Genomic DNA, 48266 nt, shown 5'->3' with positions numbered 1-48266 from the left:
CTAGATCAAGATCAAAAGCAAAAGCGCGGCGGCCTTAAAGCCGACCTGAGTGGTTAGATCAAAAGCAGAAACCTCTAGGAGCTGGCTCCCACAAGGGATCGGCGGTGTTGGCCTCGATACCGGTCTGTCGTAAACAACCACAACCCACGATGCGAAGCGAGCCGCTTTTGATCTTGATCTTGATCCAGGCGCCCCATTAAACACGCTGGCCGAACGCAGGCTTGAATCCGTGGGTAACCCGGCAGGACGCCGGGTTAGCCGCACTGGGCCAGGGATGGCCCATTGCGGCGGCCCACGGATTCAAGCCGGAGTGAGGGCACACCGAGCCTAGGCGAGGTGCCGAGTGTTGGGGCAAGAGCGTTTTGGTTACTTTTGCGCTGTTCAAAAGTGACCCGCCGTAAGGGCGGAACCATAGGCGGCCGTTACCCAAATAACGGATATGCCCCCACAACCGATTTGACTCCCCTCCCACCCCCATGCTCTCCTACACACCTTGTTTCGGGTGCCCTTCACAGGGTGAAACGGGAAACCGGTGAGTCATCACATGACGAGTCCGGTGCTGCCCCCGCAACGGTAAGCGAGCGAAGCGTCAGATCCACTGTGCCAAGGGCATGGGAAGGCGACGCTTTCAGGACTCCCCCCAGGAGCCCCCTCGCAAGCCCGGAGACCGGCCCGAAAAAATCAGATAACAAACCCGCGGTGGGCGGGCGCTGTTCAGAACCCTGCGTGCCTGGCTCGCGGGGTTTTCATGCGCTCGTTTCACCCTGACACCCAGAAGGGACGCGCCATGTCGATCATCAGCAGCACCTCGCACACCGCCAGCAGCTCCGCCACCCTGAGCCAACGCCTGACCGCCGCCATCGGCGCGTCGATTCTCGGCGCGTGCCTGGTGTATTTCGCCGGTTTCTCGCACATCGAAGCGGTGCACAACGCTGCCCACGATACCCGCCACAGCGCCGCGTTCCCGTGCCACTGAGACCTGCCGACATGATCAAGCGTATTGCGCAAACCGCAGGTTTCACCGGCCTCCTGGCCGCCCTGCTGCTGACCCTGCTGCAAAGTTTCTGGGTAGCTCCGTTGATTTTGCAGGCAGAAACGTTCGAAAACGCCCCGGCCACTACTGAAGTGGCACATCAACATGCCGACGGCGCCGCCGCCCACAGCCACGACGCCGAGGCCTGGGAGCCGGAAGACGGCTGGCAACGCGTACTCTCCACCACCGGCGGCAACCTGGTCGTTGCCGTGGGTTTTGCCCTGATGCTCGCCGGCCTCTACACCTTGCGCGCGCCTACTCGCACCGCTCAAGGCCTGCTGTGGGGCCTGGCCGGTTATGCGACCTTCGTACTGGCACCGACCCTGGGCCTGCCGCCTGAGCTGCCAGGCACCGCCGCTGCCGATCTCGCACAACGGCAGATCTGGTGGATCGGCACCGCGGCCTCGACGGCGGCCGGCATTGCGCTGATCGTGTTCGGTCGCAACTGGCTGCTGAAAATCCTCGGCGTGGCGATCCTGGCGGTGCCACACGTGATCGGCGCACCTCAGCCGGAAGTGCATTCGATGCTGGCCCCGGAAGCCCTGGAAGCGCAGTTCAAGATCGCTTCGCAGCTGACCAACGTGGCGTTCTGGCTGGCCCTGGGCCTGATCAGCGCCTGGCTGTTCCGCCGCAACCGCGACGATCAATACTCGGCATGACCCTGGTGGTCGGCCTGGGCTGCCAGCGCGGCTGTGATGTTCACACCCTGCTGGACCTGCTGGACAGCGCCCTCGCCGAAGGGGGGATCGAGCGCCAGCGCATCACTGCGCTGGCAAGCATCGACCGCAGGCAGGATGAACCGGGCCTGGTCGCCCTGTCCCGCCTGCTTGAGCTGCCGCTGCAGTGCTTCAGCGCCGACCAACTGGCCGTGTATGAAGACCGGCTGAGCCACAAATCAGCCGTCGCGTTCGCCCACACAGGCTGTCATGGCGTCGCCGAAAGCGCCGCCCTGGCCCTCGCCGAATACCTCGCCAGCGGCCCTGCCCGCCTGCTGATCACCCGCCGAAAAAACGCCCAGGCGACCTTTGCATTGGCCTGCGCGGGCTAAAACCCCGATAATTGCCTGCCCTGAACATGAACAATGTTCATACACGCCGGCTTTTAAACAGGAAATACCATGACCGTATACTTTATCGGCGCAGGCCCTGGCGATCCGGAATTGATCACCGTCAAAGGCCAGCGGCTGATCCGCAGTTGCCCGGTGATTATCTATGCCGGCTCGCTGGTGCCGGCGGCGGTATTGGAAGGCCATCAGGCGCAGCAGGTGGTCAACAGCGCCGAACTGCACCTGGAACAGATCATCGATCTGATCAAGGCCGCCCATGCCAATGGCCTGGATGTGGCGCGGGTACACTCCGGTGACCCAAGCCTGTATGGCGCGATCGGCGAGCAGATCCGCCATTTGCGCGAGCTGGGCATTCCGTTTCAGATCATCCCCGGCGTGACCGCGGTGGCGGCGTGTGCAGCGCTGCTGGAGACCGAATTGACCCTGCCGGACATTGCGCAGAGCGTCATCCTGACCCGCTACGCCGACAAAACCAGCATGCCCGCCGGCGAAGCGTTTGACAGCCTGGCGCAACACGGCACGACCATGGCGATCCACCTGGGGGTCAATCATCTGGAGAAGATCGTCGCGCAACTGCTGCCGCACTATGGCGCCGATTGCCCGATTGCCGTGGTGCACCGGGCGACCTGGCCGGATCAGGATTGGGCGCTGGGAACGTTGAGTGACATTGCCGAAAAGGTCGTCGCCAAGGGCTTCAGGCGTACCGCGTTGATTGTGGTGGGTCGGGTGCTGGCGAGTGACAGTTTCAGCGAGTCGTCGCTGTATCGGGCTGGGCATGCACACCTTTATCGAAATTAATAATTAACCTCATAAATCGCATATAAGACACTGATTTAACTGAATAAATATAAATCAAAAATGTGGGAGCGGGCTTGCTCGCGAATGCGCTGTGTCAGTCAACTGATTGAGTGACTGGGGCACCGNATTCGCGAGCAAGCCCGCTCCCACTCTTGATCTAATTTGTCAGATGGATAGCGTAAATCATTGAATTTAAAGCATAAAAAAACGGCGCTCACGGGGCGCCGTTTTTTGTTCGCAGTGAACGCCTTACTCAGTAGTAGGCGTTTTCTTTCTGCGTGTGGTCAGTCACGTCGCGTACACCCTTGAGCTCTGGAATACGTTCCAGCAGGGTGCGCTCGATGCCTTCGCGCAGGGTGACGTCCGCCTGGCCGCAGCCCTGGCAGCCGCCGCCGAATTTCAATACGGCGATACCGTCTTCCACTACATCGATCAAGCTGACCTGACCGCCGTGGCTGGCCAGTCCCGGGTTGATCTCGGTTTGCAGGTAGTAGTTGATGCGCTCGTTGACCGGGCTGTCAGCATTGACGTTCGGCACCTTGGCGTTCGGCGCCTTGATGGTCAACTGGCCGCCCATACGGTCGGTGGCGTAGTCGACCACGGCGTCGTCGAGGAAGGCTTCGCTGAAGGCGTCGATGTACGCGGTGAAGCTTTTCAGCCCCAGCGCGGTGTCTTCAGGTTTCTCTTCCCCAGGCTTGCAGTAGGCAATGCAAGTCTCGGCGTATTGGGTGCCGGGCTGGGTAATAAAGACGCGGATACCAATACCCGGGGTGTTCTGCTTGGACAGCAGGTCGGCCAGGTAATCGTGGGCGGCGTCGGTAATGGTTATGGCAGTCATGGAAACTCCTCACAGGCTTGCGGGCAGTTTACGCCAAATCATTACAGAGGTACAAAGTCCGAGTATTTTTGTCGGGATAAATTTGACCGTTGGTCGCCATCGAACCAGCCCTTGAGCAGGCGATAACTGCCCTTTTCCAGCCAACGGTAGCTGCCCAGGGCACCCAGGCCGATGATCACCACGCACACCGCCAGTACGGCATACGGGTTCAGGCCGTAGCGCTGGGCGGCGTAACCACCGGCGGACAACACCAGCACGTGCAGCAGATACACCGAATAGGAACAGTCCCCCAGCACTTTAAGCAATCGATTGTCCGCAAAGAAGCGCTCCAGCGCCATGCACGCCACCACCAGCACCGCGCTGGGCAGGCCCCAGGTCAGCGCCCGTGGCGAAGCCGGCCAATGGTAGATCGCCAGCAGCGCGGCGGCGACGCCCAGCAACGGCAGCCACACGCCGGGACGAATCCAGCCCTTGCGGTAGAGCATGCCAATGCCGATGCCCATCAGGAACTCGACCACGATATCCGAGCGGTAGAACTCGCTGATCCAGCCGAATGACGTCCAGGCCTCGCACACCGCGAACAACAGCGCCGCGACCACCAGCAATCGCCACTGCCGACGGAACAGCAGCGCCCAGGCGAACAGCAGGTAGAAGAGCATTTCGTAGTTCAGCGTCCAGCCCACGTTGAGCGTCGGGTACACCCCATAGCCGCCGGGGTTCTCGGAAGGGATAAAGAACAACGACATCAGCACATGGGCCGCATCGACGCTCTGATCCGGCAGCATCGGCCGGGCAACCACCACCAGCAAGGCCATCAGCAAGGTGTAGAACCAATAGGCCGGCACGATGCGCAACAGGCGGTAGAGCAGGAATCGCCAGGGCGGCAGGTCCTTGTCCTGGGTGGACAGGAAGATCACCAGGCCGCTGATCACGAAAAACACGTCCACGCCCGCCGCGCCCTTTTCCACAAACAGCCGGCCCAGGGCGGTGTCCGCCTTGAAGCCGAAGAAAATCTGCATGAAGTGGTGCCCCACCACTGTCCAGGCCGCCAGAGCGCGCAGCGCCTGTACCGAGATCAACATTTTCCGCCACCCTTCCCAACACCGATGCCTGAAGTTGGGACCATGGCGGGCGGACAAAGGTCGATCAAAGATTCTCGTAGCGGTTCATATCCAGCACACCCTCTTCCACCGGCGTGGTTTCGTGGATGTAGCGCGACAAATCATGGAAGTACTGCCAGAACAACGGATGGCTGCGGCGCACGCCCCAGCGGTCGACAATCTTCTCAAAGCGGTTGGCGTCCTTGGCCCGCTCCATTTCGGCGACGAACTCGGGGACTTCCTGCGCGGGAATGTTAAACATGAAGTTCGGGTAGCTGCTGAGCACGCCGGGGTAGATGGTCACGGTGTCCAGGCCCGGCTGATAGCGGTAGGCCTCACCCAGCAGGAACGCCACGTTACTGTGCGCGCGGTTGCGCAACATGCTGTAGACCACGCGCTTGCCGCGGGTGGTTTCGATCCGCAGCATCGTCGCCTCAGGCAATTGGTCGATGACCTTGAGCCCGGCTGCCGGGCGCGCCGTCAGGCGACTCAGGGCCTGCTCAGCATCCTGCAATGCCGGGTCGATCCCGTCACGCGAGCAAAAGGCGCCGTCACAACGGTTGATCGGGTCCGGGCTGGCATTCAGGTCGCCATATCGCGCGAGCAACTGGTTGGCAAAGTCACGTTTGGGGTCATTGGCATCCAGGTGCAGGCCGGTGGGCGTGTCGTCGTCGATGGCCTCGTAGTCCAGCCACAACTTGAGCTTGCCGCTGTTCTGGTACCAGTCGTCGAGGAAATCCTCGCGACTGTCGGCCGGCATCAGGCGCAGGAAGTTCTGCTCGGCGCCGTTGCGGATCAAGTCGAAATACAGGCGGGTCTGGGCCTGGTGCGACACATTGCCGAACACATCGAAGTTCACCGCCAATTGGTAATAGGTGCGTTCCAGCAGCGGGTAGTCAAACAGCCACATCGTCTGTGGCACCTCACCGATCAGGCCCTTGGTCACCGAGGCGCTGTCGAAGTGGCGGAAGATACTCAGCAAGGCATTGTCATTGCCGGCCCACAGGCTCGACCAACTCGGCGGCGGCAGATCGGCGTAACTGTCGCGGCGCAAGGCCTCGTATTCATTGCGTTTGTCGCGGTAGGCCAGCCACAGGCTCAGCACGCTGCCGACGTCATCGTTCTGCCCCGGCATCGCCAGCAGCGGCGTGGCCTGGCCGCGATAACGCGCATCGGTGATGTACAGGTCGTGCTCGGGGTCCTGGAACAGGGCCCAGAAGTTGTCGCGGATCACGTCCGTGGCGATCTGCCCACGGCACACCGGCCCGCGAATGAAGGTGCGCACGAAATACTCGGCGTTATCGAGCATGAACTGGTAGCGCGCCTTGGCCGGGATCGCCTCGAAGGTTTCGAACGGGTTGGCACGACGGCCCGGCCCGTAACCCGGCAAGGCGTCGACCTGCCAGTTGCCGGCGTAGAACAACTCCTTGATGCGCGCCATCTTCGCCGCGCTGAACGGGTACGTGATGTGGGTTTTATGCACGATCACGCCCTGCACTGGCCACAACCGGTAGTACACCTGGGTGCCGGGGTCGTCATTCGGGCGGCGCGTAGCGATCAGGTCGATGGGCTGGCCGCTTGGCGTGCGCGAACGCACCCATTGGAAGAAATGCCCCGGCTCGCCGTTCTCGAAATAGATGTGCGCGAGGAACAGATGCTCGAACAACCAGCGCGCCACCAGGCTTTCGCGAGCGCCCGGCTGGTTGAAGAGGTTTTCCCACTGCTGCACCTGCAGCGCTTCCCTGGCGCTGGGCGCCAGGCCCTGCTCGTCAATCGGCGCGCCGGAGGCCAGCCAGCGTTGCAGGGTCTGGTATTGCTGGTCGGTCAGGCCGGTGACGGCCAGCGGCATGCCTTCCTTGGGATGGGCGCCGGCATAGGCGTTGAACTCGCCAGGCATTGCACACATATTCTCGCGGCTGAGGCCCAGCACGATGTCTTCGGGCAACTTGGCATTCGGCTGCAGCGGCGCGTTATGCCCCAGCTCCAGCATGCGCGCCATCAGCGCGGCCTGGCTGCCCTGGGCATCGAGTACCGAATAGAAGCCCTTCTGCTGCCAGGCCTGCTTGCCGAAGGCGTCGTAGAACAATCGGGTCGTCGGCGTGGCCTGGCTGCGTTCGCCGTCGTACACCGGCACTTTGGTAGCCCCGCGCACCGCGCCCTCGGCGCTGCCCAGGTTCAACTGGCAGGCAGAGTCGTAGCAGGCATGGCAGGCCACGCATTTCTCGGTGAAGATCGGTTGGATGTCGCGGGTATAAGAGATCGCCGGAGCGGGACCTTCTGCCGTGGCAGTACTGGCTATCAAGGCCAGGACGGCGCTGACGATAAGACGAAGTGACATGTATCCGGTCCCGATTCAATGCGTGCGCTGAAAAATTGCCGACAAGTCTACCGATGTCGACGCGCCATTAACGTGAGCGATATTCATGCAAAAACCTTGCATGCTCTAAAAGCGCACAGGTTTGCTATGATCCACGCCCTCCGTAATGCCTGAACTAGAGTAGTCCCATGCCCGATCGTAGCGCTCGCCTGCACGCCCTTCACCAAGCCCTCAAGGAACGCATCCTGATCCTCGACGGCGGCATGGGCACGATGATCCAGAACTATAAGCTCGAAGAGCAGGACTACCGTGGCAAGCGCTTCGCCGATTGGCCAAGCGACGTCAAGGGCAACAACGACCTGCTGGTGATCACCCGTCCGGACGTGATCGGCGGCATCGAAAAAGCCTACCTGGATGCCGGTGCCGACATCCTCGAAACCAACACCTTCAACGCCACGCGCATTTCCATGGCCGACTACGGCATGGAAGAACTGGCCTACGAATTGAACGTGGAAGGCGCACGCCTGGCGCGCAAGATCGCCGACGCCAAGACCCTGGAAAACCCGGCCAAGCCGCGTTTCGTCGCCGGCGTGCTCGGCCCTACCAGCCGCACCTGCTCGCTGTCGCCGGACGTGAACAACCCCGGCTACCGCAACGTGACCTTCGATGAACTGGTGGAGAACTACACCGAGGCCACCAAGGGCCTGATCGAAGGTGGCGCCGACCTGATCCTGATCGAGACCATCTTCGACACCCTCAACGCCAAGGCCGCGATCTTCGCCGTGCAAGGCGTGTTCGAGGAGTTGAATGTCGAGCTGCCGATCATGATCTCCGGCACCATCACCGACGCCTCCGGCCGTACCCTGTCGGGCCAGACCACCGAAGCGTTCTGGAACTCCGTGGCCCATGCCAAGCCGCTGTCCGTCGGCCTCAACTGCGCCCTGGGTGCCAGCGAGTTGCGCCCGTACCTGGAGGAGCTGTCGAACAAGGCCAATACCCATGTGTCCGCGCACCCCAACGCCGGCCTGCCCAACGAATTCGGCGAGTACGACGAACTGCCGTCGCAAACCGCCAAAGTCATCGAGGAATTCGCCCAGAGCGGCTTCCTGAATATCGTCGGCGGCTGCTGCGGCACCACGCCGGGCCATATCGAAGCCATCGCCAAGGCCGTGGCCGGGTATGCGCCGCGCGTGATCCCGGACATTCCCAAGGCCTGCCGCCTGTCGGGCCTGGAGCCGTTCACGATTGATCGCAGCTCGCTGTTCGTCAACGTCGGCGAGCGGACCAACATCACCGGTTCCGCGCGCTTTGCCCGCCTGATCCGTGAAGACAACTACACCGAGGCCCTGGAAGTCGCCCTGCAGCAGGTCGAAGCCGGCGCCCAGGTGATCGACATCAACATGGACGAAGGCATGCTGGATTCGAAGAAGGCCATGGTGACCTTCCTCAATCTGATTGCTGGCGAACCGGACATTTCCCGCGTACCGATCATGATCGACTCCTCGAAGTGGGAAGTCATCGAGGCTGGTCTCAAGTGCATCCAGGGCAAGGGCATCGTCAACTCGATCAGCATGAAGGAAGGCGTCGAGCAGTTCATTCACCATGCCAAGCTGTGCAAGCGCTACGGCGCAGCTGTTGTGGTGATGGCGTTCGACGAAGCCGGCCAGGCCGACACCGAGGCGCGCAAGAAAGAAATCTGCAAACGCTCCTACGACATCCTGGTGAATGAAGTCGGCTTCCCGCCGGAAGACATCATCTTCGACCCGAACATCTTCGCGGTCGCCACCGGTATCGAGGAGCACAACAACTACGCCGTCGACTTCATCAACGCCTGTGCCTATATCCGCGACGAGCTGCCGTACGCGCTGACCTCCGGCGGCGTGTCCAACGTGTCGTTCTCGTTCCGCGGCAACAACCCGGTGCGCGAGGCAATTCACTCGGTGTTCCTGCTGTATGCGATCCGCAACGGCCTGACCATGGGGATCGTCAACGCCGGCCAGTTGGAGATCTACGACCAGATCCCGACCGAGCTGCGCGACGCCGTGGAAGACGTGGTGCTCAACCGCACCCCGGAAGGCACCGATGCCCTCCTCGCCATTGCCGACAAGTACAAGGGTGACGGCAGCGTCAAGGAAGCCGAGACCGAGGAATGGCGTGGCTGGGACGTCAACAAGCGCCTGGAACACGCACTGGTCAAGGGCATCACCACCCACATCGTCGAAGACACCGAGGAATCCCGCCAGTCGTTCGCGCGCCCCATCGAGGTGATCGAAGGCCCGTTGATGTCCGGCATGAACATCGTCGGCGACCTGTTCGGCGCCGGCAAAATGTTCCTGCCCCAGGTGGTCAAGTCCGCACGCGTGATGAAGCAGGCCGTGGCCCACCTGATCCCGTTCATCGAGCTGGAAAAAGGCGACAAGCCGGAAGCCAAGGGCAAGATCCTGATGGCAACGGTGAAGGGCGACGTGCACGACATCGGCAAGAACATCGTCGGCGTGGTGCTCGGTTGCAACGGCTATGACATTGTCGACCTGGGCGTGATGGTGCCGGCGGAGAAGATCCTGCAGGTGGCCAAGGAGCAGAAGTGCGACATCATCGGGCTCTCGGGCCTGATCACGCCGTCCCTGGACGAGATGGTCCACGTAGCCCGCGAGATGCAGCGCCAGGACTTCTACCTGCCGCTGATGATCGGCGGCGCGACCACTTCCAAGGCGCACACGGCGGTGAAGATCGAACCCAAGTACAGCAACGACGCGGTGATCTACGTGACCGACGCCTCGCGCGCGGTGGGCGTGGCCACGCAGCTGCTGTCCAAGGAGCTGAAGGCCGGCTTCGTCGAGAAGACCCGCCTGGAATACATCGACGTGCGTGAGCGCACCTCCAACCGCAGCGCACGCACCGAACGCCTGAGCTACCCGGCAGCCATCGCCAAGAAGCCGCAGTTCGACTGGGCAACCTACACGCCGGTGAAGCCGACCTTTACCGGCTCCAGGGTGCTGGACAATATCGACCTCAAGGTGCTGGCCGAGTACATCGACTGGACCCCTTTCTTTATCTCCTGGGACCTGGCCGGCAAATTCCCGCGCATCCTCGACGATGAAGTGGTCGGCGAAGCCGCCACCGCGCTGTATGCCGATGCCCAGGAAATGCTCAAGAAGCTGATCGACGAAAAGCTCATCAGCGCACGTGCGGTGTTCGGCTTCTGGCCGACCAACCAGGTGCAGGACGATGACCTGGAAGTCTACGGTGATGACGGCCAGCCGATCGCCCGGCTGCACCACCTGCGCCAGCAGATCATCAAGACCGACGGCAAGCCGAACTTCTCCCTGGCCGACTTCGTCGCACCCAAGGACAGCGGCGTCACCGACTACATCGGTGGCTTCATCACCACCGCTGGCATCGGCGCCGAAGAAGTGGCCAAGGCCTACCAGGACGCGGGGGACGACTACAACTCGATCATGGTCAAGGCCCTCGCCGACCGCCTCGCCGAAGCCTGCGCCGAGTGGCTGCACCAGCAGGTGCGTAAAGAGCACTGGGGGTATGCCAAGGACGAGCAACTGGATAACGAGGCGCTGATCAAGGAGCAGTACAGCGGCATCCGCCCTGCCCCCGGCTACCCGGCCTGCCCGGATCACACCGAGAAAGCCCAGCTGTTCCAACTGCTCGACCCCGAGGCCCGCGAAATGCACGCCGGGCGCAGCGGTGTATTCCTCACCGAGCACTACGCGATGTTCCCGGCGGCGGCGGTCAGCGGTTGGTACTTCGCCCACCCGCAGGCGCAGTATTTTGCCGTGGGCAAGATCGACAAGGACCAGGTCAGCAGCTACACCGCGCGCAAAGGCCAGGACCTGGCCGTGACCGAGCGCTGGTTGGCCCCCAACCTGGGCTACGACAACTGACGCCTGGGGGATTGTCTATGCTGTCCCTCACACACCTTGTGTCGAGGGATGTATGGACGATCCAGCCAACAACAAGCCGCCGACCTTCTGGCAGATGCTCCACAGCGTGATGGCGGCCGCCTTTGGCGTGCAGAGCGGCAAGAACCGCGCCCGCGACTTCACCCACGGCAAGCCTAGCCACTTTGTGATCCTGGGCATTCTGTTCACGGCGGTGTTTGCGCTGACGCTGTTTGGCATCGTGCAACTGGTGCTGCACGTGGCTGGCGTATAAACCCAACCTGTCTGTCAGAGCTGGCAAGCCAGCTCTGACAGGGGTCCGTATCTATAACTACTGGTGGCTGACCCAGAACACGGCAGTTCCAACCACCAGGATTATCAAGAACAGAATGGCCCAGGCGTCCACGGTACTGTCGGGTTTACGGGCTTTTGTCGAATTGCTCATCGCATCGCCTCTTGTCGGTTTTATAGGTGATCACGTTCAGACACGATCACAGTAAAGTCGACGATTGCCCGCATGACAAATGTGGGTATCGCGATAACCGTTCTCATTAGTCATTTTGGTTATTTGCATATACTCAAACATCACTTTTGCGCATAAACGCAAACTGGTATCGTGCGCCGGCTCCGTTGGGAGTGCGCGGCCGTGCGCGCAGATTTGCCGAGAACAGGACCTATATGTACGTATACGACGAATACGATCAGCGCATCATCGAGGACCGCGTCAAGCAGTTCCGTGATCAGACCCGACGCTACCTAGCAGGTGAACTGAGCGAAGAAGAGTTCCGCCCTCTGCGCCTGCAAAATGGCCTTTATGTTCAGCGCTTTGCGCCGATGTTGCGAGTTGCCGTGCCCTACGGCCAGTTGACCTCGCGCCAGATGCGCATGATGGCCAAGATTGCCCGCGACTTCGACAAAGGCTATGCCCACATCAGTACCCGCCAGAACGTGCAGTTCAACTGGCCGGCGCTGGAAGATGTGCCGGACATCCTGGCCGAACTGGCGACCGTGCAGATGCACGCCATTCAGACCAGCGGTAACTGCCTGCGCAACGTGACCACCGACCAGTTTGCCGGCGTTGCCGCCGACGAACTGATCGACCCACGCCCCTGGTGTGAAATCGTCCGCCAATGGACGACGTTCCACCCAGAATTCGCCTACCTGCCGCGCAAGTTCAAGATCGCCATCAATGGCTCGACTTCGGACCGTGCGGCCATCGAAGTCCACGACATCGGCCTGGAGCCGGTGTACAACGCCGACGGCGAGTTGGGCTTCCGCGTGCTGGTGGGCGGTGGCCTCGGCCGGACCCCGGTGGTCGGTGCGTTCATCAACGAATTCCTGCCGTGGCAGGACCTGTTGAGCTACCTCGACGCGATCCTGCGGGTCTACAACCGCTATGGCCGTCGTGACAACAAGTACAAGGCCCGGATCAAGATCCTGGTCAAGGCGCTGACCCCTGAGGTATTCGCCCAGAAAGTCGACGCCGAGATGGAACACCTGCGCGGCGGCCAGACCACCCTGACCGAAGCCGAAGTACACCGCGTGGCCAAGCACTTCGTCGACCCCGAGTACAAGGCCCTGAGCAATCAGGACGCCGAGCTCGCCGCGCTCGACCAGCAGCACCCAGGCTTTGCCCGCTGGCGCACGCGCAACACCCTGGCGCACAAACGTCCTGGCTATGTGGCCGTGACCCTGTCGCTGAAACCGACGGGCGTTGCCCCGGGCGATATCACCGACAAACAGCTGGACGCCGTCGCCGACCTGGCCGACCGCTACAGCTTCGGTCAACTGCGTACTTCCCACGAGCAGAACATCATTCTCGCGGACGTTGAACAGAGCCAACTGTTCACCCTGTGGGGCGAGCTGCGCGAAGGCGGTTTCGCCACGCCGAACATCGGCCTGTTGACCGACATCATCTGCTGCCCGGGCGGCGACTTCTGCTCCCTGGCCAACGCCAAGTCGATCCCGATCGCCGAATCGATCCAGCGCCGCTTCGACGACCTCGACTACCTGTTCGACATCGGCGAGCTGGACTTGAACATCTCCGGTTGCATGAACGCCTGTGGTCACCACCACGTCGGCCACATCGGCATCCTGGGCGTGGACAAGAAAGGCGAAGAATTCTACCAAGTGTCCCTGGGTGGCAGCGCCAGCCGCGATGCGAGCCTGGGCAAGATCCTCGGCCCGTCCTTCGCCCAGGAAGCCATGCCCGAGGTGATCGGCAAGCTGATCGACGTGTACATCGAACAGCGCACCGAAGATGAGCGTTTCATCGACACCTACCAGCGCATCGGCATTGACCTGTTCAAGGAGCGCGTCTATGCAGCGAATCATTAAGAACAACGAAGTCGTCGACGAAACCTGGCACCTGCTGCCCAAGGACGCGAGCTTCGATGGCATTTCCAACTGCGACGACCTGATCGTGCCGTTGGCCCTGTGGCGCGAACACGGCCACGCCCTCAAGGCCCGCGACGGCGGTCTGGGTGTGTGGCTGGACGCCGATGAAGAGGCCGAGGAAATCGGCGAAGACGTGGCGCACTTCCAGGTTATCGCCCTGAACTTCCCGGCCTTCACCGATGGTCGCAACTACTCCAATGCCCGCCTGTTGCGTGACCGCTACGGTTACAAGGGCGAGCTGCGGGCGATTGGCGACGTGCTGCGCGACCAGCTGTTCTACCTGCACCGCTGCGGCTTCGATGCCTTCGCCTTGCGCGCCGACAAAGACCCGTACGAAGCACTGGAAAGCCTCAAGGATTTCTCGGTGACGTACCAGGCTGCAACGGATGAACCGCTGCCGCTGTTCCGTCGCCGCTGAGTCTGCACAAATGAAAAAGCCCTGGCATGCCAGGGCTTTTTTATGAGTTGAGTTTGATCGACGCAAGCACCTGTTTCTGCCCCATCGAACACGGCACACCTTCCGGTTGCGCGCGTACCGCGTCGATCACCCCGAGTAACTGCGCCTTGCTGTGCGCCAGTTGTGCCTGCATCGCTTCAATCTGCTCGACCTTGCGCTCGAGCGCCTCGATCAGCTCGTCGCGCTTGTGCTCGCCGGGGGCCGGCATCAGCGCCTTGAGTTCCTGCAAGGTGAAGCCGGCCTGCTGGGCGCTCTGAATCAAGCGCAGCGTCTGCAAGGCCTCCGGTGCATAGCGGCGATAGCCATTGGCCTGGCGCCCCACCTGGCTGATCAGCCCTTCGGCTTCATAGAAACGGATACGCGACGCCGCCAGCCCACTTTGTTTGGCCAACTCACCAATATTCATCGACACTGCCTGCTTGACATTAAAGTTAACTTTAAGCTTAGCCTGAGGCCTCCCCTGCTCAGGAGTCAACCCATGTCACCCTTTGAACCCTTGCAACTGCCCAACGGCCAAGTCATCGCCAACCGTATCGCCAAGGCCGCGATGGAAGAGAATATGGCGGATGCCCAACAGGCCCCATCCCGCGAATTGAAGCAGTTGTACAAGACCTGGGCAGACGGCGAACCGGGCCTGCTGCTGACCGGCAACGTGATGATCGACCGCCACGCCATGACCGGCCCCGGCGGCGTGGCCCTCGAAGACGAACAGCACCTGGACAGCTTTCGCGAATGGGCCGATGTGGCCCGCGCCAAGGGCGTGCATTTCTGGGTGCAGCTCAGCCATCCGGGCCGCCAGACCATGGCCAACCTGGGCCAGCAGGCAATAGCGCCTTCCGCCGTCGCCCTTGACCTGGGCGGCTTTTCCAAGATGTTCGCCAAGCCCAGGGCCATGACGGAGGAGGATATCCAGGACGTGATCAAGCGCTTCGCCACCAGCGCCCGCCTGGCTGAAAAAGCCGGCTTTACCGGGGTACAGATTCACGGCGCGCATGGCTACCTGATCAGCCAGTTTCTGTCGCCGCTGAGCAATCGGCGCACCGACCGCTGGGGTGGTTCGCTGGAGAACCGTGCGCGCCTTCTGTTGGAGGTGATCCACGCAGTGCGCGCCAACGTCAGCGCGTCATTTTGCGTGGCGGTCAAACTCAATTCGGCGGACTTCCAGCGCGGCGGCTTCGACGAGGCCGACGCACGCGCCGTGATCGAGATGCTCAACCCGCTGCCCATCGACCTGCTCGAGCTGTCCGGCGGCAGCTATGAAGCACCGGCCATGCAGGGCGAAGCACGCGACGGCCGCACCCTGGCACGCGAAGCCTACTTCCTGGCGTTCGCCAGCGAAGTGGCCGCCATCGCCACGATGCCGGTAATGGTCACCGGTGGCATCCGCCGCCTGCCCATCGTGCAACAAGTGCTCGACAGCGGCATCGCCATGGCCGGCATCGCCACCGCGCTGACCCTGGAACCGCAACTGATCAAGCACTGGCGCGAAGGTCGCGACCTCAACCCGCAACTGCAACCTATCGACTGGAAGCGCAAACCCCTGGCCGCCCTCGCCACCCTCGCCGTGGTGCGCTACCAGATGCGCCGCCTGAGCCGTGGGCACCGGCCCAATCCCAAGGTGATCGCATGGACGGCGCTGGTCCGCGACCAGTGGTTTATCGCGCGGCGCACCCGGCAATACCGTGCGGCCATGACGCAATCTTCACATTAAGCGCGGAGCATTCGCCGTGATCGAACTGTCCCCTATTGATCAGCAATTTTTAACCTCACTGACGATTGGAGTTCTTCATGGCGAAAATCAACCTGGCCCAGCAATTGGCGACCACCCTTGAACAGGCGGGCATCAAGCGCATCTGGGGCCTGACCGGCGACAGCCTCAATGGCCTCACCGACGCCCTGCGCACCATGGACAGCATCGAGTGGATGCACGTGCGCCACGAAGAAGTGGCCGCCTTCGCCGCCGGTGCCGAGGCTGCCGCCACCGGTGAACTGACCGTGTGCGCCGGCAGCTGCGGGCCGGGCAACCTGCACTTGATCAATGGCTTGTTCGACTGCCATCGCAACCATGTGCCGGTACTGGCGATTGCGGCGCAGATCCCTTCGTCCGAGATCGGCCTGAACTACTTCCAGGAAACCCATCCCCAGGAGTTGTTCAAGGAGTGCAGCCACTTCATCGAGCTGGTCACCAACCCCGAGCAGATGCCGCACGTGCTGCACCGCGCCATGCGCTCGGCGATCCTCAATCGCGGCGTGGCGGTGGTGGTGATTCCGGGGGATGTGTCGCTGCTGGAGGTCGAAGACAAACTCAAGCCCTGGCCGGCCCTGCACGCACCGCGCACCCTGCCGGCGGAACAGGACCTGCAGCGCCTGAGCGAAATCCTCGAGAGCAGCGAGAAAGTCACCCTGCTGTGCGGCAGTGGCTGCGCCGGTGCCCACGATCAGGTGGTCGCCCTGGCCGACGCCCTGGGTGCCCCAGTGGTGCACGCCCTGCGCGGCAAGGAGCACGTGGAATGGGACAACCCGTTCGACGTGGGCATGACCGGCCTGATCGGCTTCAGCTCCGGTTACCACGCCATGCTCGATTGCGACACGCTGATCATGCTCGGCACCGACTTCCCGTATCGCCAGTTCTACCCGACTGACGCGAAGATCATCCAGGTCGACCGCAACCCGCAGGCGCTGGGCCGTCGTGCCACGCTGGACCTGGGCATCGCCGCCGACGTCAGCGAGACCCTCGACGCGCTGCTGCCACGCCTGACCCGCAAGACCGATCGCAGCTTTCTCGAGACTTCCCTGAAGCACTACGAGAAAGCCCGCCAGGGGCTGGATGACCTCGCGCAACCGTCGAAGGCGAATCGACCGATTCACCCGCAGTACGTCGCGCGCCTGCTCAGTGAACTGGCCGATGACGATGCCATCTTCACCGCCGACGTCGGCTCGCCGACCGTGTGGGCCGCGCGCTACTTGAAGATGAATGGCCGGCGCCGGCTGATCGGCTCGTTCAACCATGGTTCCATGGCCAATGCCATGCCCCAGGCCATCGGTGCCCAGGCGGCATTACCCGGGCGGCAAGTGATCTCGATGTCGGGTGACGGCGGCTTTGCCATGTTGATGGGGGATTTCATCTCGTTGGCACAGCTGCAGTTGCCGATCAAAGTCATCGTGTTCGATAACTCATCCCTGGGCTTTGTCGCCATGGAAATGAAGGCCGCCGGCTACCTGGATGCCGGCACCGAGTTGAAAAACCCGGACTTCGCGGCGATGTCCAACGCCATGGGCATCCTCGGCATTCGCGTGGAGCAATCCGAAGACCTGGAACCGGCCCTGCGTCGCGCCCTGGCCCATGATGGCCCGGTGCTGGTGGATGTGGTCACCGCGACCCAGGAACTGGTGATGCCGCCAACCATCAAGCTCGAGCAGGCCAAGGGCTTCAGCCTGTATATGCTCAAGGCGGTGATGAGCGGGCGCGGCGATGAAGTGATCGAACTGGCGCGCACCAACTGGCTGCGATAAAGCCGGCTGGGCGGGGAGCGGGCGTGCCCACTCCCCCGTTTGGCTCGGGTTATCGGCTCAGGCAGTCTGTTTTTCTACCCACTGGCCGTAGGCATCAATAAAGGCCTGCAGGAACGGCTTGGTCTTGTCCGAGACCTTGCCGGACTCATCGAACACGCTGCCCGCGCCACCCAGGTAGGCCTCCGGTTGCTGCATGCACGGCACATTGAGGAACACCAGCGACTGACGCAGGTGGTGGTTGGCGCCAAACCCACCAATCGCACCCGGCGACACGCTGATGATGGCGCCCGGCTTGCCGCTCCAGGCACTTTGACCGTATGGGCGCGAACCCACGTCAATCGCATTCTTCAATGGGGCGGGCACGGAGCGGTTGTACTCCGGTGTCACAAACAGCACCGCGTCGGATGAGCGTACTTGCTGACGGAAAGTACTGTACGCTGCCGGCGGCGCAGCACCGTCGATATCTTCGTTGTAGAGCGGCAAATCGCCAATTTCCACAATGTTCAACTTCAGGTTGGCAGGGGCCAGTTCGGCCAATGCCAGGGCGACCTTGCGGTTGATCGAGTCTTTTCTCAAGCTGCCAACCAGGACGGCAATCGTGTAGGCCTTGCTCATTGGGGTTTCCCGACGTCTGACTAAAGGAGCTTGTAGTTATAGAGTCTTCGCGGCGTGTTCACCAGAAGGTTTTGATAATCCTCCAGGCGTTTGTCTCGCAGCCCAATGCATAGGAAGTGTCTGAAAAGGTCAGCGAATAGTATTTTTTTTCCATAGGTAAACTACCCCGCTCTATGACGGTCTACACCACCGCAAATCGAGTGTTTATCTCCAGAGGTTCTAAACAGATGGCAGCAGTACTAGTCGGACAGTTTCATGCCAGAGACGCAGAAGGACGTGTGTACTCGGTGCATGAGTTCCAGGAATCCAACCCGGCGCAAGGCGACCTGGCTGGCTCGGCACCCACCACCACCTACAAGCTGGCCATTGGCGACCGTGTAGAAAAACTGGAAGGCGATGAGTTCAAGCTGATCCAGTCGGGGACCATCATCGTGCGCGAATCGCAGACCACCCTCGCTTCATAAGCCTGATCCCCCGAACGTACCCGCTCAGTCCCGGCCATTGACGGCATTGACTGGGCCGGGCGATCACGGCCGACGGATCTCGGTGATTTCCAGCCCCGGCTCCCCGTCGACTTGCTTGAGCGTCACCATCAACCTCCCCCGCTCGCCCTCCACCGCATACATCAGGCGCGTGTAGCCCGGCGAGTTGTACGCGGGATATGCCACCACCTGCCTGACCAGCGTCATGTCCAGCACCGTACCCACCTGCGCGCCCACCTGTTCCTCGGCACGGATAAACGCCTCCAGGGCAAGGTTTTGCGCGGTGATTTCGTCATGATTGCTGAAGAGATAAGCGGCCACGCCCCCTACGGTCACCAGGACCAGCAGTGGCTTGACCGTTACCCCGAGGAATATCGAGGGCAAACGCATATGAGACCAGACCTGTTTTTGTTGTGTGTGCCGGTCACCGGCTTTGGTCGTTGTCGATCAGACGAGCCATTCTAATCAGGTCGATGGGTAATGCCAGATGATTTACTGGTCGCCGTAGGTAATATCCTTGTTCTCACCCACGCCGCCCAGTGTGCGGTCCTTGCCGAACGAAAACAGATCGAACGGCGTTCGCGTTTGGGTGGGCGGGAAGTGGTACTGATAGGCAACGCCCCAGGGATCGCTCAGCAGGTCTTCGTCGACATAGGGCCCCTTCCATTTCGTCTCGCCCGCCGGCTGCGTGGCCAGGGCCTCAAGGCCCTCGCTGTCAGTCGGGTAGCGGCCGGTGTCCTGGTGGAACCGCTCGACGGCTGCACCGAGCGTGGCCACCTGGGTCTTGGCCGTGGAAATTTCCGTCAGCGCCACATCGCCGAACAATCGCGGGCCCACGGCAAGTGCGAGCAAGCCAATGATGACGAGTGCCACCAACACCGCCCACCGGGTAAAGCCGTGTTGGCGCTGGAGGGTATTGACCCTGGTACTTCCCGGCATGGTGAGGCTCTCCGTCATCGCGCGATTGAACACTCTTTATACAGCCTGCTGGTTGCAGTTGCGTGCATGATTAACGGTAGTCGACGCCAATCAACGCCCCAGCTCTTTTTTGCCCACCCATTGAATCCCCGTCCTCCTGACCCTAGACTCCGGCCATGCGTTTACGTCATATCGAAGTGATTCAGGCCATCTTGCAGACCGGACACCTCGGCACGGCCGCCGAATGGTTGCAACTGCCTGTGGGCGATGTAGAGGCGACGCTCAAGGATGCCGAGCAGCAAGTGGGTTTCATGTTGTTCGCCAGCGTGCGTGGACGCTTGCAGGCGACCCGCGAGACCCTGGAGCTGCAGGTCGAAATGGCCCACCTGCAGGAAGCGCTGGAACCGGTGCAACGCCTGGCCAGCCGTTTGAAACACCATCACGCTCCGACCTTGCGCGCCCTCTGCACCCCGCCGCTGGCCAACCAATTGTTGCCACACAGCATTGCGGTGCTGCGCCGACGCTTCCAGGACACACCGTGCAACCTCTCCAGCCAGCCGACGCGGGATATCGTCAGGAGCCTGCTGCTGCATGAAGCCGACGTCGGCTTGAGCCTGCATGACCCGCAGCACCCGCAAATCCACTGCAGCGTGCTGGCCCAAGGCAAGCTGCAACTGCTGGCGCCCCATGGCTGGCTCAAGCCCAAGCAAAAGTACATTGCGCTGCAGGACCTGGCCGGCCAATCGATGATCGGGCTGGAAGGACAAGACCCGCTCAGCCGTCTGCTGGACGCCAAGCTGCAAGCCTTGCGCCCGCTGCCGGTGGTGCAGACACGGGTGCAGACTTACCAGATGATGCGCAGCATGGTGGAAGCCGGCGAAGGCCTGGCGATTGTCGACCCCTTCACCGCGTTCGGTGCGCGCGAGGCCGGGCTGGATGCCTGCCCGGTGTCGCCGCCGATCATGGTCAGCCTGTATGCGCTGACCCTCAAGGAGGGCGTGGCCTCACCGGCCCTGAATGCGTTGCTGGAGATCGTCACGCAAAAGGCCGAGGGCCTGCTCGCCAGCGACACCAAACCCGTCGCGCCTACACCTTGAACAACCGATACCAGAAAATCGCCACTTCGCGGGTCTGCGGATCAATGCCGCGATAGCGCAGGTGGTCGATCCCGCCCATCACATAGCCGCAACGCTCATACAAACGGCAGGCCCCCAGGTTGTTGTTCTGGGTTTCAAGCATCATGCCCGGCAGGTTTTTCTTGCGGCTCCAGAACTGCGCCACATCCAGCAGCGCCTTGGCCACCCCATGGCGTCGCGCGGGCAACGCCACCGCCAACTCGTCCACGTGGGCAAAGCCGTTCCAGTTGGTACTGATCACGATATGCCCGACCGCCCGATCATCCAGGTACGCCATGAAGATCGCACTGTCCGGCGCATCGCGAAAACTGGCGAATTCCTCCGGGTCGATGCCATAGCACTTGCGGTACGGCACGATGCGCTCCACGGGCCATTGATCGACCCGCTTGCCCATCTGCGGCTCACCGTAGGCAACGACCTCAAAGCTGAAGTCATTGCCCCACACGTAGGCGTCAAAGCCTTCGTCGGCGACCCGTACACTGAGCCCCGGATACTTCGGGTTCATTACAGCTTGCATAAACATTCTTAACCCTTGATGCAATCGACGGTGTAACAACGACCACTGCCGTCGTCTTCGTGTTGCAATCCATGAACATCGGCGACAAAACCGGGAAAACTGCTATCGAACGTCCGGGCAAAGGCCAGGTAGTCAATGATCGATCGCGTCGACTCGGTAAAGCGCTCGCCCGGCATGATCAGCGGGATGCCGGGCGGATAAGGCACCAGCATCACCGCGGCTATGCGCCCTGGCAACGCATCGATAGACACCGCTTCCACCTCGCCCCTGACCAGTTGGTCGTAGGCGTGCGCCGGTTTCATCGCGATTTCCGGTAAAACCGTGTACATCCGTTTGAGGTGCTTGGCGGTCGCGTTGCTACGGTAACAGCTATGCAACTGATCGCACAGGTCGCGCAGGCCGAGGCCCTGATAGCGCAACGGGCCCTGTGCGAACACCGATGGCAAACAACTGGCCAGGCTGGCATTGGCGTCGTAGTTGCGCTTGAACTCCAGCAACTCGGTGAGCAAGGTACTCCATTTACCCTTGGTGATGCCCATCGAAAACAGCACCAGGAAGGAATACAACCCGGTCTTTTCCACCACCAGCCCACGTTCCCAGAGGAATTTACTGACCACCGCCGCAGGAATGCCGCAGTCGCTTAGGGCGCCACCGGCGTTGAGTCCCGGCATCACCAGGGTGACTTTGATCGGGTCCAGCAGCACGTAGTCCTCAGCCACATCGCCGAAGCCGTGCCAATCATCCTGCGGCTGCAACAGCCAATCCGCCGTCGCCACGCGGTCGATACCGGCCACCGAGGGCGGTTGCCAGATGGAAAACCACCAGTCCTCAGCGGCAATGTGCTGGCGCAGATTGGCCAGCGCGCGACGAAAGCTCAGGGCCTCGTCGAACATTTCCTGCAACAGCGAACGCCCGGCGGGGCCTTCCATCATCGCCGAGGCCACGTCCAGCGAGGCGATGATGCTGTACTGCGGCGAGGTGGAAATATGCATCATGAACGCTTCGTTGAACCGATCACGGTCCAGCTGGCGGGCGCCGCCGTCCTGCACATGGATCATCGAAGCCTGGCTGAACGCCGCCAACAGCTTGTGCGTTGAGTGGGTGGTGAACACCAGCGGGCTGTCCGGGGTCCGCGAGGTGCCCATGCCATAACGGCCGGCGAAGAACTCGTGGAAGGCAGCGTAGGCGTACCAGGCCTCGTCAAAGTGCAGCACCTCGACACTGTTGCCCAATTGCTGCTTGATCAGCTCGGCGTTGTAGCACAGCCCGTCATAGGTGGAGTTGGTCACCACCGCCAGCTTGACCTTCGCCGGTCGACCACGGGCCAGCGGGCTGGCCTCGATCTTGGCACGGATCGATTCCGGGCTGAATTCACTCAGTGGGATCGGGCCGATGATCCCCAGTTCGTTGCGTTCCGGGCACAGGTACAGCGGGATGGCACCGGTCATGATGATCGAATGCAACACCGACTTGTGGCAATTGCGGTCCACCAGCACCAGGTCGTCGCGCCCGACCATGGAGTGCCAGACGATCTTGTTGGCGGTCGACGTGCCGTTGATCACGAAGAACGTGTGATCGGCGCCAAAGTTGCGCGCGGCGCGGGCTTCGGCTTCGGCCAGCGGCCCGGTGTGATCGAGCAGCGAGCCCAGTTCGGGCACCGAGACCGACAAGTCCGAGCGCAGGGTGTTCTCGCCAAAGAACTGATGAAACGCCTGCCCCACCGGACTCTTGCGATAAGCCACGCCGCCGCCATGGCCGGGGGTGTGCCAGGAATAATTGGAGTCGGCGGTGTGCTGCACCAGCGCCTTGAAAAACGGCGGCAACAGGCCGTCCAGATAAGTGCGTGCCGCACGCGCCACTTGGCGGGCGAGAAACGGCACGGTGTCTTCGAACAGGTAAAGAATGCCACGCAGTTGGTTGAGTTCGCTCATGGCATCGGCCGGGGCGTTCTCCAGGGTGACTTGCTCGCCCAGGGCAAAGATCGGCAGGTTCGGCGCCCGCACCCGCGCGAGGCGGATCAGCTCGACCATGTTCTGCAGCAGGTGGGTGTTTTCGCCGGCGCCTTCAGCGGCAATCAGCATGCACGCCAGGCCGTGATGGGTAGCGGCCACCAGCCGGCCTTCGGCGTAGTCCACCGCGGAAAAGATACTGAAGCCCTCTTGCTCCAACTCCCCGGCGATGCCTCGAACCCGATCACCGGCAACGGTGTCGGCCTTGATGTCACGGTGCACGATCAGCACTGGGAACTTCAGGTCTTTGTACATGGGTGCGGGCAGTCCTGAGGGCTATGCACTCAGGGTAGAAGCTTGCGGGCAATGGCGCGAATGAAGATTTTGAAAGCGATGCACATCAGCTGCAGGCGCCGGCTTGCCGCCGATAGCGTCGAGCCAGCCGCGTTATCCATGGCTGATACATCGCTATCGCCGGCAAGCCGGTTCCCACAGGGGGACCGGTTATTGCTGGGTCAGTTGAGTCCACAACGCCGGCGCGCCCGCCGACTTGGCAATCGCTTCCAGGCGCGCGGCATGCTCGGCCAGGTCTTGCTCGCTGGCGCGGATGATCGTGGTGGGTTTGCGGTCCGCCGGCAGGCGACGGATCTCCGAAGGCCGGTTGCCCGAGCCTTCCGCCGAACCGCTGCCATCGGACGCGTTCCCTGCCAGGGACAGGCTGGTTTGCCCGCCCGTCATGGTCAGGTAAACGTCGGCGAGAATCTCGGAGTCGAGCAAGGCGCCGTGGAGTTCACGGCCGGAGTTGTCGACGCCATACCGCTTGCACAACGCATCGAGGCTGTTGCGCTGGCCGGGGTGACGCTCGCGGGCCATCATCAAGGTGTCGAGGATCGAGCAGTGCTGGGAAATGTCCGCGCGATTCGTCTGCCCCATCAGGGCAAATTCGTTATTGATGAAGCCGACGTCGAACGCCGCGTTATGGATGATCAGCTGGGCGCCGTTGATGAATTCGAAGAACTCGTCCGCCACTTCGGCGAATCGCGGCTTGCCCTTGAGGAACTCGTCGGTGATGCCGTGGACGCCGATCGCGCCTTCGTCACTGTCGCGATCCGGTTGCAGGTAGACGTGGAAGTGGCGACCGGTAAGGCGGCGACCCATCAGTTCGACACAGCCGATTTCAATGATCCGGTGGCCGTCGGTCACCGGCATGCCGGTGGTTTCGGTATCGAGTACAACAGATCGGATGGCCATCAGGGTTCAGCTCTCAACGGTGTGGTGTGAATCAAAGGGCGCGATGTTAACACGTCAGCCGGCTTCAACTCTGCTTGTAGCCGCGCACTTCATCCACGCCCCGGTTGGCCAGTTGGTCGGCGCGCTCGTTGCCCGGATGGCCGATGTGACCGCGCACCCATTTCCAGGTGATGTCATGACGGTTGCATTGCTCATCGAGCAGTTGCCACAGGTCGGCATTCTTCACCGGTTCCTTGGCCGCGGTTTTCCAGCCACGCTTCTTCCAGTTGACCATCCACTCGTTGATGCCCTTCATCACGTATTGCGAGTCGGTCACCAGCAGCACGTTGCAGCGGCGCTTGAGTTCTTCGAGGCCGCGAATCGCGCCCATCAGTTCCATGCGGTTGTTGGTGGTGTTGGCTTCGCCACCCCACAACTCCTTCTCCACGCCCTTGCACACCAGCAACGCGCCCCAGCCGCCAGGGCCGGGGTTGCCCTTGCAGGCACCATCAGTGAAGAGTTCTACGCTATCGGTCATCGGTTGCTCGGTCTGAAATCAAAAAAGTTTTACGGTTCGCTTTGCTTGCGGTTGACCTTGGCCATCGGCATCGGCACCAGCTTGCCCATGGACTGGCGTGGTACCTGGCGCACAGGACGCAGCCCGACCACGATCTTGCGTGCCACCAATAAATAGAAGCCGCCGCCAGACAACTGCCAGGCACCCGCGCGGCGTTCCCAGCCGGCCAGGCGGCCTTGCCACTTGGCGGACGCAAGCGGCGGACGATAGCACCCGAAGCGGCGTTTCTCCAGCGCGAAGCCCAGCAGGTTCAGCCAGTCGCCAACCCGTGACGACGAGATGCAGCGTGCCTGGCGCAAGCCGTCATGGGCGAACACATGGCGCAGGCCCCAACTGCTCCAGGGGTTGATGCCGACAATCAGCAAATGGCCACCTGGGCGCACACTGCTCGCCGCTTCGCGCAACAAACCGTGGGGCGACAGGCAGAAATCCAGGCCGTGCTGCAACACCACCACATCGGCGGCGTGCTCGCTCAACGGCCAGGCCTGCTCTTCGCAGACGATCTCCACCCCCGGCAACGGCGCCCCCAGGCGCACGTTGCGTTGCACCTGCGGCGCGGCAGGCGGTGTCTGGGCCGACGGGCCGTAGTGCACCAGGTAGCCGCCAAAGAACCGGCCCAACTCGTCTTCGAGCATGCGCCGCTCTTCATCCAGCAGAAATTGCCCGATCGGCCCGGACAGCCATTCGCGGGCGGCGCTGATCAGTGCCAGCCACTCAGGATCGGCCTGGGCGAACGCTTTATCAGTCATTGCATTCTCCAACTCGCCTAGACGTTCTAAGATGCACCAATGTGTTCAGCTTGGCGAATCGAAGAATGATACAGATCAGTGCCCTGCCCGCCTTCACCGATAACTACATCTGGGTGTTACAAGACCCCGAGACCAACCGCTGCGCCGTGGTCGACCCCGGCGATGCCGCGCCCGTGCTGGCCTGGCTCAAGCAGAACCCGGACTGGACCCTCAGCGACATCCTGGTCACCCACCATCACCATGATCATGTCGGCGGTGTCGAGCAACTCAAAACCGCGACGGGTGCCAAGGTCTACGGCCCGGCGAACGAAAACATCCCGGCGCGGGATGTCGCCCTGCAGGATAACGACCGTATCAGCGTGCTCGGCTGGGATTTCGACGTGTACGCCGTGCCCGGCCACACCCTGGGCCATATCGCCTTTTATCACCAGGGCGTGCTGCTGTGTGGCGACACCCTGTTCGCCGCCGGTTGCGGGCGCCTGTTCGAAGGTACGCCGGAGCAGATGCACACTTCGCTGCAACGCCTGGCCGCCCTGCCCGCCGACACGCGGGTGTATTGCACCCACGAATATACACAAAGCAACCTCAAGTTCGCCCAGGCGGTGGAACCGGACAACGCCGATATCGCCAAACGCGTGGAAAACGTCCGCCAACTGCGTGACCGCGGCGAGATGACGCTGCCGTCCAACCTGGCCCTGGAGAAACTCACCAACCCCTTTTTGCGTACCGCTGAAACATCCGTTAAACAAAAAGCGGACGAACGGAATGGCCGCGACAACCGCACTGGGGCCGAGGTGTTTGCTAGCTTGAGGGCTTGGAAAGATAAGTTCTAACGGGATGCAATCTGATACGCAATTTCTGAATGGTTGACCGGAACCAAAGTGCTTTCTAGAATCGCCCGACATTTTTGCCCGGAACTTACTTCCAGCCAATGTCGTCATCTATTCGTAAATCCAACCATTCAGACGCATTGACCCGCCTGGCTCAAGCCGTGGCGGTGGCCGTGTCCGCGACTCTGGCGGGCTGCCAATCGACAAATTTCGCTGCACAATCCACCGTGCAACCCAAACCCAATCTTGCCGCCAAGATCAAGCAAAAACCTATTTGGCTTTCAGAGAAGCCCAGCCCCGAAGTGCCCCAGGATGTCTGGGAACGCATGCGCCGGGGCTTTCAATTGCAGGACGGCCTGGGCGTCAACCCACGCATCGAGCAACAGCGCCTGTGGTTCGCCAGCAACCCGTCCTTCCTGGAGAACGCCGGTGAACGCGGCAGTCTCTACATTCATTACATCGTCGAACGCCTTGAAGAGCGCAACATGCCCCTGGAGCTGGCGCTGCTGCCAGTGATCGAAAGTGCCTACAACCCAATGGCCTATTCGCGCAGCGATGCGGTCGGCCTGTGGCAGTTCATCCCCTCCACCGGACGCTACTTCAACCTGCGCCAGACCCGCGCCTATGATGGCCGCCGCGATATCACCGCCTCCACCACCGCCGCCCTGGACTATCTGACCCGTCTGCACGATATGTTCAACGGTGATTGGCTGCTGGCGCTGGCCGCCTATAACGCCGGCGAAGGCACGGTCAGCCGGGCCATCGAGCGCAACGAGAAGCTCGGCCTGCCCACCGATTACTGGAACCTGCCCCTGCCCCAGGAAACCAAGGACTACGTGCCCAAGTTCCTGGCGCTGTCCCAGGTGGTACTGGCCCCTGAGGCCTACGGCGTCAACCTGAACCCGATCGCCAACACGCCGTACTTCGAAGTGGTGGAAGTCAAGCAGAGCATGGACCTGTCCCGGGTCGCCGCGCTGGCCGAGATCGACGAAGACGAACTGTTCCAGCTCAACCCGGCACTCAAGCAGCGCACCACCCTGGACGGCCCGCAGCATCTGTTGGTGCCAAGTTCCAAGGCACAACTGCTCACCAGCAGCCTTTCGGCGATGAAGCCCGAGGAATTGCTGGCGCTGCGTCCGAAGAAGCCGGTGTTCGACGAAGTTGAAACGGCACGGGTGGCCGGGCGTACCCGCAGCTACAAGGTGCGCAGTGGCGACAACCTCACACTGATCGCCAAGGCGAACAAGGTCGATGTGCATGACCTGCAGCGCTGGAACAAGCTCAACGGCCAGGCGCTCAAGGTCGGCCAGACCCTGGTGATGCAGGACACGCGCAAGCTGGTGGCCAAGGCTGACAGCAAGAAGCCGGTGCAATACAAGGTCAAGAAAGGCGATTCGCTGTATATCGTCGCCAAACGTTTCAACGTCGAGATGCAACATCTCAAGCGCTGGAACCCGCGCACTGGCCAGGCGTTGAAGCCGGGGCAGATGCTGGTGGTTTCCGGGCCCCGGTAACCGGCTCGCGAGCGGGCGCAGGTGGGAGCTGGCTTGCCGAGGCGGCAAAGGCGGCGGCATTGCTCGCATTTTCTTCGCCTGAGACAGCGCTTTCGCAGCCTCGCTGAAGCTCGACAACTCCCACAGGGGATTGCGGTGTCGCCGTTATTTCAATCCCCTGTGGGATCGCAATATCCGAAGCGACGCGGCCCAAGTGTGGGAGCTGGCTTGCCCCGGCGAGGCTGCGAAGGCGGCGGCATTGCTGGCATTCTCTTCGCCTGCGACAGCGCTTTCGCAGCCTCGCTGAAGCTCGACAACTCCTACAGGGGATTGCGGTGTCGCCGTTATTTCAATCCCCTGTGGGATCGCAATATCCGAAGCGACGCAGCCCAAGTGTGGGAGCTGGCTTGCCTGCGATGCAGACACCTCGGTGTATCGGTGATACCGAGCCGATGCTATCGCAGGCAAGCCAGCTCCCACATTTGTCCGTCATACCGCTCAAGACCTCGCCGGCCCTCAGTCACCCCCCGCAACAGCCTTTTTCCAACCGGAACAAGCTGTTACTGTACCGATCATAAAGCCCAAGCTGCCTGGATCGGATTCCTGACTTGAAGCGTCCCCTCCTTTTACTAATAAGTCTGGCCTTGAGCTTTGGTGCGAACGCGACGATTACCGAGAGCCACGGTTACACGCAGTTCGGCACGCTCAAGTACCCGGCCAAATTCACCCACTTCGATTGGGTAAACCCTGCAGCGCCGAAAGGCGGGACCTTGCGGGTCATGGCATTTGGCACGTTCGATACGCTCAACCCCTACACCTTCAAGGGCTCCAGCCCGGTTTCCACGCCCAATTTCCTCCAGTACGGCGTCAATGAGCTGAACGAGCCGTTGATGGTCGGCACTGGCCAGTACGCGCCGTCCGGCGATGAACCCACTTCCAGCTATGGGCTGATTGCCCAGTCGGTGGAGTACAGCGAGGACCGCAGCTGGGTGGTGTTCAACCTGCGCCCGGAAGCACGCTTTCACGATGGCAAGCCGATCACCGCGTATGACGTGGCGTTTTCCTATCGCACCCTGCTGACCGAAGGCCACCCGCAGTACCGCACCAACCTGCAGGAAGTGGCGCGGGTCGATATCCTCAACCGGCACCGCATCCGTTTTGTGTTCAAGCGCGCCGGCAATCCGCTGCTGATCCTGCGCCTGGGCGAGTTGCCGGTGCTGCCCCAGCACTACTGGAAGAATCGCGACTTCAAGGCCACTACCTTCGAACCCCCTTTGGGCAGCGGGCCGTACCGCATCAGCAAGGTCACTCCAGGGCGGCAGTTGGTGTTCGAGCGGGTCAAGGACTACTGGGGCAAGGACCTGCCGGTCAACCAGGGTTTTTATAACTACGACAAGGTCGAAGTGGAGTTTTACCGCGACAGCGACGTGGCCTTCGAAGCATTCAAGGCCGGTGAGTTCGATATCTATATCGAGCACCAGGCCAAGAACTGGGCGAATGGCTACAACTTCCCGGCGGTCAACCGGGGCGACGTGATCAAGGCACAGATCGCCCACCAGATCCCGACCCAGAGCCAGGGCCTGTTCATGAACACGCGCCGGCCGACCTTCAGCCAGACCAAGGTGCGCGAAGCCCTGGGCATGATGTTCGACTTCGAGTGGACCAACCGCACGCTGTTCAGCGGCGCCTATAAACGTACCCTCAGCTATTACCCCAACAGTGAATTCGCCGCCACCGGGGTGCCCACCGGCCATGAATGGCTGATGCTCTCGCCCTACCGCGACCAGTTGCCGCCCAACCTGTTCACGCAGGCCTTCAGCCTGCCCCAGACCGACGGACGCGGTATCCCCCGCGAAACCATGCGCCGCGCCCTCGCCCTGCTCGGCGACGCCGGCTGGAAGCTGTCGGGGCAACGCCTGCTCGACAAGGACGGGCAACCGCTGCGCTTCGAGATCCTGCTGGTCAACCCGAACCTGGAGCGCATCCTGCAGCCGTACGTCGAGAACCTGATCAGCATCGGCATCGACGCGCGCCTGCGCACGGTTGACCGCGCGCAGTACAAGCAGCGCCTGGACCAGTTCGACTTCGACATGATCCTCATCACCCTCAACCAGACCTTGAGCCCCGGCCTCGAACAGTGGCAGTACTTCCACTCCAGCCAGGCCGCCATCAAGGGCAGCAAGAACTACGCAGGCATCAACAACCCCATCGTCGATCACCTGCTGGAACAACTGCTGGCGGCCAAGACCCGCGAAGAACAACTGGCGGCCGGTCGCGCCCTGGACCGGGTGCTGCTGTGGCAGCACTACAGTATTCCCAACTGGTACCTCAACTATCATCGCTTGGCGTACCGCAACCGGTTCGCCTTTGTCACCACGCCGCCCTATAGCCTGGGCCTGAGCGCGTGGTGGCTGAAAGCTTCGGAGAAAGCCCAATGATGTATTTGCGTACTGCCCTGCTTGGCGGCCTGTTGCTGTGCACCGCGGCCCAGGCCGCCCCGCAACATGCGTTGACGCTCTACAACGAACCGCCGAAATACCCCGCCGACTTCAAGCACTTCGACTACGTCAACCCGGACGCGCCCAAGGGCGGCACCTTCCGCGAGTCGAGCATGGGCGGCTTCGACAGCCTCAACCCGTACATCAGCAAGGGCGTGCCCGCCGACAACCTGGGGCTGATCTACGACACCCTGGCCATGCAGAGCCTGGACGAACCGATCACGGAGTACGGGCTGGTCGCCGGCAAGATCGAAAAGGCCCCGGACAACAGTTGGGTGCGCTTCTACCTGCGCCCCGAAGCGCGCTTCCACGACGGCCACCCGATCCGTGCCGAAGACGTGGTGTTCACCTTCCAGACCCTGCTCAAGGAAGGCTCGCCGATCTATCGCACCTACTATGCCGACGTCGACGAAGTGGTCGCCGAGGACCCACTGCGCGTGCTGTTCAAGTTCAAGCGCACCAACAATCGTGAATTGCCGCTGATCCTCGGGCAACTGCCGGTATTGCCCAAGCACTGGTGGGCCACGCGTGATTTTGCCAAGGGCAACCTGGAAGTGCCGCTGGGCAGCGGGCCGTACCAGGTCGCCGAGGTCAAGGCCGGGCGCATGATCCGCTACGAGCGGGTCAAGGACTACTGGGCCAAGGACCTGCCGATCACTAAAGGTTTCTACAATTTCGATAACCGCATCACCGACTACTACCGCGACAGCACCGTCTCCCTGGAAGCGTTGAAGGCCGGGCAGTTCGATTACTGGCTGGAGTTCAGTGCCAAGAACTGGGCCAACGCCTACAACATTCCGGCAGTGGCCCAGGGCCGGCTGATCAAGGAAGAAATCCCCAACGGCAACCCCACCGGCATGCAGGGCTTTGTGTTCAATACGCGCAAGCCGATGTTCCAGGATGTGCGCGTGCGCAAGGCGATCAGCCTGTTGCTGGACTTCGAATGGAGCAACAAACAGCTGTTCAACGGCGCCTACACCCGTACCCGCAGTTATTTCGAAAACTCCGAAATGGCCGCCACCGGCCTGCCCGGACCGGACGAGCTGAAGATCCTCGAGCCGCTGCGCGACAAGATCCCCGCCGAGGTCTTCACCCAGGCCTTCGAACCGGCCAAAACCGACGGCAGCGGCATGATCCGCACCCAGCAGCGCGAGGCCTATCAACTGCTCCAGGAAGCCGGCTGGCGCATCGTCGACGACAAGATGGTCGACACCACCGGCAAACCGGTGACCATCGAGTTCCTGCTCGCCCAGACCGAGTTCGAACGCATCCTGCTGCCGTTCAAGCGCAACCTCGCCGACCTGGGCATCGACCTGGTGATCCGCCGGGTCGACGTCTCGCAATTCGTCAACCGTATTCGCTCGCGGGACTTCGACATGCTGGTCGGCAGTTTCCCGCAGTCCACCTCACCGGGTAACGAGCAGCGCGAATTCTGGTCGTCGTCCAGCGCCGACAAGCCCGGCAGCCGCAACTACATGGGGCTCAAGGACCCGGCCGTCGACCAACTGGTGGAAGAGCTGATCGACGCCGACTCGCGCCAAAGCCTGGTGGCCCATGCCAAGGCCCTGGACCGTGTGCTGCAGTTCGGTTACTACGTGATCCCCAACTGGCACATCAAGACCTACCGCGTAGCGTACTGGGACCACCTCGGCCACCCGAAGGTCTCACCGCGCTATGACGTCGGCACCGCCACCTGGTGGGCCAAGCCCGATGCCAAGCCGGCGGTAACCGTGGACACCACCCAGACCGCCGATCCGGCGAGCGGAGGCGATTGAATGCTGGCCTATATTATTCGCCGCCTGTTACTGATCATCCCCACGCTGTTCGGCATCCTGCTGATCAACTTTGTCATCATCCAGGCCGCGCCCGGTGGGCCGGTCGAACAGATGATCGCCAAGCTCGAAGGCTTTGAAGGCGCCACCAGCCGCATTGCCGGCGGCGGTGCCGAAGTCGCGGTGGCCGGCTCCAGCTACCGTGGCGCCCAGGGCCTGGACCCGGCGCTGATCAAGGAAATCGAGAAGATGTACGGCTTCGACAAGTCGGCGCCGGAACGCCTGTGGATCATGGTCAAGAACTACGCCACGCTGGATTTCGGCGACAGCTTCTTCCGCGACGCCAAGGTCATCGACCTGATCAAGGAAAAGATGCCGGTGTCCATTTCCCTCGGGCTGTGGAGCACGCTGATCATGTACCTGGTGTCGATCCCGCTGGGGATCGCCAAGGCCACGCGCCACGGCAGCCATTTCGATGTGTGGACCAGCTCGGCGATCATCGTCGGGTACGCGATCCCGGCGTTCCTGTTTGCGATCCTGTTGATCGTGGTGTTTGCCGGCGGCAGTTATTTCGACTGGTTCCCGTTGCGCGGGCTGACGTCCAACAACTTCGACGAACTGAGTTGGGGCGGCAAGATTCTCGACTACTTCTGGCACCTGGCGCTGCCGATTACCGCACTGGTGATCGGTAACTTCGCCACCATGACCCTGCTGACCAAGAACAGCTTTCTTGACGAGATCAACAAGCAGTACGTGGTCACCGCCAAGGCCAAGGGCTTGACCAACCGCCGCGTGCTCTACGGCCACGTGTTCCGCAATGCAATGTTGCTGGTGATCGCGGGCTTCCCCTCGGCGTTCATCGGCATCTTCTTCACCGGCTCCTTGCTGGTCGAAGTGATCTTCTCCCTCGACGGCCTCGGCCTGATGAGCTTTGAAGCGGCCATCAACCGCGACTACCCGGTGGTGTTCGGCACGCTGTTCATCTTCACCCTGCTGGGGCTGATCGTGAAACTGATCGGCGACCTCACCTACACCCTGGTCGATCCACGCATCGACTTCGCCAGCCGGGAGCATTGAGATGAATCTATCCCCCCTCAATCGCCGCCGGTTCGAGCGGTTCAAGGCCAACAAGCGCGGCTGGTGGTCGCTGTGGCTGTTCCTGATCCTGTTTGTGCTGAGCCTGGGCGCGGAGTTGATCGCCAACGACAAGCCGCTGGCCGTGCACTTCGATGGCGACTGGTATTTCCCGGCGCTCAAGCGCTATCCGGAGACCACCTTCGGCGGCGAATTCCCGCTGGAAGCCAACTACAAGAGCCCGTATATCCAGGAATTGCTCAAGGCCAAGGATGCCTGGACCTTGTGGGCGCCCATCCCGTTCAGCTATCAGAGCATCAACTACGACCTCAAAGTACCGGCGCCGGCGCCACCGTCCGCGGTGAACCTGCTGGGTACCGATGACCAGGGCCGTGACGTGCTCGCGCGGGTGATCTATGGCTTTCGTGTGTCGGTACTGTTCGCCCTGACGCTGACCGTGCTCAGCTCGATCATCGGCGTGATCGCCGGCGCCCTGCAGGGCTTCTATGGCGGCTGGGTCGACCTGGCCGGGCAGCGCTTCCTGGAAATCTGGTCCGGGTTGCCGGTGCTGTACCTGCTGATCATCCTCGCCAGCTTCGTGCAGCCCAACTTCTGGTGGCTGCTGGGGATCATGCTGCTGTTCTCCTGGATGAGCCTGGTGGACGTGGTGCGCGCCGAGTTCCTGCGCGGGCGCAACCTGGAATACGTACGCGCGGCCCGGGCACTGGGCATGCAGAACGGCGCGATCATGTTCCGCCACATCCTGCCCAATGCCATGGTCTCGACCATGACCTTCATGCCATTCATTCTCACCGGCGCCATCGGCACCCTCACCGCCCTGGACTTCCTCGGCTTCGGCTTGCCGGCGGGCTCACCGTCGCTGGGTGAACTGGTGGCCCAGGGCAAATCCAACCTGCAGGCGCCGTGGCTGGGCATGAGCGCGTTTGCCGTGCTGGCGATCATGTTGAGTCTGCTGGTGTTTATCGGCGAGTCCGCTCGCGATGCCTTCGACCCGAGGAAATGAGATGAATCAGGACAATCTGATCGAAATCCGCGACCTCTCTGTCGAGTTCGTCACCGGCGAGCATCACCACCGTGTGGTGAACAACGTCAGCTTCGACATCAAGCGCGGCGAAACCCTGGCGCTGGTCGGCGAAAGCGGCTCCGGCAAATCGGTGACCGCCCACTCGATCCTGCGCCTGCTGCCCTACCCGCTGGCTCGGCATCCGTCGGGCACCATCGAGTACGCCGGGCAAGACCTGTTGACGCTCAAGGAAAAAACCCTGCGGCACATTCGCGGCAACCGCATCGCGATGATCTTCCAGGAGCCGATGACCTCGCTGAACCCGCTGCACAACATCGAGAAGCAGATCAACGAGGTACTCGGCCTGCACAAAGGCCTCACCGGCAAGGTCGCCACCCAGCGCACCCTGGAACTGCTGGAGCTGGTGGGCATCCCCGAGCCGCACAAGCGCCTCAAGGCCCTGCCCCACGAACTCTCCGGCGGCCAGCGCCAGCGGGTGATGATCGCCATGGCACTGGCCAACGAGCCGGAGTTGTTGATCGCCGACGAGCCGACCACCGCCCTCGACGTCACCGTGCAGTTGAAGATCCTGGAGTTGCTCAAGGAGCTGCAGGCACGCCTGGGCATGGCCTTGCTGCTGATCAGCCACGACCTCAACCTGGTGCGGCGCATCGCCCATCGGGTGTGTGTGATGCAACAGGGCTGCATCGTTGAACAGGCCGATTGCGAGACGCTGTTCCAGGCGCCGCAGCACCCCTACACCCAGGAACTGCTGGCAGCCGAGCCCAGCGGCGGGCCGGCCGGCAACGCTATCGGTCCGCCGTTGCTGGAGGTCGATGACCTCAAGGTGTGGTTCCCGATCAAGAAAGGCTTTTTGCGCACTACCGTCGATTACGTCAAGGCGGTGGACGGCATCAACTTCAGCCTGCCGCAGGGGCAGACGCTGGGCATCGTCGGTGAAAGCGGCTCGGGTAAATCCACCCTGGGCCTGGCCATCTTGCGCTTGATCGCCAGCAAGGGCGGAATCCGCTTTGAAGGCCAGCAACTGGACACGCTCAGCCAGCAACAGGTACGCCCGTTGCGCCGCGAAATGCAGGTGGTGTTCCAGGACCCGTTCGGCAGCCTCAGCCCACGCATGTGCGTGAGCGAGATCGTCGGCGAAGGCCTGCGCATCCACAAGATGGGCACACCGGCCGAACAGGAAGCGGCGATTATCGCCGCGCTCAAAGAGGTCGGCCTCGACCCGGCGTCGCGCAATCGCTACCCCCACGAGTTTTCCGGGGGCCAGCGTCAACGCATCGCCATTGCCCGCGCGCTGGTGCTCAAGCCACGCCTGATCCTGCTCGACGAACCCACCTCGGCGCTGGACCGCACCGTACAGCGCCAAGTGGTGGAATTGCTGCGCAGCCTGCAGGCCAAGTACAACCTGACTTACCTGTTCATCAGCCATGACCTGGCGGTGGTGAAGGCGCTGAGCCACCAGTTGATGGTGGTCAAGCAGGGCCAGGTGGTGGAACAAGGCGACGCCCAGGCGATTTTCGCCGACCCGCAGCACGCCTACACCCGGCAGTTGCTGGAGGCTGCCTTCCTGGTACCGGCCTGACGCACTGCACTCCCAGGTGGGAGCCCGCTCCCACTTGGAAGCAAACCAATATCATTTGCGCACCTTCCCGCCCTTTGCTTTAATCGCGACCAATTCTTATTTACGCCAATTCTTTTGCGCTGGATGGATATTGTGTCGACCTCTTTCACCCACCTCTACGGTTCCCACCACAGCTGGTTGCTTGGCCTGTTGCGCCGACGCCTGAACGACCGCTGGGATGCCGCTGACCTGGCTCACGACACCTTTATCCGCATCCTCAGCCGGCCCCCCGCCGAGACCGATCACGTGCGCCAGCGCTCTTACCTGGCCACCATTGCCCGCGGGTTGTGCATCGACCATTGGCGTCGTCGCCAGCTGGAGAAAGCCTGGCTCGACAGCCTGGCGCTGTGCCCGGAGGCGACGCAGCCATCGCCGGAACAGCGCGCCATCATCGTCGAGACCCTCTACGAAGTGGATGCCATGCTCGCCCGCCTGCCGAAAAAGGTCAGCCAAGCCTTCCTGCTCGCGCAACTGCATGGCCTGACCTACAAACAGATCGCGCAACAGTTGGGCGTGTGCGAGCGCATGGTCAAGAAGTACATGGCCCAGGCCTTGCTGCATTGCGCGATCCTCGAAGCCGAGCTCGACGGGATGCTGGTGCAATGAGCCCCACCGGCAAACTCAGCCACGCGAGCCTGGAACAGGCCGCGCAGTGGTACGTGCGCCTGCAGGACCCGAGCGGCGCCCAGGAGCAGCAACGCTGGCAATCCTGGTTGATGCAGAACCCCGAGCACCTGGCGGCCTGGCACTATGTGGAGCGCGTCAGCCAGCGCTTCGCACCGTTGATGGAGCATTCCCAGGGCGCCGGCCGTGCACTGCGCAGTTCACGGCGCCAGACCCTCAAGACCTTGCTGGTGCTGTGCGCCGGTTCGACGCTGGCCTGGGGCACCTGGCGCAACACCGCCCTGCCCCGGCTGGTGGGCGGCTGGAGCGCCGACTATGCCACTGCCAGCGGCGAAACCCGCGACGCCTTGCTGGCCGATGGCAGCCATGTATGGCTTAACGCCCTGAGCGCGCTGGATGTGCGCTTCGATACAACGCAACGCTTGCTGCGCCTGCGCTTTGGGGAAGTGCTGATCGACACGGCCAAGGACGCCAGCCGCCCGTTCCTGGTGGACACCGAATACGGCCGACTGCAGGCGCTGGGCACCCGCTTCAGCGTGCTGCAGGGCGACGAGCATACCCAACTCAACGTGTTCGAAGGCCGGGTGCAGGTCAGCACCCTCAACCAGCAGGTGCGCATCATCGAGGCAGGCCAGCAGGTCAGGTTCACCCGCAACGGTTTCGATCCGACCGCCCCGGCCTCTCCCGCCCGTGAGGCCTGGAGCCGTGGCGTGCTGCTGGCCGACAACCTGGCGCTGGGCGAGTTGGTCGCCGAGCTCAACCGTTATCGTCCCGGCCACCTGGGTTGCGACCCGGCCGTGGCGCAGTTGCCGGTGATGGGTTCATTCCCGCTCAAGGACAGCGACCACGCCCTGCGCCTGCTGCAAGCCGCGTTGCCGATTCGCGTCGACCGGTTGCTGCCGTGGTGGGTCACCGTCAGCCCCCAGTAAAAAAATCTTCAACCGCCAGTGCCCTTTTTCAAAACTCGTTCGGTTAACCCTGCAGACGCTTTCAATTCGCCGATCGATTTGATCCAAAGGGAAACATTCATGCCGCAACCTGCTCGCTTCGCGCTGCGCCCACTGGCGTTGGCCACCTCGCTGTTTTGCCTCGGCGCACCGACGCTGCACGCCGCCGAAACACCATCGACCCAGGAAGCCGCGCGCAGCTACCGTATTGCCGCCGGCTCCCTGGTCAATGTGCTGAACAGCTTTGCCGAGCAGTCGGGTATTTTCATCGCCGGGCACAACAGCCTCGCCGCAGGTAAAACCAGCCCAGGCCTGAATGGCAACTACACCGCGGCCAGCGGCTTGCAGCGCCTGTTGCAGGGCAGCGGCCTGCAAGCCCTGCCCCAAGGCAACAACGGCTACGTACTCGAACCGATCCCGGCCAACACGGGCGCCCTGGAGCTGGGCGCCACCACCATTTCCGGCCAGGACCTGGGCGCCACCACCGAAGACACCCACGCCTACACCACAGGCTCCATGGCGTCGGCCACCGGCCTGCCGCTGTCGATGCGCGAAACCCCGCAGTCGGTCACCGTGATCACCCGCCAGCAGATGGATGACCAGGGTTCCAACAACATCGCCGACACCCTGCGCCGCGCCCCGGGCGTCAGTGTGCAGAACTACGACAGCGAGCGCTGGGAGTTCTCCAGCCGGGGCTTGCCGATCACCAATTTCCAGTACGACGGCGTCTACTCCACCTATGACGGCGTGTACGACTACGGCACCACCAGTACCGACATGGCGGTGTACGACCACCTGGAAATCATCAAGGGGTCGGCGGGCCTGTTGAGCGGTTCCGGCGACCCCTCGGCCACGGTCAACCTGATCCGCAAAAAACCCACCCGCGACTTCAAGGCGTCGGTCACCCAGACCTTCGGCTCCTGGGACAATTACCGCACCGAAGGCGACATCTCCGGCCCCCTGACCGAGTCTGACAATGTGCGCGGGCGCTTTGTCGGCGTGTACCAGGATCGCCAGTCCTACCTGGACCACTACCAGAACACCAAGGACATCGCCTACGGCATCCTCGAAGCGGATCTCACCCCCGACACCCTGCTGACCTTCGGTATCGACCAGCAGGACACCCGCTCGCGCGGCGCCAGCTGGACCGGTTTCCCGATGTACTTCAGCGACGGCTCGCGCACGAACTTCTCGCGATCGTTCAACCCGGCCGCCGACTGGAGCCGTCGCGACTTCCAGAACCAGACGATCTTCGCCTCGGTGCAGCAGAAGCTCGCCAATGACTGGTCGCTCAAAGTCAGCCTCGACCGCAAGCGCAGCCAGCACGACACCCTGCTCGCCTCCGCGAGTGGTGGCAACCCCGACCCGGTCAGCGGCGAAGGCATGTACATGTTCATGGGCAAGTACAAGGGCGACCAGGTGCAGAACACCCTGGACGTCAACCTCAGCGGGCCGTTCAGCCTGTTCGGCCGCGAGCACGAGTTGATCATGGGCTTCATGGCCACCCGCTCGAAACAGGACGTGCCGGTATACGGTTCGATCTACCCACCCGTTGGCGGCAGCATCTTTGACTGGCACGGCGAATACGCCAAGCCCGACATCCCACGCAGCGGCCAGAACGATATCGTGCAACGCCAGACCGGCGCCTACCTGGCCACTCGCCTGAAACCGACCGATGACCTGGCAGTGATTCTCGGCGCGCGCGTGAGCAATTTCAGCGGCACCGACACCACCGACTTCTTCGACCCCGCCCAGGCCGACAACCGCGCCACCTACCACCAGAGTGGCGTGGTCACGCCCTATGCCGGGGTCGTCTATGACCTGAACGACACCTGGTCGGTCTACACCAGCTATACCCAGATCTATCGCCCGCAAACCAGCAAGGATGCCGACCGCAAGCTGCTCGACCCGGTCGAAGGCCAGACCTATGAAGCGGGGCTCAAGGCAGCGTTCTACGGCGGCCGCCTGAATGCCAGCTTCGCCGCGTTCCGCATCGAACAGGACAACGTGGCCGAGTACGTCTCGGGTTTCGAGAGCGACTCGATCTACCGCCCCATCGCCGGCGCCACCACCAAAGGCTTCGAGGCCGAGCTGTCGGGTGAAGTGCTGGACGGCTGGAACATCTCCGCCGGCTACACCTACCAGCACACCCGCGATGCCAATGACGGCTACGTCTACAGCTCGGTGCTGCAGACCACCACGCCGCAACAAGTCGTACGGCTGTTCAGCGCCTATCGCCTGCCGGGCGCCCTGGACAACATCACCGTGGGCGGCGGTGTGAACTGGCAGAGTGAGTTCTTCGGCAAGGTGTTCCAGCCGGACCCGAATGACACGGTCAACTTCGGCCACGACTCGCGCATCACCCAGGATAGCTACTACCTGGTCGACCTGATGGTACGCTATCGCTTCAACGACCACCTGAGCACCACGCTGAACGTGAAGAACCTCTTCGACAAGAAGTACTACACGGGCCTGGGCAACTTCGGCACCGGCTTCTACGGCGAACCGCGCAGCCTGCAGCTGGCGACCAAGTGGGATTTCTAGGCTGACGCCCCGGGCGGTCTGTGCAATCATCCCTTCACTCGCTCAAGGGATGGAACTGCCGCCATGTCGCTGGACAGCCTTGCTCACCCTTCGCACTCGCCGCGCTTCTGGCGCGACGAGCGCTTGCCGTTCATCGAAGCGCGCACCATCGCCGATGGGCGCAAGGTCACCTACACGCGCCATGCCCACGAGCACTTCTCCATCGGGGTGGTCACCACGGGGCGCAGTTATTACCACTACGGTGCAGAGACGTTCGAGATCAGCGCCGGCACGGTGGTGTTGATGAACCCCGGCGATGTGCACGCCTGCAATCCCATCGACAACGAGCGATGGTCCTACAAGATGCTGTACATCGACACGCCCTGGCTGACCGACCTGCAGTACCAACTGGGGTTCAGCACCGACCAGGGTTACCGGCCATTCAGTACGCCCTACACGCGCGATCCGGTGCTGTACGAGGGCTTGCTGGAGCTATACCGGACGTTGGTGGATGAGCAGGCCGAACACCTGCAAAAGCAAAGCGCGCTGGTGAGTTATTTCAGCGAAGTGCAGCAACGCCTGAACCCTTCACCCGCCCCGATGCGCGAGGTCAACCACAAGCTGGAACGGGCCGCCGACTACATCCGCGAACACTGCACCCAGGCCCTGAAGCTGGAGGACATCTGCCTGGCCGCCGAGCTGTCGCCGTCGTACCTGATCCGCGCCTTCAAACAGTATTACGGGCTGACCCCGCATGCCTTCCTGGTCAACCGGCGCATCCAGTTTGCACGCACCCAACTGCGCAACGGCAAGCTGATCGCCGATGTCGCCCTGGCCGCAGGCTTTGCCGACCAGGCGCATTTCCAGCGCGCCTTCAAGCAGCATTTCGCGGCCACGCCGGGGCAGTACCGCGACGTCCTCAAGCCATCAGCAAATAACCCACACTGGCCACCAGCAACGCGGCCATCGAGCGGTTGAATACACGCACACCCTGGGGGTTGCCCAGGTAGCGGCGCAGGAACGTGCCGGCATAGGCCCAGCACGCCACCGACAGGTAGCAGATCACCAGGTAAAGGCCGGCAAACAGCCAGACCTGCCGAGCATCGCCGTCCGCCACAAACAGGCCCATGCCCGCCACGCAGGCCAGCCAGGCCTTGGGGTTGAGCCATTGCATGATCGCGCCGTAGAGCATCGACGGCGCCGTCGCGCTGCTGTCCGCGTCCAGGCGGCCATCGTCCACCGCGAGTTTCCAGGCCATGTAGAGCAAGAAGGCCACCCCGCCCCACTGGATCAACTGCGTCAGGAGCGGCCAGCGCACCAGCACTTCATGCAGCCCCAGGCCAATCAACACCAGCAACAAGGTGAAGCCGACGGCGGCGCCGAACACGTGTTTCTGGCTGGCGACAAAACCGAAGCGCGCGCCTGAACTCAGGGCCACCACATTGACCGGTCCGGGTGTGATCGAGGTGGCCAGTGCGAAGGCGGCCATGGAAATGATCAAGCTCATTGCAGTTCCTTTTTATTCGGGCAGATGACGATGGAGCCACGGTAAAGGGCAAGGCACGCGGGGTATTGAACAAAATGACCCTTGTCGAAGTATTTTGTGTGCGCCCCTGGAGTCGGCCTCGCACCGCTCATGGCGCGAGACAGACAACGGCGGCGAAACCGTTCTGGCCCGGGCGCTTTAGACGCTTTTATTCCATTGATATAACTGCATTTTTTTCTTTCAGAATGCCGATCTCAATAGGCAAAAATGCGTATTTCCCAGGCCTGGGCCGGTGCTAGAGTTCAGCGCCTACTCACTGCAATCAAAGGAATCGCCATGTCACGTCGCCTGCTGGCAACTGCCTGCCTGTTGCTGTCTTTCTCTGCGGTCCAGGCCGCTGAACGCTGGGAAACCCTGCCGCCGACGCCGGCCCCGGTGGCCGGCGCCAAAACCGGCTACGCCGCCGTCAACGGCATCAAGGTCTACTACACCCGCACCGGGCACGGATCGCCGGTGGTGCTGCTGCACGGTGGGCTGTCCAACTCCGATTATTGGGGCAACCAGGTCAAGGCACTGGCGGCCAAGCACACGGTGATCAGCCTCGACAGCCGTGGCCACGGGCGCAGCTCGCGGGACGATAAACCCTACGGCTACGACCTGATGGCCGATGACGTGGTGGCCGTGCTCGACAGCCTGAAGATCCCGCGTGCCGATATTGTCGGCTGGAGCGACGGCGCCATCATTGGTATCGACCTGGCCCTGCGTCACCCGGACCGGATCGGCAAGGTGTTCGCGTTCGCCGCCAACACCCAGACCGCCGGGGTCAAGGACGGCGTAGAGAAAAACCCGACCTTCGCCGCCTTCATCGAACGCGCCGGCAAGGAGTACGCCAAGCTGTCGCCGACGCCTAAAGAGTACGATGCATTCGTCGAGCAGATCAGCCATATGTGGGCCAGCCAACCGAACTGGACCGACGCCCAGCTGGCGAGCATCAAGACGCCAATCCTGATTGCCGACGGCGACCATGACGAAGCGATCAAGCGCGAGCACACCGAGTACATGGCGGCCACCATCCCAGGGGCCGGCCTGCTGATCCTGCCGAACACCAGCCACTTTGCCTTCCTGCAGGACCCGGCGTTGTTCAATGCAGCGCTGCTGGGCTTCCTCGATAGCAAATAGACCCTGCCCCCTGTCGGCGCGCACTCACTGCGCGCCCACAGATCACATAGACCGCAATCGCGCCTAGCTGACCTGCGTGACGATATCGTCGAGGCCCAGCACCCGGCCATCCTCGGCCAGGATCTCGACCTTGCGCAGCGGCTTGAGCGAGCGCGCATCCAGCACGCGCGCGCCGGCCTGTTCGGGTTGCGTGTGCGCCTCCCCCCACTGCGCCAGCGTCACCAGCACCGGCATCAGCGCGCGGCCCTTGTCGGTCAGCTGATATTCACTGCGCGCACCGACTTCGCTGGTTTGCAGCAGGCCCTGCTCGACCATGTCCTTGAGGCGCGTGGCAAGGATGTTTTTAGCCACGCCCAGGTGCTTCTGGAAATCACCGAAGCGCGTCACGCCGGCGAATGCATCGCGGATGATCAACAGCGTCCACCAGTCGCCCACCACGTCCAGGGCACGGGCAACGGGGCAGCCATCGCCTTCCAGGCATTTGCGTTTCATCGTCGGGCCTCCCGGCATTGAAAAATCTGGTTGCATTATAGGACCAACAGCCTCAGGATAAAAACGGTTTCATCATTAAACCTAATTCGCAGCCTGGAGTTCATCATGGATATTCGTGGAAAAGTGGTATTGGTCAGCGGCGCCAATCGCGGCCTGGGTAAAGCCTTCGTCACCGCCCTGCTGGCAGCCGGCGCCGCCAAGGTCTACGCCGGTGCGCGGGATCCGCGCAGTGTGGACATTCCCGGCAGCACCCCGATTGCCCTCGACATCACCGACGCGGCCAGCGTGCAGCACGCCGCCGAGCAGTGCGCGGACGTCAGTGTGGTGATCAACAATGCGGGCTTCCTGAAGTACGGTTCGTTGCTGGCCGAAGACAGTGTCGAAAACCTGCAACAGCACTTTGACGTGAACACCTTCGGCACCCTGCGCCTGAGCCGTGCCTTTGCGCCGATCCTGGCCAAACAGGGCGGCGGCGCGCTGATCAATATCCTCTCGGTGCTGAGCTGGCTGAGCCCGCCGGGCGCCGGTGGCTACAGCACTTCGAAATCCGCCCAGTGGGGGCTGACCAACGGCCTGCGCGGCGAGTTGCGCGAGCAGAACACCCTGGTGATCGGCGTGCACCCGGCCTACATCGACACCGACATGGTCGCTGATGTGCATGCGCCTAAAAGCACGCCCCAGGAAGTGGTCGCCCTCACCCTGCAAGCCCTGGGCGAGGACCGCGAAGAAGTGTTGATCACCGACATGACCCACGCGGTGAAGGCGTCGCTGTCCACCGACAGCCCGGTCTACCTCAACCGCTGACCAGCGAAAAATGCGCGCCGACCCCGGCGCGCACACCCTCGGCCACGGCCAGCGCCACGGAGCCGGCGGCGAGGGACGCGTCACCACAGGCAAACACGCCCGGCACTGAGGTCTGGCGCATGTCGTTGGTGTGCAGGTAAGCGCCGCTGGGGCCATCGGCCAGTGCACAGCCCAACTGCGCGGCCAACGGGCTGAGCCGGGTCCGCGACATCGTGAAGATACCGTCGAGCTTGAACACCTGGCCGTCATCCAGTTCGAGGTCGGCACGCTCGCCGCTGATTCGCCGTACGCCGGCGCTTTGCACACTGACCCCACGTCGCGCCAACTGCGCCTGCTGCTCGGCATCCGGGGTGAATACGCCGTTGGTGAACAAGGTCGTGGCGCCCCAGTCCGGCAGCATCAATGCGTGGTGCATCGCCAGCGAAGAAGTGGCGAGAACACCGATACGGCCTTGGTCCAGCTCATAGCCGTGGCAGTAAGGGCAATGGAACACCCGCGTGCCCCAACGCTCCTGCAGGCCTTCAATGGCGGGCAATTCGTCGACCACGCCGGTGGCCAGGATCAGGCGCTTGCCCTGGAACGTACCGTTGAATTCAGTGCCCAGGCTGAAGCCCTGCGGTTCTACCGTCGCCTGAACCACACTGCCCTGCACCCAGGTGACCGTCGGGTACTCCATTAACTGGCTGCGCCCTTCGGCGGCAATGGCCTGCGGCGACTGGCCGTCCTGCCCAAGAAACCCGTGGGACGTGGCCGCAAACCGGTTGCGCCGCTGCCCCGCGTCGATCACCAGCACCTGGCGCCGCGCCCGCGCCAATTGCAGGCCCGCTGACAAACCGGCGTAGCTGCCGCCGACAATAATCACGTCGTAGATCATGAGAGTGACCCTATGGTGAGTGCACGCGGTTATCCGCGCGCTTTCACGACACACCATAAGTTACGTAAAATTAGCGCGTCAAGACTCTCGCAACTTTTTAGGTTACGAACGATACTTTGGCGCGCATCGACTTGAGGTTTTTTGATGAGAAACGACACGCGCCTGTCGCGCATGCTGCATGTGCTGATCCATATGGGCCGCCATGAAGAACGCGCGACTTCGGAGACCATCGCGCAGATGCTCGGCACCAATCCGGTGGTGGTACGGCGCACCCTCGGGTTGCTCAAGGAAAAAGGGTATGTGCGCTCGGAAAAAGGCCATCAGGGCGGCTGGAGCCTGGGCAAGCCCTTGAGTGAAATCACCTTGCTGGACATTCACAACGCCTTGGGCACGCCGTCGATCTTCGCCATCGGACTGTCCACCGATCACCCGGAATGCCTGGTGGAACAGGCCGTGAACGCGGCGCTCACCGACGCCTTCGAACAAGCCCAGGCGCTGCTGTTGAAGCGCCTCGGCAAGGTCACCCTGGCGCAGTTGGCCGAGGATTTTGATGAGCGTTATCGCGTGGCGATGCAGCCCTAGCGCTGGGCCGGAATGCGGATTTCACCCTCGCGGCACTGGCTTTTGACACTGCGCGGACAGCCGGCGAAGGCCAGGTCCTTGGTCAGGCACACCCGCACCTCCGACAGCACCTTGCCTTTGCAGATGACCGCCACACCGTGATTGCCCATGCGCGGGTTGCTCTGGCGAAACAGCGCCTCGATCTCGCGAGCCGGCAAGGACGGCGGTGTGTTGAACGGCTGCAATTGGTGTGGAATGGCAACCACGCCCAACGCCGCGTCGGTTTTTTCCAGGTACGCCAGCGGTTCAAGCCCGCTGCAGGTGCCATGCTTGGCCCATTCGTGCTTGAGCAGCGCACGCGTGGGGAACAACGTCGCGCCCTTGTCCATTGCTTCCCGGCTCAGGTACGACTGCGGCGCACAGCTCGCTGGCCACCCTCCTCGCGCGTATTGCGGCCACAGGCCGTGCAGCACAAACCCGTAGCCCTTGCCCGAGCACTGTTCGTTGTCCGGGTGCGTCAGGCAAAACGTCGGCGACCACGACAACGACAGCACATAGAAATCAAACTCCCCCGGCGTGCCCTGTTCACGCGGGGCCGCCACTGCGCCGGTCGCCAGCACCAGCCACACCACCATCCAGTATTTCATCGGCCTATTCCTTGAAAAAAACCTTTTTTATCGCGACTACCCAGGATGGTGGGGGTTGCGTAATAGCACCTTGTCCAGAATCCGATCAGTCTTCAACGCCTCGATGGCCAGCGAAGGATGCTCGGCCTCGCCGCGAATGTGTGCATTCATCGCCAGCACGTGGTGCCACTGGATATGCGCGTGGCACGGTACTTCGAGCACTTCCTGGGTCTCGGCTTCCAGGCGCAGCGGCTGGTCTTCGAACACCGAGAACTGAATGCGACCACGGCTGCCGATCAGCTCGACGCGGTCTTCCTTGCGGTCCGCGACGAAGTTCCAGCAGCCCATGCCCAGGGCGCCCGAGCCAAAGGTCCAGCAGGCCGTCACTGCATCTTCCGCCGCATAGCGCCCGGCCTGGCGCGCGGTAAAGCCCGAGACCTCGACGATATCCCCGGCCAGGTACTGGAACAAGTCAAAGCCGTGACTGGCCAGGTCGGCAAAGTAACCGCCACCGGCAATCAGTGGGTCGGTGCGCCAGTTGGCGGCGCTGGCGTCGTCGGCCCCCGGAGGCTTGCACAAGGTCCAGGTCAGGTGGCGCAGTTGGCCGATGCGTCCCGCCTGCAGCCACTCGCGTACCTGCTGGAAGCGCGGCAGCGAGCGACGATAGTAGGAGACAAACAGGTGCAGCCCGGCCCGTTCGAACGTGCGCTGCATCAACGCGCTCTGCTCGGCATTCAGCGACATGGGCTTCTCGACACAGCAATGCTTGCCGGCCGCCGCCACCATCAGGCTGTACTCGAGGTGGCTGTCGGGCGGTGTGGCGATATACACCGCGTCCACTTCAGGGTCGTCGATCAGTGCCTGGGCGTCGGTATAGAAACGGGCAATGCCATGGCGCGCCGCATAATCGCGCACGGCTGCCTCGCGGCGCCCCATCACGGCGACCAGCGCCGAACCTGGCGCTTTATAGAAGGCGGGTCCACTCTTCAGTTCAGTGACACTGCCACAGCCGATCATGCCCCAACGTACGGTGTTCATCTGTTGTCCTCGTCCGTTTTCATCAATCAGGCAGTATCCACATCCCCAACCCGGTACGCCATAACCACTTAGCATGACATTTGCATTACACTTTTATGACATTCATCCCACTGCGGGGGCACAGACGATGAAAATACGCGCAACGGTCATTTGCGAACACGAGGGACATATCCTCTTCGTGCGCAAGGCCAGGTCAAAATGGGCATTGCCGGGCGGCAAGGTCGAACGGAACGAGCGCCCGGTCGGCGCGGCCGAACGCGAGCTGGAAGAAGAAACCGGGTTGAATGTGGACGGCTTGCTGTATCTGCAGGAGCTCAAGGCCCGCGACACCGTACACCATGTGTTCGAGGCCTCGGTGGTGAACATCGCCGACGCGCGGCCGTGCAACGAAATCATCGATTGCCAGTGGTACGCCTATGGCGCCGTGGATGAACTGGACACCACCGACGCCACCCGGCACATCGTCAAATCCTTTCTACGTCGCCTGTAATTCAGCGCTCTGCCCGCTGGCCTCGAGACCTCGCTTTACCACACCCTTCTCTTTCTGCCGTTCGACAAAGGACCTGACGAACGCGGCAGCGGCTGCATGCGCCACCGGTACCGCCATGGCTTGGCGGATGGTCATGAAGTCATCCTCGACCAGGCGCCATTGCGCGCTCACCCGGGTGCGCAGAAAGTCCCGCACCCCCGCCGCCGCATCCAGACCTTGCGCGATAAACCAGTCCACCGCTGCTGCCGACGTAGGCGCCCGTACCAGCTCGGCATGCGCCACCGTACGGCTCAGGTACAGGTCGTAGGCTGCGCCTTGGCCGACGGCGATGCGTCGACCCGCTGCATCCAATTGGGCGATGTGGGTAAAGGGCGAATCCGTCGCCACGAGGTAGGTGCCCTTGATCGCCACGTAAGGTGCGCTGAACGCGATCTCCTGCTCACGTACCGGCTCGATGGCCAGGAACGCCACGCGCCAGGCATCCTCGGCCAGCGCAGCAAAGACCTTGCCCGCCGCCTCGAAGGTGATCAGCGCCAACTCGACACCCAGCTCTTCAGCCAAGGCCTTGGCCAACGCCACGGACACCCCCTGTGGCTCACCGCCCGCGCCGCGTTGCGCCAGCACCGGGTTGCCGAAGTTGATGGCGGCACGCAGCACGCCATCGGGGGCCAGTTGTTGCAGTACAGCGGGATCAATCATCG

Annotated in this window: 45 protein-coding genes, 1 pseudogene and 1 riboswitch (1 of these 47 only partly in view); of the genes and pseudogenes, 27 read left to right on the top strand and 19 right to left on the bottom strand. The window is 62.3% G+C overall.

The features are described 5' to 3' along the window. Positions 1-483: 483 nt before the first annotated feature. A riboswitch (cobalamin riboswitch) is annotated at positions 484-690 on the top strand. A 97-nt stretch (positions 691-787) separates the two neighbouring features. The 4 genes from BBG20_RS20335 to cobM all read left to right on the top strand — a co-directional run bounded on the left by BBG20_RS20335 (position 788) and on the right by cobM (position 2897). After that, positions 788-976: a CbtB domain-containing protein gene (locus tag BBG20_RS20335; protein ID WP_027606475.1), complete on the top strand. Its 189-nt coding sequence runs from the start codon at positions 788-790 to the stop codon at positions 974-976. 11 nt (positions 977-987) lie between these two features. Continuing rightward, complete coding sequence (locus BBG20_RS20330; RefSeq protein WP_065906443.1) at positions 988-1692, top strand: CbtA family protein; 705 nt, start codon at positions 988-990, stop codon at positions 1690-1692. Continuing rightward, complete coding sequence (locus tag BBG20_RS20325) at positions 1689-2081, top strand: cobalamin biosynthesis protein (protein ID WP_065906442.1); 393 nt, start codon at positions 1689-1691, stop codon at positions 2079-2081. The genes BBG20_RS20330 and BBG20_RS20325 overlap by 4 nt, the downstream gene beginning before the upstream one ends. A gap of 69 nt (positions 2082-2150) precedes the next feature. Further along, positions 2151-2897: a precorrin-4 C(11)-methyltransferase gene (gene cobM / locus BBG20_RS20320; protein WP_065906440.1), complete on the top strand. Its 747-nt coding sequence runs from the start codon at positions 2151-2153 to the stop codon at positions 2895-2897. A gap of 253 nt (positions 2898-3150) precedes the next feature. Here cobM and nfuA read toward each other — a convergent pair whose 3' ends face one another. The 3 genes from nfuA to BBG20_RS20305 all read right to left on the bottom strand — a co-directional run bounded on the left by nfuA (position 3151) and on the right by BBG20_RS20305 (position 7173). Next, a complete protein-coding gene (nfuA, locus tag BBG20_RS20315; protein WP_003173594.1) occupies positions 3151-3735 on the bottom strand; it encodes a Fe-S biogenesis protein NfuA in 585 nt (194 codons plus the stop codon). Between the two features lie 41 nt (positions 3736-3776). Next, positions 3777-4817: an acyltransferase family protein gene (locus tag BBG20_RS20310; RefSeq protein WP_065906434.1), complete on the bottom strand. Its 1041-nt coding sequence runs from the start codon at positions 4815-4817 to the stop codon at positions 3777-3779. 64 nt (positions 4818-4881) lie between these two features. Then, positions 4882-7173, bottom strand: a complete 2292-nt coding sequence (locus BBG20_RS20305; RefSeq protein WP_065906432.1) for a fatty acid cis/trans isomerase — start codon at positions 7171-7173, stop codon at positions 4882-4884. 167 nt (positions 7174-7340) lie between these two features. Between BBG20_RS20305 and metH the strand changes: the two genes are divergently transcribed. From metH to BBG20_RS20285, 4 genes are all read left to right on the top strand, one after another. Next, a complete protein-coding gene (metH, locus tag BBG20_RS20300) occupies positions 7341-11051 on the top strand; it encodes a methionine synthase (RefSeq protein WP_065906430.1) in 3711 nt (1236 codons plus the stop codon). Between the two features lie 52 nt (positions 11052-11103). Further along, positions 11104-11322 (top strand): DUF2970 domain-containing protein, encoded by a 219-nt coding sequence (locus BBG20_RS20295; protein WP_065906428.1) that lies wholly within the window; start codon positions 11104-11106, stop codon positions 11320-11322. A gap of 404 nt (positions 11323-11726) precedes the next feature. Further along, positions 11727-13385: a nitrite/sulfite reductase gene (locus tag BBG20_RS20290; protein WP_065906426.1), complete on the top strand. Its 1659-nt coding sequence runs from the start codon at positions 11727-11729 to the stop codon at positions 13383-13385. Next, the gene (locus BBG20_RS20285) at positions 13369-13863 is read left to right on the top strand and encodes a DUF934 domain-containing protein (protein ID WP_065906424.1); all 495 of its coding nucleotides are present in this window, start codon (positions 13369-13371) and stop codon (positions 13861-13863) included. Before BBG20_RS20290 ends, BBG20_RS20285 begins: the two co-directional genes overlap by 17 nt. Before the next feature lie 40 nt (positions 13864-13903). On the opposite strand, the gene BBG20_RS20280 is transcribed toward BBG20_RS20285, so the two are convergent. After that, positions 13904-14308, bottom strand: coding sequence for a MerR family transcriptional regulator (locus BBG20_RS20280; RefSeq protein WP_065906419.1), 405 nt, complete (start codon positions 14306-14308; stop codon positions 13904-13906). 72 nt (positions 14309-14380) lie between these two features. Here BBG20_RS20280 and BBG20_RS20275 point away from each other — a divergent pair, with 72 nt between their 5' ends. Next, a complete protein-coding gene (locus tag BBG20_RS20275; RefSeq protein ID WP_065906417.1) occupies positions 14381-15613 on the top strand; it encodes an NADH:flavin oxidoreductase/NADH oxidase family protein in 1233 nt (410 codons plus the stop codon). Positions 15614-15690: 77 nt separating this feature from the next. Further along, entirely contained in the window at positions 15691-17415 is a 1725-nt protein-coding gene (gene poxB, locus BBG20_RS20270; RefSeq protein WP_065906415.1) for a ubiquinone-dependent pyruvate dehydrogenase, read from the top strand. A gap of 57 nt (positions 17416-17472) precedes the next feature. Here poxB and BBG20_RS20265 read toward each other — a convergent pair whose 3' ends face one another. Beyond that, positions 17473-18030, bottom strand: a complete 558-nt coding sequence (locus tag BBG20_RS20265) for an NADPH-dependent FMN reductase (RefSeq protein ID WP_065906414.1) — start codon at positions 18028-18030, stop codon at positions 17473-17475. 227 nt (positions 18031-18257) lie between these two features. Between BBG20_RS20265 and BBG20_RS20260 the strand changes: the two genes are divergently transcribed. Then, positions 18258-18494 (top strand): hypothetical protein, encoded by a 237-nt coding sequence (locus BBG20_RS20260; protein WP_027606489.1) that lies wholly within the window; start codon positions 18258-18260, stop codon positions 18492-18494. A gap of 63 nt (positions 18495-18557) precedes the next feature. Here the strand turns inward: BBG20_RS20260 and BBG20_RS20255 are convergent, their stop codons facing one another. Both BBG20_RS20255 and gspG read right to left on the bottom strand, forming a co-directional pair. Then, positions 18558-18902 carry a hypothetical protein gene (locus BBG20_RS20255; RefSeq protein ID WP_065906413.1) on the bottom strand — a complete coding sequence of 115 codons (345 nt, stop codon included), beginning with the start codon at positions 18900-18902 and terminating at the stop codon, positions 18558-18560. Between the two features lie 102 nt (positions 18903-19004). Beyond that, positions 19005-19451 (bottom strand): type II secretion system major pseudopilin GspG, encoded by a 447-nt coding sequence (gene gspG / locus BBG20_RS20250; RefSeq protein ID WP_065906449.1) that lies wholly within the window; start codon positions 19449-19451, stop codon positions 19005-19007. 155 nt (positions 19452-19606) lie between these two features. Between gspG and BBG20_RS20245 the strand changes: the two genes are divergently transcribed. Further along, complete coding sequence (locus BBG20_RS20245; RefSeq protein WP_065906412.1) at positions 19607-20527, top strand: LysR substrate-binding domain-containing protein; 921 nt, start codon at positions 19607-19609, stop codon at positions 20525-20527. On the opposite strand, the gene BBG20_RS20240 is transcribed toward BBG20_RS20245, so the two are convergent. From BBG20_RS20240 to BBG20_RS20220, 5 genes are all read right to left on the bottom strand, one after another. Beyond that, positions 20517-21083 (bottom strand): GNAT family N-acetyltransferase, encoded by a 567-nt coding sequence (locus tag BBG20_RS20240; protein WP_083221450.1) that lies wholly within the window; start codon positions 21081-21083, stop codon positions 20517-20519. The two genes, BBG20_RS20245 and BBG20_RS20240, sit on opposite strands and share 11 nt — an antisense overlap. Positions 21084-21091: 8 nt before the next feature. Continuing rightward, a complete protein-coding gene (locus BBG20_RS20235; RefSeq protein WP_065906410.1) occupies positions 21092-23347 on the bottom strand; it encodes an Orn/Lys/Arg family decarboxylase in 2256 nt (751 codons plus the stop codon). A gap of 189 nt (positions 23348-23536) precedes the next feature. Continuing rightward, a complete protein-coding gene (gene dnaQ, locus BBG20_RS20230; RefSeq protein WP_168167067.1) occupies positions 23537-24277 on the bottom strand; it encodes a DNA polymerase III subunit epsilon in 741 nt (246 codons plus the stop codon). A 70-nt stretch (positions 24278-24347) separates the two neighbouring features. Continuing rightward, the gene (gene rnhA, locus BBG20_RS20225) at positions 24348-24800 is read right to left on the bottom strand and encodes a ribonuclease HI (RefSeq protein WP_003173571.1); all 453 of its coding nucleotides are present in this window, start codon (positions 24798-24800) and stop codon (positions 24348-24350) included. Positions 24801-24829: 29 nt separating this feature from the next. After that, on the bottom strand, positions 24830-25588 hold the full coding sequence (locus BBG20_RS20220) for a class I SAM-dependent methyltransferase (RefSeq protein ID WP_065906403.1): 759 nt from the start codon (positions 25586-25588) through the stop codon (positions 24830-24832). 65 nt (positions 25589-25653) lie between these two features. On the opposite strand from BBG20_RS20220, the gene gloB reads away from it, so the two are divergent. The 11 genes from gloB (at position 25654) to BBG20_RS20165 (ending at position 40993) form a co-directional block, all read left to right on the top strand. Next, positions 25654-26421 (top strand): hydroxyacylglutathione hydrolase, encoded by a 768-nt coding sequence (gloB, locus tag BBG20_RS20215; RefSeq protein ID WP_065906401.1) that lies wholly within the window; start codon positions 25654-25656, stop codon positions 26419-26421. 98 nt (positions 26422-26519) lie between these two features. Next, positions 26520-27932, top strand: a complete 1413-nt coding sequence (locus BBG20_RS20210) for a lytic transglycosylase domain-containing protein (RefSeq protein ID WP_065906399.1) — start codon at positions 26520-26522, stop codon at positions 27930-27932. 587 nt (positions 27933-28519) lie between these two features. Further along, positions 28520-30349 carry an extracellular solute-binding protein gene (locus BBG20_RS20205; RefSeq protein WP_065906397.1) on the top strand — a complete coding sequence of 610 codons (1830 nt, stop codon included), beginning with the start codon at positions 28520-28522 and terminating at the stop codon, positions 30347-30349. Beyond that, positions 30346-32184: an extracellular solute-binding protein gene (locus tag BBG20_RS20200; RefSeq protein ID WP_065906394.1), complete on the top strand. Its 1839-nt coding sequence runs from the start codon at positions 30346-30348 to the stop codon at positions 32182-32184. The genes BBG20_RS20205 and BBG20_RS20200 overlap by 4 nt, the downstream gene beginning before the upstream one ends. Beyond that, positions 32185-33258: a microcin C ABC transporter permease YejB gene (locus tag BBG20_RS20195; RefSeq protein ID WP_065906392.1), complete on the top strand. Its 1074-nt coding sequence runs from the start codon at positions 32185-32187 to the stop codon at positions 33256-33258. Between the two features lies 1 nt (position 33259). Beyond that, complete coding sequence (locus BBG20_RS20190) at positions 33260-34279, top strand: ABC transporter permease (RefSeq protein ID WP_065906391.1); 1020 nt, start codon at positions 33260-33262, stop codon at positions 34277-34279. A 1-nt stretch (position 34280) separates the two neighbouring features. Then, positions 34281-35882, top strand: a complete 1602-nt coding sequence (locus tag BBG20_RS20185; RefSeq protein ID WP_065906389.1) for an ABC transporter ATP-binding protein — start codon at positions 34281-34283, stop codon at positions 35880-35882. Positions 35883-36005: 123 nt separating this feature from the next. Continuing rightward, positions 36006-36527: a sigma-70 family RNA polymerase sigma factor gene (locus BBG20_RS20180; protein ID WP_065906387.1), complete on the top strand. Its 522-nt coding sequence runs from the start codon at positions 36006-36008 to the stop codon at positions 36525-36527. Further along, positions 36524-37474, top strand: coding sequence for a FecR domain-containing protein (locus BBG20_RS20175; RefSeq protein ID WP_065906385.1), 951 nt, complete (start codon positions 36524-36526; stop codon positions 37472-37474). Before BBG20_RS20180 ends, BBG20_RS20175 begins: the two co-directional genes overlap by 4 nt. A 99-nt stretch (positions 37475-37573) precedes the next feature. Continuing rightward, entirely contained in the window at positions 37574-40036 is a 2463-nt protein-coding gene (locus tag BBG20_RS20170) for a TonB-dependent siderophore receptor (RefSeq protein WP_065906383.1), read from the top strand. 63 nt (positions 40037-40099) lie between these two features. Beyond that, positions 40100-40993: an AraC family transcriptional regulator gene (locus BBG20_RS20165; RefSeq protein ID WP_065906381.1), complete on the top strand. Its 894-nt coding sequence runs from the start codon at positions 40100-40102 to the stop codon at positions 40991-40993. Here BBG20_RS20165 and BBG20_RS20160 read toward each other — a convergent pair. After that, entirely contained in the window at positions 40935-41522 is a 588-nt protein-coding gene (locus BBG20_RS20160) for a LysE family translocator (RefSeq protein ID WP_065906379.1), read from the bottom strand. The two genes, BBG20_RS20165 and BBG20_RS20160, sit on opposite strands and share 59 nt — an antisense overlap. A 315-nt stretch (positions 41523-41837) precedes the next feature. On the opposite strand from BBG20_RS20160, the gene BBG20_RS20155 reads away from it, so the two are divergent. Next, positions 41838-42680, top strand: a complete 843-nt coding sequence (locus BBG20_RS20155) for an alpha/beta fold hydrolase (protein ID WP_065906377.1) — start codon at positions 41838-41840, stop codon at positions 42678-42680. A gap of 63 nt (positions 42681-42743) precedes the next feature. Here BBG20_RS20155 and BBG20_RS20150 read toward each other — a convergent pair whose 3' ends face one another. Then, a complete protein-coding gene (locus BBG20_RS20150) occupies positions 42744-43172 on the bottom strand; it encodes a winged helix-turn-helix transcriptional regulator (RefSeq protein ID WP_065906375.1) in 429 nt (142 codons plus the stop codon). A gap of 105 nt (positions 43173-43277) precedes the next feature. Here BBG20_RS20150 and BBG20_RS20145 point away from each other — a divergent pair, with 105 nt between their 5' ends. After that, the gene (locus BBG20_RS20145; RefSeq protein ID WP_065906374.1) at positions 43278-43976 is read left to right on the top strand and encodes an SDR family oxidoreductase; all 699 of its coding nucleotides are present in this window, start codon (positions 43278-43280) and stop codon (positions 43974-43976) included. Here the strand turns inward: BBG20_RS20145 and BBG20_RS20140 are convergent. After that, positions 43966-44850, bottom strand: a complete 885-nt coding sequence (locus tag BBG20_RS20140) for an NAD(P)/FAD-dependent oxidoreductase (protein WP_065906373.1) — start codon at positions 44848-44850, stop codon at positions 43966-43968. The two genes, BBG20_RS20145 and BBG20_RS20140, sit on opposite strands and share 11 nt — an antisense overlap. A 144-nt stretch (positions 44851-44994) precedes the next feature. On the opposite strand from BBG20_RS20140, the gene BBG20_RS20135 reads away from it, so the two are divergent. Next, positions 44995-45432, top strand: coding sequence for an Rrf2 family transcriptional regulator (locus BBG20_RS20135; protein ID WP_065906372.1), 438 nt, complete (start codon positions 44995-44997; stop codon positions 45430-45432). Here the strand turns inward: BBG20_RS20135 and BBG20_RS20130 are convergent. Beyond that, complete coding sequence (locus BBG20_RS20130; protein ID WP_065906371.1) at positions 45429-46058, bottom strand: ribonuclease T2 family protein; 630 nt, start codon at positions 46056-46058, stop codon at positions 45429-45431. The two genes, BBG20_RS20135 and BBG20_RS20130, sit on opposite strands and share 4 nt — an antisense overlap. A 36-nt stretch (positions 46059-46094) precedes the next feature. Beyond that, positions 46095-47075, bottom strand: coding sequence for a Gfo/Idh/MocA family protein (locus tag BBG20_RS20125; RefSeq protein ID WP_065906370.1), 981 nt, complete (start codon positions 47073-47075; stop codon positions 46095-46097). A 127-nt stretch (positions 47076-47202) separates the two neighbouring features. Here BBG20_RS20125 and BBG20_RS20120 point away from each other — a divergent pair, with 127 nt between their 5' ends. Further along, positions 47203-47565 (top strand): NUDIX hydrolase, encoded by a 363-nt coding sequence (locus BBG20_RS20120; protein ID WP_065906369.1) that lies wholly within the window; start codon positions 47203-47205, stop codon positions 47563-47565. Here the strand turns inward: BBG20_RS20120 and BBG20_RS20115 are convergent. Beyond that, the gene (locus BBG20_RS20115; RefSeq protein ID WP_065906367.1) at positions 47551-48264 is read right to left on the bottom strand and encodes a transporter substrate-binding domain-containing protein; all 714 of its coding nucleotides are present in this window, start codon (positions 48262-48264) and stop codon (positions 47551-47553) included. The genes BBG20_RS20120 and BBG20_RS20115 overlap by 15 nt on opposite strands. Further along, positions 48257-48266: pseudogene (acnA, locus tag BBG20_RS20110) on the bottom strand (aconitate hydratase AcnA) (it continues 2645 nt past the right edge of the window). The gene BBG20_RS20115 and the pseudogene acnA overlap by 8 nt, the downstream one beginning before the upstream one ends.

Source organism: Pseudomonas aylmerensis (assembly GCF_001702265.1).
Taxonomy (GTDB): Bacteria; Pseudomonadota; Gammaproteobacteria; order Pseudomonadales; family Pseudomonadaceae; genus Aquipseudomonas; species Aquipseudomonas aylmerensis.
The sequence above is the reverse complement of the archived record's forward strand: the minus strand, read 5'-3'. Positions and strand labels throughout refer to the sequence as shown.

What these genes read in the sequence shown, in the direction of transcription:
- BBG20_RS20255 (WP_065906413.1), bottom strand. Translation starts at nt 18,902, where the DNA reads ATGCGTTTGCCCTCGATATTCCTCGGGGTAACGGTCAAGCCACTGCTG.
- BBG20_RS20180 (WP_065906387.1), top strand. Translation starts at nt 36,006, where the DNA reads ATGGATATTGTGTCGACCTCTTTCACCCACCTCTACGGTTCCCACCAC.
- BBG20_RS20335 (WP_027606475.1), top strand. Translation starts at nt 788, where the DNA reads ATGTCGATCATCAGCAGCACCTCGCACACCGCCAGCAGCTCCGCCACC.
- BBG20_RS20290 (WP_065906426.1), top strand. Translation starts at nt 11,727, where the DNA reads ATGTACGTATACGACGAATACGATCAGCGCATCATCGAGGACCGCGTC.
- BBG20_RS20280 (WP_065906419.1), bottom strand. Translation starts at nt 14,308, where the DNA reads ATGAATATTGGTGAGTTGGCCAAACAAAGTGGGCTGGCGGCGTCGCGT.
- BBG20_RS20125 (WP_065906370.1), bottom strand. Translation starts at nt 47,075, where the DNA reads ATGAACACCGTACGTTGGGGCATGATCGGCTGTGGCAGTGTCACTGAA.
- BBG20_RS20220 (WP_065906403.1), bottom strand. Translation starts at nt 25,588, where the DNA reads ATGACTGATAAAGCGTTCGCCCAGGCCGATCCTGAGTGGCTGGCACTG.
- nfuA (WP_003173594.1), bottom strand. Translation starts at nt 3,735, where the DNA reads ATGACTGCCATAACCATTACCGACGCCGCCCACGATTACCTGGCCGAC.
- gspG (WP_065906449.1), bottom strand. Translation starts at nt 19,451, where the DNA reads ATGCCGGGAAGTACCAGGGTCAATACCCTCCAGCGCCAACACGGCTTT.
- BBG20_RS20285 (WP_065906424.1), top strand. Translation starts at nt 13,369, where the DNA reads ATGCAGCGAATCATTAAGAACAACGAAGTCGTCGACGAAACCTGGCAC.
- BBG20_RS20330 (WP_065906443.1), top strand. Translation starts at nt 988, where the DNA reads ATGATCAAGCGTATTGCGCAAACCGCAGGTTTCACCGGCCTCCTGGCC.
- BBG20_RS20185 (WP_065906389.1), top strand. Translation starts at nt 34,281, where the DNA reads ATGAATCAGGACAATCTGATCGAAATCCGCGACCTCTCTGTCGAGTTC.
- BBG20_RS20135 (WP_065906372.1), top strand. Translation starts at nt 44,995, where the DNA reads ATGAGAAACGACACGCGCCTGTCGCGCATGCTGCATGTGCTGATCCAT.
- poxB (WP_065906415.1), top strand. Translation starts at nt 15,691, where the DNA reads ATGGCGAAAATCAACCTGGCCCAGCAATTGGCGACCACCCTTGAACAG.
- rnhA (WP_003173571.1), bottom strand. Translation starts at nt 24,800, where the DNA reads ATGACCGATAGCGTAGAACTCTTCACTGATGGTGCCTGCAAGGGCAAC.
- BBG20_RS20200 (WP_065906394.1), top strand. Translation starts at nt 30,346, where the DNA reads ATGATGTATTTGCGTACTGCCCTGCTTGGCGGCCTGTTGCTGTGCACC.
- metH (WP_065906430.1), top strand. Translation starts at nt 7,341, where the DNA reads ATGCCCGATCGTAGCGCTCGCCTGCACGCCCTTCACCAAGCCCTCAAG.
- BBG20_RS20195 (WP_065906392.1), top strand. Translation starts at nt 32,185, where the DNA reads ATGCTGGCCTATATTATTCGCCGCCTGTTACTGATCATCCCCACGCTG.
- BBG20_RS20145 (WP_065906374.1), top strand. Translation starts at nt 43,278, where the DNA reads ATGGATATTCGTGGAAAAGTGGTATTGGTCAGCGGCGCCAATCGCGGC.
- cobM (WP_065906440.1), top strand. Translation starts at nt 2,151, where the DNA reads ATGACCGTATACTTTATCGGCGCAGGCCCTGGCGATCCGGAATTGATC.
- BBG20_RS20265 (WP_065906414.1), bottom strand. Translation starts at nt 18,030, where the DNA reads ATGAGCAAGGCCTACACGATTGCCGTCCTGGTTGGCAGCTTGAGAAAA.
- BBG20_RS20155 (WP_065906377.1), top strand. Translation starts at nt 41,838, where the DNA reads ATGTCACGTCGCCTGCTGGCAACTGCCTGCCTGTTGCTGTCTTTCTCT.
- BBG20_RS20130 (WP_065906371.1), bottom strand. Translation starts at nt 46,058, where the DNA reads ATGAAATACTGGATGGTGGTGTGGCTGGTGCTGGCGACCGGCGCAGTG.
- BBG20_RS20175 (WP_065906385.1), top strand. Translation starts at nt 36,524, where the DNA reads ATGAGCCCCACCGGCAAACTCAGCCACGCGAGCCTGGAACAGGCCGCG.
- BBG20_RS20240 (WP_083221450.1), bottom strand. Translation starts at nt 21,083, where the DNA reads ATGCAAGCTGTAATGAACCCGAAGTATCCGGGGCTCAGTGTACGGGTC.
- BBG20_RS20190 (WP_065906391.1), top strand. Translation starts at nt 33,260, where the DNA reads ATGAATCTATCCCCCCTCAATCGCCGCCGGTTCGAGCGGTTCAAGGCC.
- BBG20_RS20140 (WP_065906373.1), bottom strand. Translation starts at nt 44,850, where the DNA reads ATGATCTACGACGTGATTATTGTCGGCGGCAGCTACGCCGGTTTGTCA.
- gloB (WP_065906401.1), top strand. Translation starts at nt 25,654, where the DNA reads ATGATACAGATCAGTGCCCTGCCCGCCTTCACCGATAACTACATCTGG.
- BBG20_RS20170 (WP_065906383.1), top strand. Translation starts at nt 37,574, where the DNA reads ATGCCGCAACCTGCTCGCTTCGCGCTGCGCCCACTGGCGTTGGCCACC.
- BBG20_RS20210 (WP_065906399.1), top strand. Translation starts at nt 26,520, where the DNA reads ATGTCGTCATCTATTCGTAAATCCAACCATTCAGACGCATTGACCCGC.
- BBG20_RS20305 (WP_065906432.1), bottom strand. Translation starts at nt 7,173, where the DNA reads ATGTCACTTCGTCTTATCGTCAGCGCCGTCCTGGCCTTGATAGCCAGT.
- BBG20_RS20160 (WP_065906379.1), bottom strand. Translation starts at nt 41,522, where the DNA reads ATGAGCTTGATCATTTCCATGGCCGCCTTCGCACTGGCCACCTCGATC.
- BBG20_RS20165 (WP_065906381.1), top strand. Translation starts at nt 40,100, where the DNA reads ATGTCGCTGGACAGCCTTGCTCACCCTTCGCACTCGCCGCGCTTCTGG.
- BBG20_RS20325 (WP_065906442.1), top strand. Translation starts at nt 1,689, where the DNA reads ATGACCCTGGTGGTCGGCCTGGGCTGCCAGCGCGGCTGTGATGTTCAC.
- BBG20_RS20310 (WP_065906434.1), bottom strand. Translation starts at nt 4,817, where the DNA reads ATGTTGATCTCGGTACAGGCGCTGCGCGCTCTGGCGGCCTGGACAGTG.
- BBG20_RS20120 (WP_065906369.1), top strand. Translation starts at nt 47,203, where the DNA reads ATGAAAATACGCGCAACGGTCATTTGCGAACACGAGGGACATATCCTC.
- BBG20_RS20260 (WP_027606489.1), top strand. Translation starts at nt 18,258, where the DNA reads ATGGCAGCAGTACTAGTCGGACAGTTTCATGCCAGAGACGCAGAAGGA.
- BBG20_RS20235 (WP_065906410.1), bottom strand. Translation starts at nt 23,347, where the DNA reads ATGTACAAAGACCTGAAGTTCCCAGTGCTGATCGTGCACCGTGACATC.
- BBG20_RS20295 (WP_065906428.1), top strand. Translation starts at nt 11,104, where the DNA reads ATGGACGATCCAGCCAACAACAAGCCGCCGACCTTCTGGCAGATGCTC.
- BBG20_RS20245 (WP_065906412.1), top strand. Translation starts at nt 19,607, where the DNA reads ATGCGTTTACGTCATATCGAAGTGATTCAGGCCATCTTGCAGACCGGA.
- BBG20_RS20275 (WP_065906417.1), top strand. Translation starts at nt 14,381, where the DNA reads ATGTCACCCTTTGAACCCTTGCAACTGCCCAACGGCCAAGTCATCGCC.
- BBG20_RS20150 (WP_065906375.1), bottom strand. Translation starts at nt 43,172, where the DNA reads ATGAAACGCAAATGCCTGGAAGGCGATGGCTGCCCCGTTGCCCGTGCC.
- BBG20_RS20115 (WP_065906367.1), bottom strand. Translation starts at nt 48,264, where the DNA reads ATGATTGATCCCGCTGTACTGCAACAACTGGCCCCCGATGGCGTGCTG.